Annotated in this window: 70 protein-coding genes (2 of these 70 cut by a window edge); 48 read left to right on the top strand and 22 right to left on the bottom strand. The window is 67.6% G+C overall.

Translation table 11 applies throughout. The features are described from left to right. A protein-coding gene (locus AVS7_RS03315) for a helix-turn-helix transcriptional regulator (RefSeq protein ID WP_020227104.1) crosses the window boundary here: on the bottom strand, nucleotides 1–94 show its 5' portion. Its footprint begins 119 nt before the window's first position; the window shows 94 of its 213 coding nt (coding positions 1–94); it begins with the start codon at nucleotides 92–94; its stop codon lies beyond the left edge, outside the window. A gap of 73 nt (nucleotides 95–167) precedes the next feature. Between AVS7_RS03315 and AVS7_RS03310 the strand changes: the two genes are divergently transcribed. From AVS7_RS03310 to AVS7_RS03295, 4 genes are all read left to right on the top strand, one after another. Then, the gene (locus tag AVS7_RS03310) at nucleotides 168–878 is read left to right on the top strand and encodes a LexA family transcriptional regulator (protein ID WP_020227103.1); all 711 of its coding nucleotides are present in this window, start codon (nucleotides 168–170) and stop codon (nucleotides 876–878) included. 156 nt (nucleotides 879–1,034) lie between these two features. Next, nucleotides 1,035–1,628 (top strand): hypothetical protein, encoded by a 594-nt coding sequence (locus AVS7_RS03305; protein ID WP_024000870.1) that lies wholly within the window; start codon nucleotides 1,035–1,037, stop codon nucleotides 1,626–1,628. Nucleotides 1,629–2,109: 481 nt separating this feature from the next. Then, nucleotides 2,110–2,412, top strand: coding sequence for a hypothetical protein (locus tag AVS7_RS03300; RefSeq protein WP_020227101.1), 303 nt, complete (start codon nucleotides 2,110–2,112; stop codon nucleotides 2,410–2,412). A 10-nt stretch (nucleotides 2,413–2,422) separates the two neighbouring features. Further along, nucleotides 2,423–2,755, top strand: a complete 333-nt coding sequence (locus AVS7_RS03295; protein WP_020227100.1) for a hypothetical protein — start codon at nucleotides 2,423–2,425, stop codon at nucleotides 2,753–2,755. Nucleotides 2,756–2,797: 42 nt separating this feature from the next. Here the strand turns inward: AVS7_RS03295 and AVS7_RS03290 are convergent, their stop codons facing one another. Both AVS7_RS03290 and AVS7_RS03285 read right to left on the bottom strand, forming a co-directional pair. Continuing rightward, the gene (locus AVS7_RS03290; protein ID WP_020227099.1) at nucleotides 2,798–3,037 is read right to left on the bottom strand and encodes a hypothetical protein; all 240 of its coding nucleotides are present in this window, start codon (nucleotides 3,035–3,037) and stop codon (nucleotides 2,798–2,800) included. A gap of 48 nt (nucleotides 3,038–3,085) precedes the next feature. Beyond that, on the bottom strand, nucleotides 3,086–4,165 hold the full coding sequence (locus tag AVS7_RS03285) for a RelA/SpoT domain-containing protein (protein ID WP_049696831.1): 1,080 nt from the start codon (nucleotides 4,163–4,165) through the stop codon (nucleotides 3,086–3,088). Between the two features lie 337 nt (nucleotides 4,166–4,502). Between AVS7_RS03285 and AVS7_RS03280 the strand changes: the two genes are divergently transcribed. From AVS7_RS03280 to AVS7_RS03195, 22 genes are all read left to right on the top strand, one after another. Next, on the top strand, nucleotides 4,503–5,072 hold the full coding sequence (locus tag AVS7_RS03280; protein ID WP_020227097.1) for an HNH endonuclease: 570 nt from the start codon (nucleotides 4,503–4,505) through the stop codon (nucleotides 5,070–5,072). A 204-nt stretch (nucleotides 5,073–5,276) separates the two neighbouring features. After that, the gene (locus AVS7_RS03275) at nucleotides 5,277–5,525 is read left to right on the top strand and encodes a hypothetical protein (protein ID WP_020227096.1); all 249 of its coding nucleotides are present in this window, start codon (nucleotides 5,277–5,279) and stop codon (nucleotides 5,523–5,525) included. 1,202 nt (nucleotides 5,526–6,727) lie between these two features. Then, nucleotides 6,728–6,910: a hypothetical protein gene (locus AVS7_RS03270; RefSeq protein WP_020227095.1), complete on the top strand. Its 183-nt coding sequence runs from the start codon at nucleotides 6,728–6,730 to the stop codon at nucleotides 6,908–6,910. Next, on the top strand, nucleotides 6,910–7,113 hold the full coding sequence (locus AVS7_RS03265) for a hypothetical protein (RefSeq protein ID WP_020227094.1): 204 nt from the start codon (nucleotides 6,910–6,912) through the stop codon (nucleotides 7,111–7,113). The genes AVS7_RS03270 and AVS7_RS03265 overlap by 1 nt, the downstream gene beginning before the upstream one ends. Further along, a complete protein-coding gene (locus tag AVS7_RS03260; RefSeq protein WP_020227093.1) occupies nucleotides 7,110–7,316 on the top strand; it encodes a hypothetical protein in 207 nt (68 codons plus the stop codon). The genes AVS7_RS03265 and AVS7_RS03260 overlap by 4 nt, the downstream gene beginning before the upstream one ends. Next, nucleotides 7,313–7,453: a hypothetical protein gene (locus AVS7_RS24685; RefSeq protein WP_020227092.1), complete on the top strand. Its 141-nt coding sequence runs from the start codon at nucleotides 7,313–7,315 to the stop codon at nucleotides 7,451–7,453. The genes AVS7_RS03260 and AVS7_RS24685 overlap by 4 nt, the downstream gene beginning before the upstream one ends. 113 nt (nucleotides 7,454–7,566) lie before the next feature. Continuing rightward, entirely contained in the window at nucleotides 7,567–8,220 is a 654-nt protein-coding gene (locus tag AVS7_RS03255) for an AAA family ATPase (protein ID WP_020227091.1), read from the top strand. 11 nt (nucleotides 8,221–8,231) lie between these two features. Beyond that, nucleotides 8,232–8,894, top strand: a complete 663-nt coding sequence (locus tag AVS7_RS03250; RefSeq protein WP_020227090.1) for a hypothetical protein — start codon at nucleotides 8,232–8,234, stop codon at nucleotides 8,892–8,894. A 163-nt stretch (nucleotides 8,895–9,057) separates the two neighbouring features. Further along, nucleotides 9,058–9,555, top strand: coding sequence for a siphovirus Gp157 family protein (locus AVS7_RS03245; RefSeq protein ID WP_024000868.1), 498 nt, complete (start codon nucleotides 9,058–9,060; stop codon nucleotides 9,553–9,555). Next, a complete protein-coding gene (locus tag AVS7_RS03240) occupies nucleotides 9,552–10,025 on the top strand; it encodes a hypothetical protein (protein ID WP_034689828.1) in 474 nt (157 codons plus the stop codon). Before AVS7_RS03245 ends, AVS7_RS03240 begins: the two co-directional genes overlap by 4 nt. A gap of 59 nt (nucleotides 10,026–10,084) precedes the next feature. After that, nucleotides 10,085–10,516 carry a hypothetical protein gene (locus AVS7_RS03235; RefSeq protein WP_024000867.1) on the top strand — a complete coding sequence of 144 codons (432 nt, stop codon included), beginning with the start codon at nucleotides 10,085–10,087 and terminating at the stop codon, nucleotides 10,514–10,516. Nucleotides 10,517–10,787: 271 nt separating this feature from the next. Then, on the top strand, nucleotides 10,788–10,970 hold the full coding sequence (locus AVS7_RS03225; protein ID WP_020227085.1) for a hypothetical protein: 183 nt from the start codon (nucleotides 10,788–10,790) through the stop codon (nucleotides 10,968–10,970). A gap of 128 nt (nucleotides 10,971–11,098) precedes the next feature. Beyond that, complete coding sequence (locus AVS7_RS03220; RefSeq protein WP_020227084.1) at nucleotides 11,099–11,413, top strand: hypothetical protein; 315 nt, start codon at nucleotides 11,099–11,101, stop codon at nucleotides 11,411–11,413. A gap of 133 nt (nucleotides 11,414–11,546) precedes the next feature. Beyond that, complete coding sequence (locus tag AVS7_RS03215; RefSeq protein ID WP_024000866.1) at nucleotides 11,547–13,007, top strand: hypothetical protein; 1,461 nt, start codon at nucleotides 11,547–11,549, stop codon at nucleotides 13,005–13,007. Next, complete coding sequence (locus tag AVS7_RS03210; protein WP_024000865.1) at nucleotides 12,994–13,272, top strand: hypothetical protein; 279 nt, start codon at nucleotides 12,994–12,996, stop codon at nucleotides 13,270–13,272. Before AVS7_RS03215 ends, AVS7_RS03210 begins: the two co-directional genes overlap by 14 nt. Next, entirely contained in the window at nucleotides 13,265–13,597 is a 333-nt protein-coding gene (locus AVS7_RS03205) for a hypothetical protein (RefSeq protein ID WP_020227081.1), read from the top strand. Before AVS7_RS03210 ends, AVS7_RS03205 begins: the two co-directional genes overlap by 8 nt. Then, nucleotides 13,594–13,968 (top strand): hypothetical protein, encoded by a 375-nt coding sequence (locus tag AVS7_RS24255; protein WP_024000864.1) that lies wholly within the window; start codon nucleotides 13,594–13,596, stop codon nucleotides 13,966–13,968. Before AVS7_RS03205 ends, AVS7_RS24255 begins: the two co-directional genes overlap by 4 nt. Next, complete coding sequence (locus AVS7_RS03200; protein ID WP_020227080.1) at nucleotides 13,955–14,173, top strand: hypothetical protein; 219 nt, start codon at nucleotides 13,955–13,957, stop codon at nucleotides 14,171–14,173. The genes AVS7_RS24255 and AVS7_RS03200 overlap by 14 nt, the downstream gene beginning before the upstream one ends. Beyond that, the gene (locus tag AVS7_RS24820; RefSeq protein ID WP_020227079.1) at nucleotides 14,170–14,334 is read left to right on the top strand and encodes a hypothetical protein; all 165 of its coding nucleotides are present in this window, start codon (nucleotides 14,170–14,172) and stop codon (nucleotides 14,332–14,334) included. The genes AVS7_RS03200 and AVS7_RS24820 overlap by 4 nt, the downstream gene beginning before the upstream one ends. Before the next feature lie 73 nt (nucleotides 14,335–14,407). Next, nucleotides 14,408–14,713 carry a hypothetical protein gene (locus AVS7_RS24250; RefSeq protein ID WP_024000863.1) on the top strand — a complete coding sequence of 102 codons (306 nt, stop codon included), beginning with the start codon at nucleotides 14,408–14,410 and terminating at the stop codon, nucleotides 14,711–14,713. Between the two features lie 98 nt (nucleotides 14,714–14,811). Next, nucleotides 14,812–15,027, top strand: coding sequence for a DUF4224 domain-containing protein (locus AVS7_RS23455; RefSeq protein ID WP_024000862.1), 216 nt, complete (start codon nucleotides 14,812–14,814; stop codon nucleotides 15,025–15,027). Next, nucleotides 15,024–16,055, top strand: a complete 1,032-nt coding sequence (locus AVS7_RS03195; protein ID WP_024000861.1) for an integrase — start codon at nucleotides 15,024–15,026, stop codon at nucleotides 16,053–16,055. Before AVS7_RS23455 ends, AVS7_RS03195 begins: the two co-directional genes overlap by 4 nt. A 218-nt stretch (nucleotides 16,056–16,273) precedes the next feature. Here the strand turns inward: AVS7_RS03195 and AVS7_RS03190 are convergent, their stop codons facing one another. Then, complete coding sequence (locus tag AVS7_RS03190; RefSeq protein WP_020227077.1) at nucleotides 16,274–16,495, bottom strand: hypothetical protein; 222 nt, start codon at nucleotides 16,493–16,495, stop codon at nucleotides 16,274–16,276. Between the two features lie 113 nt (nucleotides 16,496–16,608). Here AVS7_RS03190 and AVS7_RS03185 point away from each other — a divergent pair, with 113 nt between their 5' ends. Together AVS7_RS03185 and AVS7_RS03180 are read left to right on the top strand one after the other, a co-directional pair. After that, the gene (locus tag AVS7_RS03185; RefSeq protein WP_034689875.1) at nucleotides 16,609–16,980 is read left to right on the top strand and encodes a CidA/LrgA family protein; all 372 of its coding nucleotides are present in this window, start codon (nucleotides 16,609–16,611) and stop codon (nucleotides 16,978–16,980) included. Beyond that, on the top strand, nucleotides 16,980–17,693 hold the full coding sequence (locus tag AVS7_RS03180; protein WP_020227075.1) for an LrgB family protein: 714 nt from the start codon (nucleotides 16,980–16,982) through the stop codon (nucleotides 17,691–17,693). The genes AVS7_RS03185 and AVS7_RS03180 overlap by 1 nt, the downstream gene beginning before the upstream one ends. On the opposite strand, the gene AVS7_RS03175 is transcribed toward AVS7_RS03180, so the two are convergent. Beyond that, a complete protein-coding gene (locus tag AVS7_RS03175) occupies nucleotides 17,688–18,647 on the bottom strand; it encodes a LysR family transcriptional regulator (protein ID WP_020227074.1) in 960 nt (319 codons plus the stop codon). The two genes, AVS7_RS03180 and AVS7_RS03175, sit on opposite strands and share 6 nt — an antisense overlap. A gap of 132 nt (nucleotides 18,648–18,779) precedes the next feature. On the opposite strand from AVS7_RS03175, the gene AVS7_RS03170 reads away from it, so the two are divergent. Then, nucleotides 18,780–19,976: an acyl-CoA dehydrogenase gene (locus AVS7_RS03170; protein ID WP_020227073.1), complete on the top strand. Its 1,197-nt coding sequence runs from the start codon at nucleotides 18,780–18,782 to the stop codon at nucleotides 19,974–19,976. 59 nt (nucleotides 19,977–20,035) lie between these two features. Then, nucleotides 20,036–21,274: a CaiB/BaiF CoA-transferase family protein gene (locus tag AVS7_RS03165; RefSeq protein WP_020227072.1), complete on the top strand. Its 1,239-nt coding sequence runs from the start codon at nucleotides 20,036–20,038 to the stop codon at nucleotides 21,272–21,274. Nucleotides 21,275–21,332: 58 nt separating this feature from the next. On the opposite strand, the gene AVS7_RS03160 is transcribed toward AVS7_RS03165, so the two are convergent. Then, nucleotides 21,333–21,698: a DUF1428 domain-containing protein gene (locus AVS7_RS03160; RefSeq protein ID WP_020227071.1), complete on the bottom strand. Its 366-nt coding sequence runs from the start codon at nucleotides 21,696–21,698 to the stop codon at nucleotides 21,333–21,335. Nucleotides 21,699–21,711: 13 nt separating this feature from the next. After that, nucleotides 21,712–22,164, bottom strand: coding sequence for a VOC family protein (locus AVS7_RS03155; RefSeq protein WP_020227070.1), 453 nt, complete (start codon nucleotides 22,162–22,164; stop codon nucleotides 21,712–21,714). Nucleotides 22,165–22,454: 290 nt separating this feature from the next. Here AVS7_RS03155 and AVS7_RS03150 point away from each other — a divergent pair, with 290 nt between their 5' ends. Both AVS7_RS03150 and AVS7_RS03145 read left to right on the top strand, forming a co-directional pair. Further along, nucleotides 22,455–22,949, top strand: coding sequence for a hypothetical protein (locus AVS7_RS03150; protein ID WP_034689873.1), 495 nt, complete (start codon nucleotides 22,455–22,457; stop codon nucleotides 22,947–22,949). Nucleotides 22,950–22,957: 8 nt separating this feature from the next. Then, the gene (locus AVS7_RS03145; protein ID WP_020227068.1) at nucleotides 22,958–23,578 is read left to right on the top strand and encodes a DUF4124 domain-containing protein; all 621 of its coding nucleotides are present in this window, start codon (nucleotides 22,958–22,960) and stop codon (nucleotides 23,576–23,578) included. On the opposite strand, the gene AVS7_RS03140 is transcribed toward AVS7_RS03145, so the two are convergent. Next, nucleotides 23,566–24,507 carry an NAD-dependent epimerase/dehydratase family protein gene (locus tag AVS7_RS03140; RefSeq protein ID WP_034689824.1) on the bottom strand — a complete coding sequence of 314 codons (942 nt, stop codon included), beginning with the start codon at nucleotides 24,505–24,507 and terminating at the stop codon, nucleotides 23,566–23,568. The two genes, AVS7_RS03145 and AVS7_RS03140, sit on opposite strands and share 13 nt — an antisense overlap. 45 nt (nucleotides 24,508–24,552) lie before the next feature. Between AVS7_RS03140 and AVS7_RS03135 the strand changes: the two genes are divergently transcribed. After that, nucleotides 24,553–25,593 carry a CDP-6-deoxy-delta-3,4-glucoseen reductase gene (locus AVS7_RS03135; protein WP_034689868.1) on the top strand — a complete coding sequence of 347 codons (1,041 nt, stop codon included), beginning with the start codon at nucleotides 24,553–24,555 and terminating at the stop codon, nucleotides 25,591–25,593. A gap of 151 nt (nucleotides 25,594–25,744) precedes the next feature. Here AVS7_RS03135 and AVS7_RS03130 read toward each other — a convergent pair whose 3' ends face one another. Continuing rightward, the gene (locus AVS7_RS03130) at nucleotides 25,745–26,095 is read right to left on the bottom strand and encodes a four-helix bundle copper-binding protein (protein ID WP_020227065.1); all 351 of its coding nucleotides are present in this window, start codon (nucleotides 26,093–26,095) and stop codon (nucleotides 25,745–25,747) included. A 123-nt stretch (nucleotides 26,096–26,218) separates the two neighbouring features. On the opposite strand from AVS7_RS03130, the gene AVS7_RS03125 reads away from it, so the two are divergent. After that, nucleotides 26,219–27,190, top strand: coding sequence for a tripartite tricarboxylate transporter substrate binding protein (locus tag AVS7_RS03125; RefSeq protein WP_020227064.1), 972 nt, complete (start codon nucleotides 26,219–26,221; stop codon nucleotides 27,188–27,190). Between the two features lie 89 nt (nucleotides 27,191–27,279). Here AVS7_RS03125 and folK read toward each other — a convergent pair whose 3' ends face one another. Genes folK through hda form a run of 4 tightly spaced genes read right to left on the bottom strand, consistent with a single transcriptional unit; the run spans nucleotide 27,280 to nucleotide 30,684 of the window. Next, nucleotides 27,280–27,759 (bottom strand): 2-amino-4-hydroxy-6-hydroxymethyldihydropteridine diphosphokinase, encoded by a 480-nt coding sequence (folK, locus tag AVS7_RS03120; RefSeq protein ID WP_020227063.1) that lies wholly within the window; start codon nucleotides 27,757–27,759, stop codon nucleotides 27,280–27,282. A gap of 2 nt (nucleotides 27,760–27,761) precedes the next feature. Then, nucleotides 27,762–29,315, bottom strand: coding sequence for a polynucleotide adenylyltransferase PcnB (pcnB, locus tag AVS7_RS03115; RefSeq protein ID WP_020227062.1), 1,554 nt, complete (start codon nucleotides 29,313–29,315; stop codon nucleotides 27,762–27,764). Further along, nucleotides 29,312–29,995 (bottom strand): HAD family phosphatase, encoded by a 684-nt coding sequence (locus tag AVS7_RS03110; protein WP_020227061.1) that lies wholly within the window; start codon nucleotides 29,993–29,995, stop codon nucleotides 29,312–29,314. The genes pcnB and AVS7_RS03110 overlap by 4 nt, the downstream gene beginning before the upstream one ends. Continuing rightward, complete coding sequence (gene hda, locus AVS7_RS03105) at nucleotides 29,992–30,684, bottom strand: DnaA regulatory inactivator Hda (RefSeq protein ID WP_020227060.1); 693 nt, start codon at nucleotides 30,682–30,684, stop codon at nucleotides 29,992–29,994. The genes AVS7_RS03110 and hda overlap by 4 nt, the downstream gene beginning before the upstream one ends. A gap of 125 nt (nucleotides 30,685–30,809) precedes the next feature. Here hda and purM point away from each other — a divergent pair, with 125 nt between their 5' ends. Together purM and AVS7_RS03095 are read left to right on the top strand one after the other, a co-directional pair. After that, nucleotides 30,810–31,853, top strand: coding sequence for a phosphoribosylformylglycinamidine cyclo-ligase (purM, locus tag AVS7_RS03100; protein WP_020227059.1), 1,044 nt, complete (start codon nucleotides 30,810–30,812; stop codon nucleotides 31,851–31,853). Between the two features lie 14 nt (nucleotides 31,854–31,867). Next, nucleotides 31,868–32,896, top strand: coding sequence for an AI-2E family transporter (locus tag AVS7_RS03095; RefSeq protein WP_020227058.1), 1,029 nt, complete (start codon nucleotides 31,868–31,870; stop codon nucleotides 32,894–32,896). Nucleotides 32,897–32,957: 61 nt separating this feature from the next. On the opposite strand, the gene AVS7_RS25020 is transcribed toward AVS7_RS03095, so the two are convergent. Beyond that, entirely contained in the window at nucleotides 32,958–33,356 is a 399-nt protein-coding gene (locus AVS7_RS25020) for a helix-turn-helix transcriptional regulator (protein ID WP_024000859.1), read from the bottom strand. After that, on the bottom strand, nucleotides 33,350–33,904 hold the full coding sequence (locus AVS7_RS25015) for a hypothetical protein (protein WP_024000858.1): 555 nt from the start codon (nucleotides 33,902–33,904) through the stop codon (nucleotides 33,350–33,352). The genes AVS7_RS25020 and AVS7_RS25015 overlap by 7 nt, the downstream gene beginning before the upstream one ends. Nucleotides 33,905–34,033: 129 nt before the next feature. Between AVS7_RS25015 and AVS7_RS03085 the strand changes: the two genes are divergently transcribed. The 4 genes from AVS7_RS03085 to AVS7_RS03070 all read left to right on the top strand — a co-directional run bounded on the left by AVS7_RS03085 (nucleotide 34,034) and on the right by AVS7_RS03070 (nucleotide 38,847). Next, the gene (locus AVS7_RS03085; protein ID WP_024000857.1) at nucleotides 34,034–36,016 is read left to right on the top strand and encodes a TonB-dependent receptor; all 1,983 of its coding nucleotides are present in this window, start codon (nucleotides 34,034–34,036) and stop codon (nucleotides 36,014–36,016) included. A gap of 14 nt (nucleotides 36,017–36,030) precedes the next feature. Then, nucleotides 36,031–37,053, top strand: coding sequence for a methyltransferase domain-containing protein (locus AVS7_RS03080; protein ID WP_024000856.1), 1,023 nt, complete (start codon nucleotides 36,031–36,033; stop codon nucleotides 37,051–37,053). Then, the gene (locus AVS7_RS03075; RefSeq protein ID WP_020227055.1) at nucleotides 37,050–38,276 is read left to right on the top strand and encodes an MFS transporter; all 1,227 of its coding nucleotides are present in this window, start codon (nucleotides 37,050–37,052) and stop codon (nucleotides 38,274–38,276) included. Before AVS7_RS03080 ends, AVS7_RS03075 begins: the two co-directional genes overlap by 4 nt. Before the next feature lie 178 nt (nucleotides 38,277–38,454). Then, entirely contained in the window at nucleotides 38,455–38,847 is a 393-nt protein-coding gene (locus AVS7_RS03070; RefSeq protein ID WP_020227054.1) for a universal stress protein, read from the top strand. 118 nt (nucleotides 38,848–38,965) lie between these two features. Here the strand turns inward: AVS7_RS03070 and ppk2 are convergent, their stop codons facing one another. The 3 genes from ppk2 to murJ form a co-directional block, all read right to left on the bottom strand. After that, the gene (ppk2, locus tag AVS7_RS03065) at nucleotides 38,966–39,880 is read right to left on the bottom strand and encodes a polyphosphate kinase 2 (RefSeq protein ID WP_020227053.1); all 915 of its coding nucleotides are present in this window, start codon (nucleotides 39,878–39,880) and stop codon (nucleotides 38,966–38,968) included. A 70-nt stretch (nucleotides 39,881–39,950) separates the two neighbouring features. Continuing rightward, entirely contained in the window at nucleotides 39,951–40,793 is an 843-nt protein-coding gene (locus AVS7_RS03060; protein WP_020227052.1) for a SirB1 family protein, read from the bottom strand. Nucleotides 40,794–40,797: 4 nt separating this feature from the next. Then, nucleotides 40,798–42,363 carry a murein biosynthesis integral membrane protein MurJ gene (gene murJ, locus AVS7_RS03055; protein ID WP_020227051.1) on the bottom strand — a complete coding sequence of 522 codons (1,566 nt, stop codon included), beginning with the start codon at nucleotides 42,361–42,363 and terminating at the stop codon, nucleotides 40,798–40,800. A gap of 104 nt (nucleotides 42,364–42,467) precedes the next feature. On the opposite strand from murJ, the gene rpsT reads away from it, so the two are divergent. Continuing rightward, a complete protein-coding gene (gene rpsT / locus AVS7_RS03050) occupies nucleotides 42,468–42,767 on the top strand; it encodes a 30S ribosomal protein S20 (RefSeq protein WP_020227050.1) in 300 nt (99 codons plus the stop codon). Between the two features lie 146 nt (nucleotides 42,768–42,913). Here the strand turns inward: rpsT and AVS7_RS03045 are convergent, their stop codons facing one another. Next, entirely contained in the window at nucleotides 42,914–43,234 is a 321-nt protein-coding gene (locus AVS7_RS03045; RefSeq protein WP_024000855.1) for a DUF3579 domain-containing protein, read from the bottom strand. Between the two features lie 194 nt (nucleotides 43,235–43,428). On the opposite strand from AVS7_RS03045, the gene AVS7_RS03040 reads away from it, so the two are divergent. The 4 genes from AVS7_RS03040 to AVS7_RS03030 all read left to right on the top strand — a co-directional run bounded on the left by AVS7_RS03040 (nucleotide 43,429) and on the right by AVS7_RS03030 (nucleotide 46,227). After that, nucleotides 43,429–44,625, top strand: coding sequence for an aspartate aminotransferase family protein (locus tag AVS7_RS03040; protein ID WP_020227048.1), 1,197 nt, complete (start codon nucleotides 43,429–43,431; stop codon nucleotides 44,623–44,625). A 16-nt stretch (nucleotides 44,626–44,641) separates the two neighbouring features. Continuing rightward, the gene (gene argF / locus AVS7_RS03035) at nucleotides 44,642–45,559 is read left to right on the top strand and encodes an ornithine carbamoyltransferase (protein ID WP_020227047.1); all 918 of its coding nucleotides are present in this window, start codon (nucleotides 44,642–44,644) and stop codon (nucleotides 45,557–45,559) included. 21 nt (nucleotides 45,560–45,580) lie between these two features. After that, nucleotides 45,581–45,757 carry a hypothetical protein gene (locus tag AVS7_RS24680; RefSeq protein ID WP_020227046.1) on the top strand — a complete coding sequence of 59 codons (177 nt, stop codon included), beginning with the start codon at nucleotides 45,581–45,583 and terminating at the stop codon, nucleotides 45,755–45,757. 119 nt (nucleotides 45,758–45,876) lie between these two features. After that, nucleotides 45,877–46,227, top strand: a complete 351-nt coding sequence (locus AVS7_RS03030) for a YkgJ family cysteine cluster protein (RefSeq protein WP_020227045.1) — start codon at nucleotides 45,877–45,879, stop codon at nucleotides 46,225–46,227. 123 nt (nucleotides 46,228–46,350) lie between these two features. Here AVS7_RS03030 and AVS7_RS03025 read toward each other — a convergent pair whose 3' ends face one another. Genes AVS7_RS03025 through AVS7_RS03015 form a run of 3 tightly spaced genes read right to left on the bottom strand, consistent with a single transcriptional unit; the run spans nucleotide 46,351 to nucleotide 48,756 of the window. Continuing rightward, nucleotides 46,351–46,542, bottom strand: coding sequence for a hypothetical protein (locus AVS7_RS03025; protein WP_020227044.1), 192 nt, complete (start codon nucleotides 46,540–46,542; stop codon nucleotides 46,351–46,353). Nucleotides 46,543–46,564: 22 nt separating this feature from the next. After that, nucleotides 46,565–48,460 carry a ferrous iron transporter B gene (locus AVS7_RS03020; RefSeq protein ID WP_020227043.1) on the bottom strand — a complete coding sequence of 632 codons (1,896 nt, stop codon included), beginning with the start codon at nucleotides 48,458–48,460 and terminating at the stop codon, nucleotides 46,565–46,567. After that, nucleotides 48,457–48,756 (bottom strand): FeoA family protein, encoded by a 300-nt coding sequence (locus AVS7_RS03015; RefSeq protein ID WP_020227042.1) that lies wholly within the window; start codon nucleotides 48,754–48,756, stop codon nucleotides 48,457–48,459. Before AVS7_RS03015 ends, AVS7_RS03020 begins: the two co-directional genes overlap by 4 nt. Before the next feature lie 148 nt (nucleotides 48,757–48,904). Here AVS7_RS03015 and AVS7_RS03010 point away from each other — a divergent pair, with 148 nt between their 5' ends. From AVS7_RS03010 to kynU, 3 genes are all read left to right on the top strand, one after another. Further along, on the top strand, nucleotides 48,905–49,216 hold the full coding sequence (locus AVS7_RS03010; protein WP_020227041.1) for a YkgJ family cysteine cluster protein: 312 nt from the start codon (nucleotides 48,905–48,907) through the stop codon (nucleotides 49,214–49,216). A 104-nt stretch (nucleotides 49,217–49,320) separates the two neighbouring features. Further along, nucleotides 49,321–49,968 (top strand): arylformamidase, encoded by a 648-nt coding sequence (kynB, locus tag AVS7_RS03005; RefSeq protein WP_024000854.1) that lies wholly within the window; start codon nucleotides 49,321–49,323, stop codon nucleotides 49,966–49,968. Between the two features lie 70 nt (nucleotides 49,969–50,038). Beyond that, nucleotides 50,039–50,538, top strand: partial view of a kynureninase gene (kynU, locus tag AVS7_RS03000; RefSeq protein WP_020227039.1) — the start only. It continues 781 nt past the right edge of the window; 500 of the gene's 1,281 nt are visible here — the first part of the coding sequence; its start codon is at nucleotides 50,039–50,041; its stop codon lies off the right edge, out of view.

Below are 50,538 nucleotides of genomic sequence, written 5' to 3'. Positions count from 1 at the left end.
ACAGCTTCGACTGGCTGATGCCGGTGCGGCGGGCGATCTCCGACTGCGAGAGCGTCTCGCGCAAGCCGCGGAGGATTTCTGAAATGCTTTGCATGCCTCCACATTCTATGCACAACTGCATAGAAAGCAAGGCATTTTTGCATTACGCGTTAATGCATAGTCCAGCCATGGACGGAAGAACCTTTTTGAAGGCGGTAATGGACGCGCGCGGCCTGAACCCCCATGCCCTTGGCGCCAAGAGCGGAAATCCGTCTCTCCAGTCCACGGTGCACCGCTACCTGGAACGGAAGGTCAATGAGCCACGGCGCGCCACCTTGCAGCCGTTGGCTGACTTCCTGCAGGTGGACGTGGCCGCGTTTTTCGACGCCGACAAGGCGCGCGCCGAGCTGGCGCGCTTGGGGCTGCTGGCCGGCCCCAGTGAAGAAAGCAACGTCTCCGAAGGCCCCGCCATCCGTGGCCCGTATCCCCTGATCTCCGAGGTACAAGCCGGTATGTGGACTGAGCTGTGCGACAACTTCGCCCCCGGCGATGCCGAGGACTGGCTACCGTCAACGAAGAACCTGGGCGAGTGCGGCTACATGCTGCGTGTCAGGGGCAAGTCCATGGAAGTGCCGGGTGCGCGCGTCAGCTTTGCCGAGGGGATGGTGCTGCATGTCAAGGCCCCGGCAGACCCCCAGCCGGGGGACTTCGTGATCGTTCGCAGGAATGGGACCGATCAAGCCACATTCAAAAAGTACGTCATGATCGACGGCCACCCGTACCTGGAGGCCATCAACCCCGATTGGCCGAAGGAACTCAAGTACCTGCCCATGCAGCCCGGCGACACGTGGTGCGGGGTCGTGGTGGATGCCTCGCTGGGTGGCTTGAGTAGGGCTTGATGCTGACCGCCGCCCTCCTCACTTTGAGATCTTGGGCAAGGTGTTGACAGTGTGGCGAAGCGAGCAGCTCTAGGCGAGAGGCGCGCAACTAGGGATTCCATAAAGGCAGGCGTAAGCGTTGCAAAGTAACATGCTGCAACAACCACAGGAGCGACCATGAAATCTATCGTTGCAGCATCAGTCCTAGTGCTGTCCACACTTTCTTCCAATGCCGAGCTGGTCAATATTAGCGCCACAGCAGCTTTCTCTGGCAGTCAGCGCGCGGTAGCTTGCAGCATCATTGACACTGGCACCATTCCCATTGCTGGGGGCGTAATGCTCTTCATTTTTGCTGAAAGCGACGGTGCGAGCGATGCTTCAATCCGCGCGTGGTCCCTGCAACGCGACTTGGCCGTCACCAACGAGAACTGGCAAGCTGGGTTCGATATGCACGGAAATGGCCGGACTGTCCATGTCGCTCTTCGGGATCTGGACGAACGCAACGGCAATCCCTACGGCACCCTGCTCCGCTCGCCCGCGCGCCCTTCGGATGCCGCTGTTGTTTTCCCGGCCCTGCTAGGCGAAGCCGTTTGTGTTGAGTCATACGACCGCTCGGGAGCGCCTGCCCCGGTAAACGTCAGTATCTCGATTACAGACCTGAATGCGATCGCATTCAAAAGCGCGCAACTCAAGGCCAAGAGCCTCCCGCTCGGAACCGATGAGTTAACCCCACGGGCTCTGGAAGAGCTCTCCAGCAAACTTCCAGAGTAGCGTTCGCTGTGGCGCCGCGCTGGTGGCCCTGGGATCATGCGTCAAGCCGGGATCAACCGCCGGTTCTGACTTGCAACGCCAGACCTCATGCTGGTTAAGGCGGCGCTTGCCAAGGCACTCCATCTTTCGTAGAATCGAGACGTTCCCGAAAGGGGCTGCGAGTCTGGCCCGCGAAAGCGTTGACCAGCCAGGAAGAACGGCGATGACAAGCTCTCTTCTCTGAAATCCAGGGGCGCTTCGGCGCCCCTTTGTCTTGGTAGCGCATACTTCGCGCCATGCTCTCTGCCGCCCTCCTCTGCCTGGTCGTCGGCATCAGCGACGGCGACACCCTGGCCGAGCTAGACAAGAAGCCCAAGGGACATGAGGTGGGTAACGGCTGATTTTGTGCTGGGTGGGAGCGCTGCGCCTACGTAGTTGTCCTACCCCGCTTGTGGCACGGAACTTACGCGCTGCGTAGCGCTCTGTATATACAATTCTTCCTATGCGGATGTTCCTCTCCCCAGCAACGCGCCAGAAGTTGGCTCGGACTGATCACAACGTTACCGAGCAAGAGATCATTCAATGCTTCGCCAACAGGGATCGCGTGTTCCTGACGGACACAAGGCCGGAACATCAGACGCCGGTGCCGACGCAGTGGTTTGTCTCGGAGACAGATTACGGAAGGAAGTTGAAAGTTGTGTTCATCTGTGATCCGGCATCCAAGATTGTGGACATCAAGAGCGCCTACCCTGCTGCCCCGGAGGTCGAAAGAATTTATACCAAGTACGCAAGCTTACTGACCTAGGAGAAAACTCATGAATGAAGACCGCCAGATCGACTATGACAGCGTGGGAATGGACGAGGCCCATGTAGCCGTCGCTCCGGCTGAACTGTCGGCTGCGCTGGATGACGCACTGGAGCTGCAACCCATCTCCATTCGCCTGCAAAAAGACTTGCTGGAAAACCTCAAGGCATTGGCAAAACTCAATGGCCTCGGCTATCAGCCCCTGATTCGTCAGGTGCTCACCCGGTGGGTGGACTGCGAGTTGAAAAGCATGCTCAGAGAAAGAGCCTCTCAGATGCGCCCTGAGGAAAGCCGGCCAGAGGCAGATGCTGGCTGCGAAGAAGAAATGCGCAAAGCGGCGTAACCCTCCCAAAGTCCCACCCAAGCCCGCCCCGAGCGGGCTTTTTCATGGACGGATGAACGTCGGTATCCACGTCGGGTCGTAGGCCCCGCCCGGACCGCTGTGCAAGTCCCAGATCGTCGCCCCGATCTTCACCAGGCGCTCCATGTCCCGCTCGTAGCTGTCTGAGTGCACATCCAACTCAGCGATGAGAGCCGCGACATGCGCGATGGCGCTTTCTGGCGGCAGCGCCCCGCCTACCTTCGCCATCTCCACGATCTTGAGCACTACGTCGGTCTGATTCATGGCCGCACTGTAGCTCTACAGCCGCCCACCGTAGCGGTTTTTTGGCAATCAGAACCGGGGAAGAAGGTCTAGGAACCCGCGTGCATCACGAAAGTAGTTACGGAAAGCGTTCGCAACCTCGTTCGGCTTCTCGGCCCGGATGTACACCACGTCAACGTCCGGCTTGTCGATTTCGATCTGGTTGCGCCGAGTCATGGCCTGCTTGGACGACTTGAACGGCTCAATCGCAAGTTGGTTGTTATCGAACATCAGAACCAAGTTCTTGTTGTTCGGCACACCCACCGCGCCAGCACTCAGAGCGCGCAGCCTTGCCAACACCCCGAGCCGATGCTCCAAATCCATCAACTCGCCCTCCACTTGAGCATCTGTCAAATCTGGCGCGGCACCAAACATGCTCTCACTGTTGCGGGCGATGTATTCACTGGCAAGGACGAATAGCCGCTCCCGATCCTGATTCGTGCCACGGTCGAACTTCACCCTAGCGTTGTCGATCAAATCCGAAATCTCAACTGCCGTGGCCCATGCATGCTGGGCGTTGGTGCGGTACTGGATTTCTACGCGCAGCCCATTCCAGGCATTGCCCGGCGCATTGGCAACGTGGTACTTGAACACGTCATGAAAGCCGCGATACCCCGTTGACTTCGGGTTGGCCAAGTAGTCGTACTTCCCGCTACTGGCGTATTCATGCGATGAGCGCGTACCTGCATGGAACACCTCCCGAAATTGGGTCAATGCCCGAACATCCGGGAAGATGATGCGGCAGCCCGCCAGGTCGTGCATGGAAGAAACATTGGCCGCGCGGCCCGTGGCGAGCTTGTCCCGCACCGTGCGCAAGCGCTTGAGGCGCTGCACCATGACATAGGGCTCATCCCTGATCCACCTGCGCAGTGTGTTCTGGAACGTGTTCAGGACATAGGCATGGCAGTCCCGCCATTCCTGAACGATCTCTTCATCTCGCTGCGTGGCCGTCCCGGCGGCAATGGCATCGCCAGCACGGCGAATCTCTACCTTGCTGCTTGCCCCTGGCTTCACGAAACCGTCTGACATGGTGCGCCGATTGTGCACTAGGCCGTCAGCGCATATCCAGGCTCGGGCGGGTCGCTTTTCCATCTCTTGAGTGGTGGGCATGGGGGGAGTGTAGGTAATTTCACGAAGACAATGCAAAAGTGCATTGACATGGCTATGCATAAGTGCATAATTCACCCATCGACAGCACACCAGTGCATCGACGGGGCAAGCGGATCGGCGCAGCCCGACACCGCATCTTTAAACCCGCTATGGATGAACGACGCCTCAGAAGCGTCCTGCCCCTCTTTGTCGGCAGATCAAAAGACAGCGCGCCGCACGAACCAACACCTGCGGGCGCCGGGCCTCACCAGCCTGGAGAAAGACGGAGCGGGGAACTCCCCGCCGCAGCACACGCCCTGGGGTCGCCAAGCCACCGGGGTATTGAATAGCCAAGGACGTGCTGCAAGCCCTCATCAGGGGGGGGCAAATCCAAGCGGCCGCCAATGACTGCTTGGATTTGGAGGATCAAATGCTGACAGCAGAACGCTTGAGAGAGGTCATGAAGTACGAGCCAGCCACCGGGCTTTTCATTCGCATTGCCGTCCGTAGAGGGATGGCCAAACGCACGCTTGGGGAAGTCGCCGGGCACGTGAATAACCAGGGCTATGTGTTGATGGAGATTGACGGCCAGAGATACCAAGCGCACAGGCTTGCGTGGCTCTATGAGCACGGCTCGTGGCCTCGGCACGAGATTGACCACATCAACGGGGTTCGGGATGACAACCGCATAGTCAATCTCAGAGATGTGCCACGCAGCTTCAACCAGCAAAACCTTCGGTCATCCATGCCGAAGCGCTCGCGCCCAGCGCCATTAGGCGTCTCCTGGCATCGACAAGCAGGCCGCTGGAGGGCAATGATTTGGAATGGCTCGAAGAACATCTATCTAGGTTTATTTGACGACGCCAACGAGGCGCACCAAGCCTATCTGGAGGAAAAGCGCAGGCTGCATCCAGGCTGCACGATCTGAAACAGGAAGCTGCCAAGCCCAGGCGGGCGCTCAGGTGGACGCAACAAGCCGGGTTACAGGGCACTGATAGTCATCAGCAAAGCCGGAGCCAGTCCGGCAGCAGGAGCCCGCAGCACGCGGGGAGATGCCTGCAGGCCCTTGGCAACAGGGGCAAAGCCAAAGCCTTGCGGGTCAGGGTTTTGGCATTCAACCAAGGAGAGAGACATGGAAGCAAAGCACACGCCGGAGACTTTCGAGCAAGGCTGGGCAGCCCGCCCTTTCGCCGAGCAATTCCCGGAGCTGCCTGCGGACCGTGCGGCATGGCTTGATCGGCTCAACGTCGGCATCACGGATATGTTGCTCAGTGGCCTCATGACCGACTCAGCGGCCGATGCAGCGCGGAACAAGAAGTTTCCGAAGATCGTCTCGCAAGAGTTGGCAAAGGCCCGGCGCGCTGCCAAGGCCACCCAGTAACCCCCACTCCCCGGCAGTGCCGGGGGCTGGATTGCTTTGATGGGCGGCGGCGACAAAGTATCGCGAGAGCGAAACACGGGGTCGCAACACAGCCGAACACGCGAGGGCTAGCGACCTCGGGAAGACAGCTAGACCATGCCCAGGCGGCGCGCAAGCGCGGGGACGTGGCTTGTGAGGCACGTCAGACAGTGTCATAGCGGGGACTGGCCGTCCTGCCCGCCCTTCAAAGCAATCCCCCCCCAATTCAACACACTAGGAGAAGAGAATGAGAAGTTCCCGTTCGTCTTTGCTTGCCGCAGTCGCTGCGATGGCATCAATTGCAGTGACTGGCGCTGCAGAAGTTGTTCGCGATTCGTCGTCACCCGCTCTTGTTCCGCCGCGCGCTGCCGAGAAAGTGTCAGGGACAGCGAACCGCCGAGCACCCGGCGCACACAAAGCCACCCACCGCGCCGCAATGAAGTTGCGCCGCGTGAAGAAACACAAGGCCCGGCGCCGCTAACCCCATACCTGTCTTCCTATAGACAGGGCAAGCCACCTGGGCGTGATGCTCAGGGCCCTCACCGACCAGCCGGATAGCTGGCGCGAAGTAACTGCGAAAGCAGGAGAACGGACGGGGCGAAACGCCGTCGCTGGATGCGTAACCAGCACCATCTGCAACGGCGAAACCTGTGCCGCCAGAACGCACCGGGACAACTGCACGGAGGATGCCATGTAAACCGCTCTACCTTGAGGAATGACCATCCCAGCGTCGTTAAAGGCTGGGGCCATCATTGAGTCGGAATTGGCCGGGCTGTCGGCTGGCCGTAGAGCGAAGCGAAGCACAAGACGCGACGCGCGGTTTTTCAAGACCTGGGGCTCAGCACCAGGACGACTCAATGATGGTGAATGCGCAGTTGCGATGCGCAGTGTCTAGGGGACTGGAAGCGGCCACATCGGGACACCGACCACGGCAAAGAAGGTTCCGGCCTTCCATCAAAAACCGGGAAACAGGCAACCCCCAGCCAAACGACATGCGCATCAACCTTGGCGGGCGCATGCGGGGATCGGCCCCACAACACGCGGAAGCAAGCCGGACAAGCAACCGGCCACCATCAACCCTTTACCCCTCGCCCCCCCACGGGGGTTTAGCCCAGCCACTGCGCTGGGCTTTTTTCTTCCCTTGGCCCGCCACTTCGCGGGCTTTTTCACGCATGGAGAACCCCATGAATGAGCAAGTCAACGCCACCCATCGCGCGATCTTGAACCGCATGTTTCGCCCGATCCCCGACGACTACGACCACCTAGCCCGCGAAGAAGCGCGGCGCGATGCCGCATACGAACGCACGCGCAGGGCTCATCCTGATCCGCGCGATCCCGATCATCCCGACGAACTGGAGGAAGCGTGATGCCACCTATCGAGAACATCAAGACGGGCCTTTTAGCCCTTGGAGCGATCCTGATCCTGCTGATCCTTCCTGCGTTCCTTGACGGGCAGAGCGCTACCGAGGTAGACGCAGCAGTTGCAGCGGAGGCAATCGCCGCCCCACTGGATGCGCGTGAGCAAGCGCGGCGGGAGTGGCTGGAGCAGTTTGCGGAGGCGCGGCGATGAGCATGGTCTACATCCGCAAGACCTACGGGCTGACCGTGAAGGTGGGCGATCAAGTCTCCATCCGCAAGGGTGCGGGAACTTGGTTTGACGGGCTGCAAGGAAAGCTGCTGCGTGCTCACGGCCAGTACCTCGTTGTCGCGGGTGAGACGTGGCGCGGCAACTTCCACCCTAACGACGTTGAGCCGCTGGAAGCCAAGCAATGACCACCCCCACCGAATCCCCCGAGGACATCACCCTCACTCCCCTTGAATCCCTTGTGCTGTACGCCCTCGCGCTTGTCGGGTGCTTTGCATCTGCTGGCTTTGCAGCAAGCCTCGCAGCTGCGTACTGGCTCTATTGAGGACACCATGAACACCCACCCAATGCTTCAAGAGTCGTGGGACGAAGCCATGTCCTGCGCACAGATCGAATCCGACCAAGTCCACCACCAAGCAACCACCAAGGAGCACCGACATGAGCATTGCAACCCTGATTCTCGGCGCCAGTGGCTCGGGCAAGTCCACCAGCCTGCGCAATCTCGACCCCACAAAGACGCTGCTGATCCAGTGCATCAAAAAGCCCCTGCCCTTCCGTTCTAGTGGCTGGAAAACCAGACTGTCGCTCAAGGCGGACGGCAACGTCATCCAGACCAGCGACCCCGCCCTGATCGAGCGCCTGATGCGCCAGTCGCCCCATGAAATTGTGGTGATCGACGACTACCAGGCGGTGCTGGTCAATGAGCTGCTGGCGCGCAGCAGCGAGAAGGGCTACGACAAGTTCACGGACATTGCCAAGGGAGCCTGGAACATCTTTCAAGCCGCTGGCGCGCTAGCAGAGCACCGCCGCGTCTACATCCTGGCGCACACACAAACCGATGACTTCGGCAACGTCCGCATGAAGACCGTTGGAAAGATGGTGGATCAAACCCTGGTGCCCGAGGGCTACTTCACCATCGTCCTGCGTACCGAAGTCATCAATGGGCAGTACCTGTTTCGCACGCAGACCAACGGCCAGGACTGCGTGAAGTCGCCCGTTGACCTGTTCTCCGACTTGACCATACCGAATGACCTGGCCGCCGTTGACGCCGCCATCGCAGATTTCTATCAACTCTCCACCACCGAAGCCTGAAAGCACCAACCATGTACCAACTTGACGCCCAATCCGCACGCGAGGCCGATTCCATCGGCTCCTACCTGACCGAAACCGGGAAGTACATCGGCCAGTTCACCCGCGCCGAAAAGCTCGTGTCCAAGAACAAGGGCACCCATGGCATCGGCTTCACGTTTGAATGCGCCGGCCAGTCCACCCGTTTTGACATCTGGACGATGGACGCAAGCAACAAGCACCTGGGCGGCTTCAAGGCCATCAACGCCATCATGGCCTGCATGAGTCTGCGCGGCATCGCTCCTGCGCCGGGCAAGGTGGAGCGCTATAACTGGGACACCCAGCAGCGCGAAACCGTGCAGGCAGAGGTGTTCCCGGAACTTGTCGGCAAGCCCATCGGCCTCGTGCTGCAAAAGACCGAGTACGAGAAGATGCGCGACGGCCAATACACCGGGGAAACCGGCTGGCGCCTGGAGATGCTGGCGCCCTTCCGGGCTGCGGACGAGTTCACCGCAGGCGAAATCCTCGACCGCAAGACGAAGCCGGAAAAGCTGGCGGCAGTGATGGCGATGCTCACGGATCGCCCGCTGAAAAAGCGCGCAGGGCCTGCACCAGCCAGCGCGGCAGACCGCCAAGCAACGCGGCCCGGCGCACCCGGCAGCGGCTTCGATGACATGGATGACGACATCCCCTTCTAACCATGCCAGTCCGCGACTATCGCACCTACGCCCTCACGCCCGAGGGCAAAGCTGCAAGAGCCAGGGCGCACGCAAAGTACATCGCCAAACGCCGCTCACTGAATCAACAACCCAAGGCCAGCACCGCCGCAGTAGCTGGCCTTCTTCTTTCATGGGGACGCAAATGACCTCTCTGACACTTTTCGACCTCGCCCAGCAAGTGCGCGAGTCCGTGAACCAGATCGACCCCGATACCGGGGAAATCATTGAGAGCTACTCCGATAGCCGCGAGCTTTTCCAATCGAAAGCAGTGGCTTGTGTGGCATACGTGAAAGAAGAAGGCGCAACGCTCGAAAGCGCCAAGGCCATGGTGAAGGACATGCTGGCGAAGATAGACGCCCGCGAAAAGCGCCTGAACCGCTTCAAGGACTACGTGGCAGACTGCATGAAGGCGACGGGCATCACCGAAGTGAAGCACGATCTTGGCCTGTTTGGCGCAAAGCTGCACCTTGGCCGCGATGAGTCGGTGGAGTTGGAGGAAGGCGCGACATTCCCTGCGGATCTGTGCAACGACCCCAAGCCGCCAACGCCCAGCAAGACAAAAATCAAAGCAGCCATCAAGGCCGGGGAAGCTGTTGCAGGCGCAAGCATCGTGCGCAGGGACCGGCTGACGATCACATGAACCGAGCCATGCGCCGGGCCGCTGCCCGGCAGAAGCCAGAGCCCGCCAAGTACCGCAAGAGGTCAGACGGCGGCCTCATCGCCATCGGTCGAAGCTCCAATTTCAGCGAGCACGAGTTTGCTGTCCTGTCGAACGAAGCGCGGATGGCATGGCACAGACTGCAAACCGGCGATGCCACTACTGCGGACTACGACGCACTGGTCATGGCCGTGAACGTCACAAAGGTGATGGCGGAGGGCTTCGGCCCTGCTGCCGTAGACGTGATGGAGCATGCGCAGATGGCAATGTACGAGATAGGCCAGCGCTACCGGCGTTCAGGCAGATTCGGGGTGGATGCCTTCGCCCTCAAGCACATGCCCGATGCGCTGGATTTTCACGACGAATGCCTGCGCAACTGCACCCCTTGGCAGATGACGCGCGCGCTTGAGACTGTCTACGCCCGCCTGGAGCGCGTCCGCTCGCAAGCCTAGCCAGTAAGGCCCATCAACCAACCAGCCCGCACCAGCGGGCTTTTTTTATGGAGTCCCCCATGGCATCCGCTGACTTCTTCACGCGCCTTGTGGCGATGAATTCCATTGGCCCGAATGTCTTCCGGCCTGCCGCACCAGGCGGCGCGAAAAAGGTTTACACCTGCGGCAATTGCAATACCAGCCACGACGCTTATTTCGAAGCAGAGACATGCTGCCTGCCCGAGGTGTTTACCGAGTACCAGTGCCCCGCCTGTCAGGAAACGTATGGCGATGAAGCCTCGGCCGCCGATTGTTGCGGCAAGGCTGGTTCTGGCGCGCAGCCCATGCAGTGCCCAATCTGCATGAGGGCGGCAGATTCATTCGAAATCGCCGCTGACTGCTGCCTACACACGCACCCAACCATGACCGCGCTGGGCCGCTGGCGCGTGGCCGAGTTGGCGGAGTCTGGGACGCCCTGGGCCGAAGCCATTGCGCAAAACGTCAACCCCTGACCCGCACAACTATGGGGCGCGGCTCAAAACACAACCTGCACCGGGACGAATGGGAGCAGCGCAGGACCGAGTTCTGCGCGCGCGGCCAAGACCTCCCGCACTCGAAGCTACTAGACCTGGACGTTGTAGCCATCCGATCAGCCAAGCGGCAGCGCGAGAGCTTGCTCAAGCACATCCGCGAAAACCTATCCAACGCTGCGCTCGCCCGCCAATTCGGTGTGCACGAGCGCAGCATCGAAAAGATCATGAGCAGAGAGTCATGGACGCACATATGACCAAACCTAAAACCCCCGCAGGCTTCGCCCTTGCCAACCACGTACCGCGAACCAAATGGGAAGCCCAGCGCGAGAAAGAGCGCATCACTCTGCGCGACTACGCATCCATCCCGCACCTGAACAGCACCATGCGCGGGCGGTACGAGGGCAAGGAGCTGCAGTACCGGGGGCGGCAGTGAGCGAACCCCGCGAACCCACCCTAAAGTAATGGAAGCGCCGCGCCCTGCAGGACGAGCAGCAAGTGGAGTTCCTGCAGGGCGTGCGAGCGAGAGCAGGAAATCATTAACTGGGCATTGGAGCAGCAGACATGACAGACAACACACAACCAGAAGCGCTGCGGCTGGCAATCGAATTCGCTGACTGCGTGGAGTTGCACGCAATCCCGTCGATCAATGACATTGGCGACGCAGGGCGCGAACTGCGCCGCCTGCACGCTGAGAACACCGCGCTGCAGCAGGGCTACGACGCCGCGCGGCTTGAAATCGACAGCCTTCAAGCCAGAGTGCAGGAGCTTGGCGCAATGCTGCGCGAAAACCGCTGCAAGCGGATTGTGGAGTTGGAAGCACAACTGGAGGCCATAGGCGCAGGCGGCGTGGAGCCCCTGCGTCCCCGCCAGTGCTGATGAGGGAGGGAGCAATGGATAACTACCGACCCCTCAAATGCTTCTGGTGCGGGCATGTCTTTCATCCGCTCGAAGCTATCGAAGATCACAAGCTGTGGTGCGGAGAGCGCCCGGCAGACGCATAGGGAACACCATGACCACCAATACCAATGCCGCCCTGGCGCAACTGCGTCACCTGTACGCCAACATGATGGGCGGCGAAGTGCGTGACACAGCACAAACCAAGCGCATGGCGCAGGGTTTGCTGGCTCCTGCCATTGAGGCGCTGGAACAAGCAGCCCTCACCACCGCAGCAGCAGTGCCGGCAGTGCGGCATATCCCTGTGACCGATTCCATAGGGACTACGCAGGCCGCTTTTGAAAACGGTTGGAACGCATGCGTGGATGCCCAACTCGCAGCCGCTCCCAAGGCAGAGCCAGTGACTGCTAAGGAGCCGACCGCATGGGCGGTCTACGACATTAAAAATTGTGGCAGCAAGTCTTTGCACTGGAACGATCAACACGAATCAAATGGAGACTCAACTCGTTGGAGTGCGGTACCCCTCTATGAGCCATCAGAAGCACAGGCAGCGCCTGCCGCTTTGGACGTAGAGAACCGCTCCCTACGCCGGATGCTGTGCGTGGCTCACGCCGGAGCCCTCGCGTACATGGACGACGGGGAAGCGCAAGATTGCCGCGAGATGCCTTGGATCGATTTCCTCCGCGACTCGCCCGCTGAAATCCAAGACAAGCTGCACCGCCGAGCACTGAAGCAACTGGCGGCGCCTGCCGCCGTAACCCGCATCCAGCAGCCCTACACCCTGGCTGAAATCAAGGCCAAGATCGCAAGCAACGACTACAGCGCCGAGCTACTGCTCCAGCATGCGATGCTGTTGCTGGAAAAGCCTGCCGCTGTAGCGGGGCCGCGTGAGGCTGTCGCATACCTCGACATTGGGGGAGGAGGTTACTTCGACCTTGGGTCGGATTTGTCCGATGAAGCTCTGAGGAAACTGCCCAAAGGAAGGAACATGCTTGCGATTGTGGGCACCTACGGCGTGGATGGGTACGTGCCTGTCGCCACGCCCACCTCAGCAATGTGGAAGGCGTGGCAAGCTGCGCGCGCCCAGCCCACGCCACCGGCTGCGGATCAAGAACCCTTCGGCTACTTTCGCGCAGAGCCGTTCGGTTGGACGGATTGCGCGGAAACCGATGAAGGGGCGGTTGCTCTCTATGAGCACCCCACGCCACCGGCTGTAGTGGAGTCGCTGACGGATGGCCTCTTGCAGCAGCACAACAGAGACAGCCAAGAGCTGCGCAGGCTCTGCGCGGCGCGCGATCAAGCACGCAGCGAACGCGATGCACTCAAGGCCGAAATCGCGGTCCTGGAATCGTCCTGCGCCACGCTTGGGCGGCTGGTCGATGAGCTACGGCCCGACGCCGAGCGCCTGGAATGGGTGCTGCGCCGATGCGCGGGACCGTGGCTGCGCGCATACCTCGGCATCGTCAGCGACACCAGCGACATGGACACGCTTCGCACGTTGATCGACGCGAACCGGGGAGCGCTGATCGCCCACGGCATCGGCATCAAGAAGGGAGCCCAAGATGGAACGCTGTAGCCGCTGCGGCAGCTTCGCCATCAACCATCACAGCCATGGCCGGGACGGAAGCGATCCCGATCTGTGTGATGTGTGCTACTGGCGCAAGCGCGCGGAGTTCGGTGGGAGCACCGTGACCGATCCGCTGACGGATGGGCAGATCGACGCGATCTGGAGGGAAAAGCCGCGCTACCACGCCGCGCCCATTGGCGTCACGGACATCGAGTTTGCCCGAGACATCGAAGCCGCCGCCCACGGCATCAAGAAGGAGAACGGCAATGGCTGACGCAGACCACAAGCGGATGCTGGAGATGGCGGCGAAGGCGGCGGGGTTCGACTGGGTTGATTTCTCAGGCGACATGAACCCTTCGCTCGGTTTCCCGGCGAACTGCCAGCGCGGGTACTGGCACCCGCTCGCTGACGACGGCGATGCGCTGCGGTTGGCCGCTGCCCTGCGCATTGACCTCGAATGGAATGAGCAGCGGGGTTTTCGGACTGTTGAGGCCTACCGCAGGACCGATGGCCCCCACTTCTGTGCAACTGAGGCCGAAGCCTCCTATCGCCGCGCCATCGTCCGCGCAGCCGCAGCCATAGGGGAGCAGATGCCATGACTGAGCCGACAGACTGGCCCCACATGCTCCCGTGTCCGTTTTGCGGAGGCGACGCCAGACACGACGCGCATGCCGATGACTGCTACTTCATTCTGCATCGCAAGTTCAAAAACTCGGGTGCTGATATGTCTCCGGCATTTGAAGTGCTGGCCGCTTGGAACCGACGCGCCCCACAGCCCACCCAGGCGCAGGCCGGGGCGGTGCCGCTGACCTGCGAGTGGACGCACAACGCCGACGACAGCTTCTGGGACACAGAGTGTGGGCAGTCGTGGCGATTTGATGATGGCGGCCCAAAGGAAAACCACATGAACTTTTGCCACTGCTGCGGCAAGACGTTGCGCATCAAAGGAGGCCAGCATGGCGCTGAGTGACCCTGAAATCAACCTACTGCGGCTGAAAAGCCGCGACCCATTCCACTTCGCCCGCGCCATCGAAGCCGAATTCCGCAAGCAAGACGACGCGCTGATTCTGCAACTGGTGGAGGCGCTGGAGTACCACCGCGCCCAAACGCGCCCGATTGAGCGGACTGACGAGGCAATCACCGCAGGCCGTGCGCGGCTGGAGGGCAAGCCATGAGCTTCATCGAAGTCCTATTCACGGCGTTCGCTGCCGTATTCTTAGGGGCGCTCCTTGGTTGGGCCGCCGCGCACGAATCGGTGGCAAGAGAGTGCGACAGACTCGGCGGGTTTTATGTAGGTGCGGCGACGTACAAGTGCGCGAAGGATGGCAAGCCATGAGCCGGCGCGCCCGCACGCGCAGGGGCCGACGCGACCCCATCCCCGACTTTGACGGCACACCGGAGGCAAGGCCATGACCCCCGAACCACTCTCAAACTACGCCCACTTCAAGGCACTGCCAGCAGAAGAACGCGATGCTCTCGGGTTCAAGCAATGGCGGTGCGAGCAACAAGGTACAGCCGACACAGCCCGCATTGACTGGTTGGAAGCATCGGGGGCCATCAGCATCATGCGATACCGTAACGGCCCAAATGGCCCCTTGATGATCGATGTCGAGGACGGGCGCTCTGACACAGGCGCATCAGCAAAAACGCTGCGCGACGCGATTGACGAATTGATGACTCAGGAACGCCAGCGCAAATCAGCCGCCAGCCCCTGACCGGGAAGCGCGTCAGTCAAAACAACCCAGCCCCGCCAGCCGTGGCCAGACAACGATCAACCAGCCGCCTTCGGGCGGCTTTCTTTTTGGAGGACGCTATGAGCACCGAAGGCGAATTCCTTGATCCGAAGGACATCCGCAAACTTGCGGGAGCCAGCACCACCGACCAGCAAGAAGCCTTCTTAAAGCAAGCGGGCATCCCACATAAGCGACTTGGCAGGCGTATCCTGCTGTCTCGCGCCCACGCCCGCGCCTGGCTGGCTGGGCAGGTCTTCGCCCCGTCGCGCGGCGTCAATCTAGGAGCAGTCAGATGACAGGCCAATACCCACGACTTCGCGCCAGGACGCGCCGCCGCAAGAACGGCAAGGTCGTGGTGTACTACTTCTACGATGCGACGGCAGAAGGCCGTGGGGAAATAGCTCTCGGCACGGACCACGCCCGAGCCATTGCCAAGTGGGAGGAAATCAACGCGCGAGGCACTGCCGAGCCCTTGATTGCCGGGACCCTAGAAGAGGCGTTCGCGCGGTGGGAAACAGAAGTGCTCCCTACGTACAAGAGCGCGGAGACAAGGCGCGGGTACACCAAGAGTTTGCGCATGATGCGCCCAGCTTTCGCGGAAGCGACATGGGACCAGGTAGATCTGCCGACGATCAAAGCCTACCTCCGCAAGCGCACAGCCAAAACTCAGGGAAACCGGGAAATGGCCCTGCTGTCCGTCATTTGGAACTGGGCGCGCGGCGAGGGGCTTGTCTCTGAGCCATGGCCCGCTGCCGGTATGGAGCGCAGCCGCTGGAAGAACAAGGAAAACGCGCGCAAGGTGAAGGTGCAGGATGCCGTGTATTCAGCCATCTACGCAGAGGCAGCGCAGCACATCAAGGACTGTATGGATCTTGGTTCCGCAACAGGAATGCGGCTGACCGACTGCATCACCGTGCTGATGCCGCGCGGGTCCATCTTGACGCTGGAGGCCAGCAAGACGGGCAAGGAGGCCGAATGGGACTTGAACCTGTCCCAGGTCCTGCCTGGACTGGTGGAGCGGCGCAAGGCCCTAGGCGCACCGCACCTGATGCTCCTGTCCCTGCCTAATGGCCGCCCCGTTACCCAGGCAGCATTGCGCTACGGCTGGGACACTGCCAGGGCCATTGCGGCTCAGAAGGCAGACGGTCGGGGAGAGAAGGAATTGGCCGAGGCGATCCGAGCTTTGTACCTGCGTGATATGCGCAAGCGTGCAGCCCAGAAAGCGGGGAGTCTGGAGGAGGCGGCCGAGCTGCTGCAGCACTCCGACAAGCGGCTGACGGAGCGGCATTACGGTGGCGTGCGCAAGCTCAAACCCACGGCCTAAAAAGCGTTCCGGTTTTGTCGCCTTTCTCTCTGGGGTAACAGCCCATAACCCCAGGAACACATCAGCCGCAAACCCGCATGAAACCTCAATTCCTCGCGGGACTCAAAATCCCCCGCCGCAAGGCGTGCCGGTTCGATTCCGGCCCCGGGCACCAGACACGGCAAGGCCGCCTCTGCGCATGCAGAGGCGGCCTTTTCTTTGTCCGCGCGCAATACGTCCTAGTTGTTCTGGCGCCGGATGAGCTGGCGCCCCGTCTCGGTGATGCTGAACTGGCCGCTGGGCGTCTTGCCGATGTAGCCCCAGTCGAGCAGGCGGCCGGACAAGTGGTGCTTGAGCGCGTCGGGCACGCTGAGGGACTGCCCCATTTCGAGCTGCTTGAGCGTCTCGATCTCGTCCACGGTGGGATCGAAGGTGGGCGCGTGGTAGGTGGTGGTGGCCATGGCGTTAACTCCTAGCATGGATGAAGTAGCCACGCCAGCGTATTGCGACTGCGCCGCTCGCGCAATCGGCCGATCACCCACGCCCGCGCAGGACATGGGCGATGATCGCGCCCATGGTCTACGCCCTCACCGCGCTCTTCGCCTTCCAGCTCCTTGGAGAGCTTCTCGTCCAATGGCTGCACCTGCCGCTGCCTGGCGCGCTGGCGGGCATGCTGCTGCTGCTCGCCGCCCTGCTCGCCTACGGCCGCGTGCCCGACGCGCTGGAGCGCACGGCGGGCAGCCTGCTGCAGAACATGATGCTGCTGTTCATCCCGGCCATCGCGGGCGTGATGCTGCACTTCGAACGCATCGCGCGCGAGTGGCTGCCCTTCCTCGTGGCGGGCATCGCGGGCGCGGCCATCACGCTGGCGGTGACGGCGTGGACGCTGCGCTGGCTGCTGCGTGACAGCGCGCACACGCGCCCCGCCGAAGAGGAGCGCACCTGATGGACGCCCTGACTGCCTGGCTGGCCGCCTCGCCTTTGCCCTGGCTGGTGCTCACGATGCTGGCCTACACGTTCACGCTGGCGGTGTACCGGCGCAGCGGCGCACACCCGCTGCTGATCCCCCCGCTCACCGCCACCGCGCTCGTCGTGGCCGTGCTGCTGCTCACGGGCACGCCTTACGCCACCTACCGCGAAGGCGTGGGACTGCTGAGCTTCCTGATCGGCCCGGCCACGGTGGCCCTGGCCGTGCCCCTGTTCGCGCAGCGCGAGCGCATCCGCCAGCTCTGGCGCCCCATTGGCGTGGCCCTGCTGGTGGGCGGTACGGTGGCCATCGTCTCGGCCCTGCTGATCGCCTGGGCGCTGGGCGGCACGCGCGAGACGCTGATGGCGCTGGCGCCCAAGTCGGCCACCATGCCAATCGCCTTGCCGGTGGCCGAGCGCATGGGCGGCCCGGCGTCGCTGGCGGCGGTAGCCGTGGCCATTACCGGCATCGCGGGCGCAGTGCTGGCCGCACCGCTGATGCGCCTGCTGCGCGTGCACGACCCTGCGGTACGCGGCTTCGCCATCGGCCTGACGGCCCACGCCATCGGCACGGCGCGCGAGCTGCAGGTGCATCCCACGGCCGGCGCGTTCGCTGCACTGGCCATGAGCCTGAACGGCGTGGCCACGGCGGTGCTGGTGCCGCTGTGCGTGGCGGCGATGCCCTGGCTATGACAGCGGCGCCGCGGCAGTGCTTGCCATCTCCTGAAGCCACGCGGCGAATGCCGCCAGCACCGGCGGCTGCGCTTCGCCGGGGCTGACGAGGTAGTAGCCGCGCTCGCCGCGCAGCGGCCGGGCGCAGGCCACGACGAGGTCGCCGCGCGCCAGTTCGGCCTCGATCAGCATCGGCGGGATCAGCGCCACGCCCAGGCCCTGCGCGGCGGCGGCGGCCGTCATCGAAAACAGCTCGTAGCGCGGCCCGTCCAGCGCGCGCGGCGCGTCGTGCACGCCCATGGCGCCGAACCACTGCTGCCAGCCATAAGGCCGCGTGCTCTGCTGGAGCAGCGGCAGGCGCGCCAGCGCCTGCGGCGGCAGGCCCTGGTGGGCGCGCCCGGTGCCGCGCGGCATGCCTGACTGCTGCGCGGCCGATTCGAGCAGCTTCGGACTGCATACGGGCACCACGTCCTCCTGCATCAGCAACTGTGCCTGCACGCCGGGCCAGTTGGCCACTTGCTCGGGTGTGCCGGCGTAGAGCGCCGCATCGAACGTGGTGTCGGAGAACAAAAAAGGCCGCGTGCGCGTCTCGATGTGCACCACGATCTCGGGATGGCGCGCGGCCAGCAGCGGCAGGCGCGGGATGAGCCAGCGCGTGGCGAAGGTGGCCACTGCCGCGAGCGAGACGGCGCCGCCGTGGCCCTGGTGGGCCATCACGTCGAGCGTGCCCTGCTCCAGCTCCTGCAGCCAGCGCGCCACCTGGCGGCCGTAGTGGCGCCCGGCGGGCGTAAGCACCACGCCGTGGCGCGTGCGGCGAAAGAGCTGCACGCCCAGCTGGTCTTCCAGCGCAAGGATCTGGCGCGACACGGCGCTTTGCGTGAGCGCCAGCTCCTGCGCAGCGCGTGTATAGCTCTCGTGCCGCGCGGCAGCCTCGAAGCAGGCCAGGGCCTGGGTGGATGGAAGGTGGCGGCGCATGCGCGCACTCTACCCCATACATTCCATAAACGCATTTCTGGATGCAAACTACTCGCTTGCCATCTCTTTAGCGGGAGCCCTACGATGCACGCATTCCGCATGTATTCCCCTCTTTTTCGCACAGGAGACACCATGGCCCACGCCCGCTTCCAATGGGACGACCCCTTCCTCATCGAACAGCAGCTGACGGACGACGAGCGCGCCATCCGCGATGCCGCCGCCGCCTACTGCCAGGACAGGCTCGCCCCCCGCGTGCTGGAGCAATTCCGCCACGAGAAGACCGACGTGACCATCTTCCGCGAGATGGGCGAGCTGGGCCTGCTGGGCCCCACCATCCCCGAGCAGTACGGCGGCCCCGGCCTGAACTACGTGGCCTACGGCCTGATCGCCCGCGAGGTGGAGCGTGTGGACTCGGGCTACCGCTCCATGGCCAGCGTGCAAAGCTCGCTGGTGATGGTGCCCATTCATGAATTCGGCACCGAGGCGCAGAAGCAAAAGTACCTGCCCAAGCTGGCCAGCGGCGAATTCATCGGCTGCTTCGGCCTGACCGAGCCCGACCACGGCTCCGACCCCGGCAGCATGGCCACGCGCGCCTACAAAACAGCCGGCGGCTACAAGCTCAAGGGCACGAAGATGTGGATCACCAACAGCCCCATCGCCGACGTGTTCGTGGTCTGGGCCAAGGAGGTGTCCGAGGGCGGCGCCGTCGGCCCCATCCGCGGATTCGTGCTGGAGAAGGGCATGAAGGGCCTTTCCGCCCCCGCCATCCACGGCAAGGTGGGCCTGCGCGCCAGCATCACCGGCGAGATCGTCATGGACGACGTGTTCGTGCCCGAAGAGAACGCCTTCCCCGAGGTGCGGGGCCTCAAGGGCCCCTTCACCTGCCTGAACAGCGCGCGCTACGGCATCGCCTGGGGCGCCATGGGCGCGGCCGAGTTCTGCTGGCACACCGCGCGCCAGTACACGCTGGACCGCAAGCAGTTCGGCCGCCCGCTGGCCGCCAACCAGCTCGTGCAGAAGAAGCTGGCCGACATGCAGACCGAGATCGCCCTGGGCCTGCAGGCCGCGCTGCGCTTCGGCCGCATGAAGGACGAAGGCATCGCGTCGGTCGAGGGCACCTCCCTCATCAAGCGCAACAACTGCGGCAAGGCGCTGGACATCGCCCGCTTGGCGCGCGACATGATGGGCGGCAACGGCATCAGCGACGAATTCGGCGTGGCCCGCCACCTGGTGAACCTGGAGGTGGTCAACACCTACGAGGGCACGCACGACGTGCACGCGCTGATCCTGGGCCGCGCGCAGACCGGCCTGGCCGCCTTCGCCAACTGACACTCCTGAAACAGTAGCTGCTTGCGCTTGCCTGGCAAGCGCTGGAGTTCGATTTGACCATGAACCATTCCACAGGCGCCCTGTCGGGCATCAAGGTGCTCGACCTCTCGCGCGTGCTCGCCGGCCCCTGGTGCACGCAGACCCTGGCCGACCTGGGCGCCGACGTGGTCAAGGTGGAGCGACCCCAGGCCGGCGACGACACGCGCCACTGGGGCCCGCCCTTCCTGAAAGACTCCGCGGGCAACGACACGCGCCAGGCCAGCTACTTCGCGGCCTGCAACCGCAACAAGCGCTCCCTCACCGTGGACATGGCCCACCCCGAGGGGCAGGCCCTGCTGCGCCGCATGGCGCAGGAGGCCGACGTGGTGGTGGAGAACTTCAAGACCGGGGGCCTCGCGCAATACGGGCTGGACTACGAGAGCCTGAAGCGCCTGAACCCGCGCCTCGTCTACTGCTCCATCACCGGCTTCGGCCAGGACGGGCCCTATGCCGAGCGCGCGGGCTACGACCTCATGGTGCAGGCCCTGTGCGGCCTCATGAGCATCACCGGCCATGCCGACGGCGCGCCCGGCGGCGGCCCGCTGCGCATGGGCGTGGCCGTGGTGGACCTGTTCACGGGCCTGTATGCCAGCAACGCCATCCTGGCCGCGCTGCACGCACGCAACGCCACCGGCGAGGGCCAGTACATCGACATGGCCCTGCTCGACGTGGGCATGGCCGTGCTCGCCAACCAGGCCAGCGGCTTTCTCGCCACCGGCGCGGCGCCGCAGCGCGCGGGCAACATCCACCCCAGCCTGGCGCCCTACCAGGACTTCGCGACCAGCGACGGCAACGTGCTGCTGGCCATCGGCAACGACGGGCAGTTCCAGCGCTTCTGCGCCGCCGCGGGCCACCCGGCCTGGGGCCAGGACGAACGATTCGCCACCAACACCGCGCGCGTGCGCAACCGCCCCGACCTGCTGGCGCTGATGGAGCCGCTGATGCGCACGCGCACCACGGCCGAATGGATCATGCTGCTGGAAGACAAGGCCGTGCCCTGCGGCCCCATCAACACCATCGCCCAGGCCTTCGACGATCCGCAGGTGCGCGCACGCGGCCTGCGCGTGGACCTGCCGCGCGATGCCGGCGACGGCATCGCCACCGTCAGCGGCGTGGCCAGCCCCCTGCGCCTGTCGGCCACGCCCGTCACCTACCGCAACGCGCCGCCCGCACTGGGGCAGCACACCGACGAGGTGCTGCGCGGGCTGGGGCTGGACAGCGCCGCCATCGCCGCGCTGCGCGCGGCCGGGGCCGTCTAGCGCTATTTTTAAGATAGCTGCCAGCGCTTGCTGTACAAGCGCTGGAGGCCGATCTTTCTCAAACGCCCCAGCCCTTCTCGACCAGGCCGCTGAAGCCGCCCCAGAACATCCGCATGCCGTCGAAGGGCATGTTCTCGGGCGAGCACTCGATGCGCGGGTGCTTCATCACCAGCGCGTTGATGCGGTCGCGCTCGGCGCGCGAGGGGTAGACGATCCACGCGAACACGACCACCTCGTCCTCCCGCAGCTGCACGGCCTGGGGGAACGAGGTCTGCTTGCCGGGCTGCACGTCATCGGCCACGCACTCGAAATACTGCAGGGCGCCGTATTCCATCCACACCTCGCCCGCCTTCTGTGAGAGCGCACGGTAGGCGTCCAGCTTGGCGCGGGGCACCGGAACGACGAATCCATCGACGTAATGCATGGGGGTTCTCCTTTCAGGCCGGTGCCTGCACGTTGATCATCCACGGCGTGCCGAAGCGGTCGACCGCCATGCCGAAGCCGGACGAGAAGAAAGTCTCCGCGAACGACATGGCCACCTGGCCGCCTTCGGCCAGCGCATCGAACACGCGCCGGCCCTCGGCCGGCGTCTCCACCTGGATCGACACCCACAGGCCCTGCGGCTTCTGGTAGCCGCCGGCGCAGGCGCCGGAGCCCTGGCCCGGCATCGCCGGCATGGCATCCGAGCCCATGAGCGATTGCGCACCCGCCTGCAGATGCACGTGCATCACACGCCCCCTTGCCGACTCGGGCAAGGGCGGCATCCCGGGCTGGGGCGGCATTTCACCGAAGGTGCCCTGGTAGACGATGGTGCCGCCCAGCACCTTGGCGTAGAAGGCGAATGCCTCGGCGCAATTGCCGTCGAAGTTCAGGTAGGGGATGAATTGCATGCGGTGTCTCCATGGTTTGTGAACAGCATCTACATGCTAGGAATAAAATGGATACTGTCCACATAGTTGCGCCGCAAGGCGGTAATTCTTTGTTGGCGGCGCACGCGCTTCGCGCAGGGAGCGCCGGCGGAGGCGCAGCCGCAACAATCCGACACAATGGTGAAGCAGCGGCAAAAGCTGACAAAGTTCACCCCGGGGGGTCAACCAAAATACGCTGGCGGGCGTCTCACCCTTAGCGCCAAACCATGCGCCGCGCCAACCTCCGCCCCGCGGCCTACAGGGAGACCACCATGCCTTCACCCCGCTTTCTTCGCCTCGGTGCCATCGGCACGCTCGCCGCACTGGCAGTGGGCTGCGTGGCCGTGCCAGGCGATCCGTACTACGACGGGGGCGGCTACTACCCCAGCCCGGCGCCCGCGGTGACCGTCTACGAACGCCCCGGCGTGATCTATTCGCAGCCGGTCTATGTGCCCCCCCCGCGCCCCGTCTGGCGCGACCGCGACGACTGGCGTGAGCGCCAATGGCGCGACACCCGCGAGCGCGAGCGCCGCGAGGCCGAGCGCCACCGGGAAGCCGATCGCCGCGAAGCGGACCGCCGCCGCGATGCCGAGCGCCGGGAGGCGGACCGCCGCCAGGCCGAGCGGCAGCGCGAATGGGACCGCCGGCGCGAGCAGGACCGGCGCGAACAGGACCAGCGCGAACAGGACCAGCGCGCCGAACGCCCCAACCGTGGCAACCAGCCCGTGCCCGGCCGGCGCTACGCCCCCACCCCCGACTGGCGCTGAGGCCTGCCGTGCCCCTGACCCGCACCCCCCTGCACGCCGTGCTCCTGGCCGCCGCGTGGCTGGCCCTGCCCGCCGCAGCCCAGGTCACGCGCTGCACCGACCCTGCCACCGGCAAGGTCACCTACACCGACGGCGGCTGCGCCCGGGGCGAGGCCGCACGCGAGGTCGAGGCGCGCAAGACGCCCGAGGAACTCCAGCAGGAGCGCGAGCAGGCGGCCGAGGCATGGGAGCGCAAGCGCGAGCGCCAGCAGCACGAGTCCGCGCAGCGCCGCGATACCGAGCGTGCCGAACGCGCGGCAGCTCCGGCCGGCAACGACCCCGCCCGGTCCGTGGCCTGCCAGCGCGCGCGCCGCAGCCTGCAGGAAGTGATGGGCACGCTGGGCCGCGGCATGTACGACGAGCAGGCGCGCCTGGACGCTGCGCAGCGCGAGGCGGACCTGGCCTGCCTCAGCCCCGCCGACTTCGCCCGGGCCGAACGCGCACGCGCCAGCCGCGCCCAGGCGCCGTACTACACGCCCCCGGTGGTCGTCGTGCCTCCGCGCCCCGGGCCGCGCCCGCCGCCGCGCGAAATCACCCACTGCAACGTGTTCCGCTGCTACGACAAGCAGGGCAATACCTATCCGCGCTGATCCGCGCGCAGCCCCTCGGCCACGGTGGGGTAGCGCAGGCGCACGCGCAGCTCGCGCGCCAGGCGCTCGGTGAGCAGCCGGCGCGACTCGCCCATGAAGCTCAGCAGCGACACCGGCAACTGCGCGCGCGCCGCGTCGCGCGACACGCGCGGCGGGCGCGGCAGGCCGTACAGGTCGGCTGCCAGGTCGAAGTAGTCGCCCATCTTCAGTTCGCTGCGGTCGCTCGCATGGTAGGTGCGCTGCGGCCGCCCGCGCCACAACGCCGCCACGCAGGCGCGCGCCAGGTCGTCGGCGTGGATGTGGTTGGTGTAGACGTCGTCGTGCGCCTGCAGCACGGGCGTGCCGCGCAGCAGGCGCGCGCGGGGCGTGCCGCCCTCGCGGTCGGCCGCGTAGATGCCGGGCACGCGCAGGATGCTCACGCGCACGCCCGCGCGCCCCAGGTGGCGCACGGCGCGCTCGGCATTCACGCGGCGCTGGGCGCGCGGCGTGGCCGGGGCCACGGGGCGCGATTCGGCCACCCACGCGCCCGCGCAGTCGCCGTACACGCCGGTGGTAGAGGCGTAGACCAGCGCCTGCGGCAGCGTGCGCAGCCGCAGCGCGCGCGCCAGCGCCACGCTGCGCGGGTCCAGCCACCAGCGCGGGCCCACCTCGCGCTCGCCCGGAGGCGGCGCCAAGTGCAGCACGCGCGTGGCCACGCCCGCCAGGCGGGCCAGCGTGGCAGCCTGGTCCAGGTTGCCCACCAGCGGGGTGATGCCGGCGGCGCGCAACGCGGGCACGCGCTCGGGCGTGGAGGTGAGCGCCAGCACGCGGGCGCCCGCGCCGAGCGCGCGCGCGGCGCGCAGCCCCACGTCGCCGCAGCCGACGATGAGCACGCGCTGGCGCCGGAAGCGCGCGGGCAAGGCGCCGAGGGGTGTTTGGTTTGAGGGCAAAATCGACCGGTTTGCTTGTTCAAGAATGCCAAGGATACCCACGCCATGACCGCTTTCCAGATCACCGTGCAGCCCAGCGGCCGCGCCTTCGAGGCGCAGGCGGGCGAGGCCATCCTGGCCGCCGCCATCCGCGGCGGTGTCGGCCTGCCCTACGGCTGCAAGGACGGCGCCTGCGGCTCGTGCAAGTGCAAGAAGCTCAGCGGCTCCGTGGAACACGGCGAACACCAGTCCAAGGCGCTCAGCGCCGAGGAGGAGACCGCGGGCTACGTGCTCACCTGCTGCGCCCGGCCCTTGAGCGACGTGGTGCTCGAATCGCGCCAGGTGACAGACGAAAGCGCCTACCCCATCAAGAAGCTGCCGGTGCGCGTGGCCTCGCTCACGCGCGCCTCGCACGACGTGATGCAGGTGCGCCTGCAGCTGCCCGCGGCCGACACCTTCCGCTACCACGCGGGGCAGTACATCGAGTTCATCCTGCAGGGCGGCGCGCGCCGCGCCTATTCGATGGCCAACGCGCCGCACACGCAGGAGGGCACGCCGGGCGTGGAGCTGCACATCCGCCACATGCCCGGCGGGCGCTTCACCGAGCACGTGTTCGGCGCCATGAAGGAAAAGGAAATCCTGCGCGTGGAAGGCCCCTTCGGCAGCTTCTTCCTGCGCGAGGACTCCGACAAGCCGCTGGTGCTGCTGGCCTCCGGCACGGGCTTCGCGCCCATCAAGGCGCTGATCGAGCACATGCAGCACAAGGGCACCGCGCGCCCGGCCACGCTGTACTGGGGCGGGCGCCGCCCGGCCGACCTGTACATGGACGGCTGGATCCGTGAGCGCCTGGCCGAGATGCCGCAGCTGCGCTACGTGCCCGTCGTCTCCGACGCGCTGCCCGAGGACGGCTGGACGGGCCGCACGGGCTTCGTGCACCGGGCGGTGATGGAGGATTTCGCCGACCTGTCGGGCCACCAGGTCTACGCCTGCGGCGCTCCCATCGTGGTGGACTCCGCGCGCGCGGCCTACAGCACCGAGCGCGGCCTGCCGCCCGACGAGTTCTACGCCGACGCCTTCACCTCCGAGGCCGACAAGCACGGAACCTGACCGGAGCCCCACTGCAAAGCTGGCGCGCCTCCAGGCGAGGGCAGCCGCGCAAGGGCCGCCCCGCAGCGGGGGCTGCGTCCCCCTGCCCGCATTGCGCAGCAATGCGAGAGCGGGGGGAAGGCCCGCAGGGCCTCAGGGGGGTGCCCTCTATTCAGGCGATCATGTCGCGGCACAGACTGGCGCAGCGCTTGCACGCCTCGGCGCAGTCCTGGCAGTGCTCCGCCGCATGGCTTGCGCATTCCTGCGCGCAGCTCTCGCAGATGCGCGCGCACAGCTCGCAGATGTAGGCCACGTGCGGGCTCTCGCGGGCCATGGTGGCGGCGGCCAGGCGGCAGATGCCGGCGCAGTCCATGTCCAGCACGATGCACTTGGCCATGTGGCGCGGGTCGGGCTCGCGCAGGCAGGCGGCGGCGCAGAAGTCGCACGTGGCGGCGCAGGCGTTGCAGGCCACGATGCAGTCGGCGTAGCGCGAGGCGTCCAGGGTGGAAGGTGTGTCCAGCATGTCGGTCCTTTCATCGAGACGGGCGGGCGCACCCATCGTAGGAAGGGGCGGCGCACCGCGCCGTAGGACGGCGCCCGCATTGCGGCGCCCCAGGCCCGGCAGTTTTTTGCACAATGGAGGGCTATGAACCGCAGACACCTCCTCCTTTGCGCCGCCTCCGCCGCGGCGGCATTCGCAGCCCCGCTGAGCCATGCGCAGGATACGCCGATCCGCCTGGTCGTGCCCTACGCGCCCGGCGGGCCCATCGACGTCACGGCGCGCGCGCTGGCCGAGCGCGTGAAGGACACGCTGGGCACGGTGATCATCGACAACAAGGCGGGCGCGGGCGGCAACATCGGCGCCGACCTGGTGGCCAAGTCCGCGCCGGACGGGCTGACCATCGGCATCGCGGCCACGGCCACGCACGCCGTCAACCCCTGGCTCTACGCGCGCATGCCCTACGACGCGGGCAAGGACTTCGCCGGCATCACGCAGATGGTGCGCGTGCCCAACGTGCTGGTGGTGAACGCCGCGCGGGCCGAGCAGCTCAAGATCCGCACCCTGCAGGACCTGATCGCCTACGCCAAGGCCAACCCGGGCAAGCTCAACTACGGCAGCGGCGGCAACGGCAGCGCCGGCCACCTGGCGGGCGAGATGTTCAAGCAGAAGGCCGGCATCTACGCGCTGCACATCCCCTACCGCGGCGCCAGCCCGGCGCAGCTGGCGCTGCTGGCGGGCGAGGTGGACTTCAACATCGACAACCTGGCCGCCGCCGCGCCCAACATCAAGGCAGGCAAGCTCAAGGCGCTGGCCGTCACGTCGCTGGCCACCAGCCCCATGCTGCCGGGCGTGCCGCCGCTCTCGCACACCTACCCGGGCTTTTCCATCGACACCTGGTGGGGCCTGGTGGCACCCGCCGGCACGCCCAAGCCGGTGATCGCCAAGCTGGGCAAGGCCTTCACCGACGCGCTCAAGGCGCCCGAGACGCAGACCCGCTTCGAGCTGCTGATGGCCGAGCCCGTGCCCACCTCGCCCGAGCAGTTCGACGCCTTCATGGCCGCCGAGCGCGCCAAGTACCAGCAGGTGGTGAAGTCCTCCGGCGCACGGGTCGATTGAAAACGATAGCTGGTCGCGCTTGATACGCAAGGGTTTCCGCATGTTTTCATGCTGAAAACTTTGGATGGCAAGCGCGGGCAGCTATCGTTTCAGAAGCCCACCCAGTCCTGCTCCACGCGCTCGATGCGCTGGCCCGTCACCGCGGCGAGTTGCTCCGCACGGACCAGGCCGGGCGCCAACTCCGCCAGCGGCAGCAGCACGAAAGCGCGCTCGCCCATGCGCGGGTGGGGCACGGTGAGTTCGGGGCTGTCCAGCCGTTCGTCGCCATGGAGCAGCAGGTCCAGGTCCAGCGTGCGCGGCGCGTTGCGGTAGGGGCGTTCGCGGCCGGCGGCCTGCTCGATGGACTGCAGCGCGTGCAGCAGCGCCAGCGGCGCGAGCGGCGTGTCCAGCTCGGCCACGGCATTGAGGTAGTCCGGCCCGCCGGCATCGACGGGCGCGCTGCGGTAGAGCGACGAGACGCGCAGCACGCGCGTGCCGGGCAGCGCGGCCAGCGCCCGCACGGCGACGCGCAGCGCGGCGCGGGCGTCGCCCAGGTTCGCGCCCAGGCCGATCCAGGCGCCCACGTTCACGCTCAGGCCTCGGGCGCTGCGCTGCCCTCGCCGCCCGCGGGCTTGCGGCGGCGCCGGCGGCGCTTCTTGGGCGCGGCGCCGTCGGCGGCGGGCACCTCTTCCACGTCATCGCCCTGTGGCGCCGGCGCCGCAGCGGCAGGCGCCTTGGGCACGCGGCGCACCACGGACGCGGCCTTGCGCTGCTGCTGGCGCTGCTCCTCGCGCGCCTGCGCGATCATGTCCTGGCGGCGCGCGTCGTCGGTGATGGAGAACTCCTGCCACCACTCGACCAGGCCTTCGCCCACCTCGCCCACATCGGCGCGCAGGCGCAGGAAGTCGAAACCCGCGCGGAAGCGGATGTGCGCCACCATGCCGAAAGGCGTGCTGCCCGAGCGCTTCTCGAAGCGCGGCTGCATGACCCAGATCTCGCGCATGTCGGCGGCCAGCTTGCCGCGCCCGGACACGTCGCCGATGCGCTGGTCGAACACCGCGTCGATCGCCTCCTGCAGCGCCGGGAAGGCGTGCTCGCCGCGCGCCAGGCGCTGCTCCCAGCCGGTCTTCACGTCGGGCCACAGCACGCAGGCCAGCAGGAAGCTGGGCGCCACGGCCTTGCCCTCGCCCACGCGGCGGTCGGTGTCCTGCAGCACGGCCTGCACCAGGGGCTCGCCAGCGCGCTCCACCACCACGTCCAGCAGCGGGTAGATGCCCCGCTCCAGGCCCAGCTTCTGGAGCTGCTCGATGGATGCGCTGGCGTGGCCCGTCTGCAGGAGCTTGAGCATTTCGTCGAACAGGCGGCTCTGCGGCACCTCCTGCAGCAGGCGCTTGCATTCGGCCAGCGGCTTGGCGGTCCTGGCCTCCAGCGTGAAGCCCAGCGCGCTCAGCTTGGCCGCGAAGCGCACGGCGCGGATGATGCGCACCGGGTCCTCGCGGTAGCGCGCGGCGGCGTCGCCGATCATGCGCAAGGTTTTCTTCTTCGCGTCCTGGATGCCCTTGTGGAAGTCCACCACGATCTGCGTCTGCGGGTCGTAGTACATGGCGTTGACGGTGAAGTCGCGCCGCGTGGCGTCCTCGTCCTGCGGACCCCAGACGTTGTCGCGCAGCACGCGGCCCGATGCGTCCACGGCGTGCTGCATGCCCGCCAGGGCGGCCTTGCTGGTCTTCTCGTTGCCGCTCACGGCCTCAGCCGCGGCGTTGTCCAGGTAGGCGCGGAAGGTGGAAACCTCGATCACCTCGTGCTCGCGGCCGCGCCCGTGCACCACGTGCACGATGCGGAAGCGCTTGCCGATGATGAAGGCGCGGCGGAACAGCCCCTTGACCTGCTCGGGCGTGGCGTCGGTGGCCACGTCGAAGTCCTTGGGCTTGAGGCCCAACAGCAGGTCGCGCACGGCGCCGCCGACGATGTAGGCTTGGTAGCCCTCGTCCTGCAGCGTGCGCACCACGTCGATGGCGCGCCGGTCCACCAGCGCGGGGTCGATGCCGTGCACCGAGGCCGGCACTTCCTCGCGCTTGCCGAAGCGGGGCTTGGCGCCGCGCGGGGCCGCCTTGCCCAGCAGTTTGTCGATGAAGGTCTTGATCATTTTTTTTCTTCGAAAAGGTCCAGGATGCGCCAGCCGCGCTCCTGGGCCAGCGCCCGCAGGCGCGGATCGGGGTTGGTGGCGACGGGATGCTGAACTTTTTCGAGCAGCGGCACGTCGTTCATGGAGTCGCTGTAGAAGGTGCTCTCCACGCCCGCCCAGTCCAGGCCGCGCGCGGCCAGCCACTCCTCCATGCGCCGCACCTTGCCTTCGCGCATGGAGGGCACGCCGCGGATGGCGCCGGTATACCAGCCGTCGCCACCGCGCTCCAGCTCCACGGCCAGCAGCTGTTCCACGCCCAGCGCCTGGGCGATGGGACGGGTCACGAACTCGTTGGTGGCAGTGATGATGAGCACCTCGTCGCCCGCGTCGCGGTGCTGCTTCAGCAGCGCCAGCGCCTGCGCGCGGATGGCCGGGGCGATCACCTCGCGCATGAATTGCGCGTGCGCGTCGGCCGCGGCCTGCGCGCCGCGCCGGCACACGGCCTCGGTGGCGAAGCGCACGTACTCGTGCACGTCGAGCGTGCCGGCCACGTAGGCGTCGTAGAACGCCTGGTTGCGCCGGCCGAACTCGGCCCGGTCGGCCCAGCCGATGCGGATGGTGAACTCGCCCCACTCGTAGTCGGAATCGAGCGGCAGCAGCGTATGGTCGAGATCGAACAGGGCCAGACGGGGGCGGGTCATTCGGATTCCAGCATGGTCTTGAGCAAGGGGATGGTGACCGCGCGCTGCGTGCGCAGGGCGAAGCCGTCGAGCCGGTCGAGCAGTTGCGTCAGGTGCCCCAAGTCGCGCGAGAAGCGGCCCAGCATGTAGTCCAGCACGTCGTCGGACAGGAAGATGCCGCGCGCGTCGGCCTGCTGGCGCAGCACGGCGCGGCGCTCGGGTTCATGAAGCAGGTGCAGCTGGAACACGTGGCCCCAGCCCAGGCGCGTGCGCAGGTCGTCGCGCAGCGGCAGGTCGGCCGGCGGCACCAGCCCGGCCGCCAGCACCCAGCGCGGCGCGCCCACGGCGGGGCTGATGGCATTGACGAACCAGTTGAACGCGGCCGCCTGCTGCCCGGTGGTGTAGAGGTGCACGTCGTCGAGCAGCACGGCGCTCCAGCGCTCGTCGAAGGCCGTGGGCGCGGCCACGGAGGCATCCAGCCAGCCCACGCGCGCACCCTGGCCGCGCAGCGCCTCGTACACGGCGCGCAGCAGGTGCGACTTGCCCGTGCCCGTCTCGCCCCACAGGTAGGTGGGCACGGGCGAGCGCGGCACCGCGCCGTCACCGGCGGCCAGGCGCAGATGCTGCAGCGCCTGGTCGTTGGGACCGGCGTGGAAGTTGTCCAGCGTGGGGCCGGTGGCCAGGCCGATGTCGAGCGCCAGTTGCTTCATCGGACGTGGCGGGAGGTATGGGATTGCATGGGAAGCGGATGGAAAAGCCCTGCCGTCGCAGAGCCGGAGCAGCCGGTGATTTTACGGCCCCTTAAAATCCGCTGTTTTCGCCCACCCGCACCTCCATGAGCTCCTCCACCCCCATCTCGTACAAAGACGCCGGCGTCGACATCGACGCGGGCGACGCCCTGGTCGAACGCATCAAGCCGCTGGCCAAGAAAACCCTGCGCGAGGGTGTGATGGCCGGCATCGGCGGCTTCGGCGCGCTGTTCGAGGTGCCCAAGCGCTACCAGGAGCCCGTGCTGGTCAGCGGCACCGACGGCGTGGGCACCAAGCTCAAGCTGGCCTTCGAGTGGAACATGCACGACACCGTGGGCATCGACCTGGTGGCCATGAGCGTGAACGACGTGCTGGTGCAGGGCGCCGAGCCGCTGTTCTTCCTGGACTACTTCGCCTGCGGCAAGCTCGATGTGGACACCGCCGCCGCCGTCGTGGGCGGCATCGCCAAGGGCTGCGAGCTGTCCGGCTGCGCGCTGATCGGCGGCGAGACGGCCGAGATGCCCGGCATGTACCCGGCGGGCGAATACGACCTGGCCGGCTTCGCTGTGGGCGCGGTCGAGAAGTCCAAGATCCTGACGGGCAAGAACGTGGCCGCGGGCGACGTGGTGCTGGGCCTGGCGTCGAGCGGTGTGCACTCCAACGGCTTCAGCCTGGTGCGCAAGTGCATCGAGCGCGCACAACAAGGTGGCGCCGATCTGCCCGCCACGCTGGATGGCAAGCCCTTCAAGCAGGCCGTCATGGAGCCCACGCGCCTGTACGTTAAGAACGTGCTGGCCGCGCTGGAAAAGCACCCCATCAAGGCCCTGGCCCACATCACCGGCGGCGGCCTGCTGGAGAACATCCCGCGCGTGCTGCCCGAGGGCCTGGCCGCGCACCTGAAGGCCGGAAGCTGGCCACAGACCGAGCTGTTCGCCTGGCTGCAGAAGACCGCCGGGATCGACGACGTGGAGATGAACCGCACGTTCAACAACGGCATCGGCATGGTGGTGGTGGTGGATGCGGCCCATGCCGACGCCACGGCTGCGACGCTGCGCGCCGCGGGCGAGGCGGTTCATGCGATCGGCACGATCGCCGAGCGCGGCGCGGGTGCCGCCGTCGTGGTGGCCTGATACCGCTTCCTTCCATGGCTTCCGGGCAACCGCCCTTCCCGCCGCCCACGCGCGGCGTCAAGATCGCCAGCTACCTGCTCATGGGCGGCACGCTGCTGTTGGTGATGCTGCGCGGCCTGCTGCCCGGCCTGCTGTGCGTCTGCCTGGGCTTCCTGCTCACGCGCTGGCTGGCGCCGCGCCTGGGGTGGCTGCCGCGCCGCCTGCCGGTCAGCGGGCAGACGCTGGCCGCTGCGCTGGTGATGCTCTCGCCGCTGCTGTTCATGGCGCTGGCGCTGTCGCACTCGCGCACCTACATCGTCGATGCGCCGCAGCAGTACCGCGAGCTGCTGGACTACCTGGCGCGCACCGTGCTGGAGCTGCGCCTGAAGCTGCCACCCGACATCGCCGCCCAGCTGCCCGCGGGCGCGGCCGAGATCCAGCGCGCCATCGCCGGCTACCTGGCGGCCAAGTCGGGCGCGCTCGCCATGGCCGGGCGTGTGTGGCTCACCGGGCTGCTCTACGCCTACGTGGGACTCCTCATCGGCGCGCTGGCCGCCGTGCGCAGCATGAAAGGCACGCGCGGGCCCCTGGCGCAGGAACTGGCACTGCGCGTGGCCCGCATGGGCGATGCCTTCCGCCAGATCGTCGCCGCGCAGTTCTGGATCGCGGCCTTCAACACCCTCCTCACCGCCCTGTTCCTGCTGCTGGTGCTGCCGCTGTGGGACATGCGGCTGCCCTACACGCCCGCGCTCATCACGCTCACCTTCGTGGCTGGGCTGGTGCCCATCGTGGGCAACCTGCTGTGCAATGCGGTGCTCACGCTGGTGGGCCTGTCCGTCTCGCCGACGGCAGCGGTGGCCTGCCTGGCCTTCCTGATCCTGATCCACAAGGCCGAATACGTCATCAATGCCAAGGTGGTGGGCCAGCGCACGCACATGGGCGTGTGGGAGCTGCTGTCGGTGATGTTCGTGGCCGAGGCGGTGTTCGGCCCCGCCGGGCTGGTGGCGGCGCCGCTCTTTTACGCCTATCTCAAGAAAGAGCTGGAGGCGGCGCGGCTGGTCTGAGGTTTTTTGGTGAAATCGGCCTCCAGCGCCCGCCAGCCCAGCGCCAGCAGCTATCTTTTTTCTACCCGGATCGCCGCCCGAAAACCGACTTGGGGCTGCGCCCGAAGAAGCGCGTGAACGCCGCGCTGAAATTGGACGGGTGCGCGTACCCCACCTGCCAGCCCGCCTGCGCCACCTGGCAGCCTGTCTCCAGCAGCGCCCAGGCGCGGCGCATGCGCAGCTCCAGCAGCATCCGCTGCGGCGTGGTGCCGAACACGGAGCGAAAGCCCTGCTTGAGGCGGTGCTCGTTCATGCCTACCGAAGCACACAGCCAGGCCAGCGTGATGTCCCGGTCCATCCGCGTGGCGAGCAGCTCGCGCGCCCGCTCCAGCCGTTCCAGCTCGCCCTCCGACCAGCGCAGTGTGGGTGCCGGGGGCGGCGGCGCAAGGTGGCGCAGCTCCAGCGCCGCCAGGCTCAGCATGGCGATGTGTAGATATCCAGCGCATCGGTGGGCTGCGGGCCGGGCGGCAGCATCAGCCGCCGCGCCAGCGCCAGGCTGCCGGGCAGGCTGGCGCGGTGGTCGAGCTGGCGCACGCCGTCCACCTGCGTGAGGCGCTGCGACAGCTCCGCGCCCAGGTAGCGATCCAGCGCCTGCCCGCCGATCAGCAGGCGCAACTGGCGCACCGGCCGCCCCGCCGCGTAGCGCCGCTGGCCCTGGCTGCCGCGAAACGCCGCCAGCGTGGTCATGCCCGCGGCGAAGCGCAGCGCGCCGCCACCCTGCGCCAGAAAGCCCGATTCGCCCGACAGGCCCAGCGTGATGACCAGCGTGCGGCCCTGGTCGGAGGTATCGGCGTTCACGCTGTCCTCGGCCAGGTCGCTCACTGGGCAGTAGTGCGAGCGCGCCAGCACCAGCCCGTCGCCCAGCGAGAAGCGCTCGGCATGGCAGTCGCCCAGCTCGGCGGGCAGCGCCTGGCGCACCCAGCCGGGCGGGTTTGAAGCGGGTGTGGCGCAGAGGTGGCAGGGGGTCATGCGGCGGGCCGCACGGCGTTTCGCATACGAAATGCTCCGCCGTGCATATGTTTTCAAATGATAGCGATTCTCATCTTTCCCAGAATTGGACGGCCATCCCTTAGCCCTCCTGGAAAGGACGAGAACCCCATGCCATCCCCTCACCGCTGGCCTCTTGCGCCCCTCGCCGCCGCCTTGGCGCTGTGCGGCGCCGCCCGCGCGCAGCCCGTGCTGCCCGAAGTCACCGTCACCGTGAACAAGCAGGCCGAGAGCCTGGACGCGCTGCCCGCCAGCGTCTCGGTGTTTGATGGCGCGGCGCTGGAATCCACCGGCATCCACGGCCTCGACGCGCTGGCGGCCCAGGTGCCGGGCTTCACGTTCCAGGCGTTCGGGCAGTCGGCCACGCAGCCGCCGGTGATGCGCGGTCTGACGGCCAACTTCGTCTCGTTCTCATCATCGACGCTGCTGCTCGTCGATGGCGTGCCCACGCTCATGGCCCAGGGTTTCGACCACAGCCTGCAGGGCGTGGAGCGCGTGGAGGTGCTGCGCGGCCCGCAGTCCACCTTGCACGGGCGCAATGCCGAGGCGGGCGTGGTCAGCATCATCACGCGCCAGCCGGGCGATGCACCCTATGCCGCGCTCTCCGGCGAAGCGGGCAGCCACGGCCAGCGCGCGGGCAGCCTGGAGCTGGGCCGTGCGCTGGTGCCCGGGCAGCTCTACCTGGGCCTGTCGGGCGAATGGCGGGAGCAGGACGGCTTCATCCGCCACCAGTCCACGGGCCAGCGCGTGGACGGGCGCGAACGCCAGAGCGGGCGCCTGGTGCTGCGCTGGACGCCTACCACCGCCACCGAGGCCAGCCTGCGCTACGCCGCGCAGCGCTGGGACGACGGCGCGTCGCTCTGGGGCAGCGTCCAGGCACCGCGCGCCAGCGTGAACTCGGGCACGGAGGGCTGGAACCGCTCGCGCGGACGCACGCTGTCGCTCGACGTGTCGCACCGTTTCGGCCCCGGCCTGCGGCTGCGCTCCATCACCGCGCGCAACGTCTTCGACGACCGCGTGCTGCAGGACACCGACTTCCAGCCCGCCAGCCTGATGCACGTGAAGCGCGACTACCGCCTCGCCACCACCTCGCAGCAGCTGCGCCTGGAAGGCGAGACGCGGGGCGCGCGCTGGCTCGCGGGCCTCTACGCCGACCGCGACGGCCACGACCTGCGCTACGAGCAGCAGTTGCCCACCGGCCTGATGCGGCCCACGGCCCGGCTCGGCGGCAGCACCACCGCCCTGTTCACGCACTGGACGGTGCCGCTGGCCGACCGCTGGACGCTGACCGTCGGAGCGCGCATCGAGCGCAACCGCGTGCGGCTGACGCCGCAGGGCAGCGCGCGGCGCGGCGAAGAATGGTCGCGCTTCAGCCCCAAGCTCTCGCTGCAGTACCAGTGGGCGCCCACGGCGCAGGTCTACGCCACCTACAGCGAGGGCTACCGCGCGGGCGGCTTCAACGTGTTCTCGCCCGCGATGGGCTATGCGGGCTACGCGCCCGAGACGGTGCGCGCCGTGGAGATCGGCGCCAAGGGCCGGCTGCTGGATCAGCGCCTGCGCTACGCGGCCGCCCTCTACACCCAGCAGGTGCGCGACATGCAGGTGCAGCAGATGGGCCTGCCCGGCGTGGTCTACATGACGAACGCGGCGCGCGCCCGCTCCACGGGGCTGGACCTGGAGCTGGACTACGTGTTCAGCGGTGGCTGGCAACTGCAGACGGCGCTAGGGCTGAACCGCACGCGCTTCGGGCGCTTCAGCGACGGCGCTGCCGTTTACGACGGCCACCGCAACCCCTTTGCGCCCGACGTCAACGCGCACCTCGCGCTGCGCTACGACGCGCCGCGCGGCTGGTGGGCACAGGCGGCGGTGCAGGGCACGGGCAAGGTCTATCTGGACGCAGCCAACCGCTACACCCGCCCCGGCTACGCGCTGCTGAACCTGGCCGCGGGTTATGCGAGCGGCCCCTGGGAAATCTCGGCCTACGTGCGCAACGCCGCCAACCGGCGCTACGACGCCGTGGGCTACCTGAACGGCCAGGTCGTCGTCTACAGCCCGCCACGCGAGCTGGGCCTGCGGCTGACGTGGCGCATGTGATGGAGGAAGACGCCATGAACACCCCTCACCCGCTGCAGCCGCTGTGGAACCTCGCCACCGCCCAGGTGCAGGCCGAGGCGCTGGTGCTGGCGCTCGAATCCGGCGCGCTCGACCGCCTGGCCGAGCCGCACACGCCCGGCGCGCTCGCCCAGGCGCTGGGCTGGCACGCGCCCAACACCGCGCTCTGGCTGGAACTGCTCTGGAGCATGGGCGTGCTGGAGCGCGACGCCTCCAGCTACCGCCTCTCGGCCTTCGCCCAGCGCTATCTGCACGGCGACTCGCCTCAGAACTGCGGCGGCGCGTGGCTGTTCCGCCTGCGCTCGCTGCGCCGCGCCAGCAGCCTGATGCAAGGCCAACTGGAGCACGGCCCGCAGGGCGACGGCCAGGCCGCCCCGCTGCTACCCGCCGCCGCCGAGGGCTGGGCCACCGCCGCTCGCGCGCAGATTGGCCAGGAGCAACGCGCGGTCAGCGTGCCCGCCGCGCTGGCCGTGCTGCAGCAGGTGCCCGAAGCCGCCGCCGCGCACCGCCTGCTCGACCTGGGCGGCGGCCCCGGCTGGATCGCGCTGGCGCTGCTGCAGGCCCGGCCCGCGCTGCACGCCACCGTATTCGACTGGCCCGAAGCCGTGGCCGTGGCGGCGCAGAACGCCCTCGAGGCCGGCCTGTTCGATCGCTTCACCGCCCTGGGCGGCGATCTGGCGCAAGGCGGCATCGGCGCGGACTACGACCTCGTGTGGTGCTCGTCGGTGCTGCACTTCGTGCCCGACGCCGCAGCGGCCGTCGCCAAGGTCTTCGCGGCGCTGGCGCCCGGCGGCGTCTTCGTCTGCGCCCATGCCGAGGTGCCCGATGCGCCCGCCGAGGCGCTGCGCGTGCTGCCCTACTACCTGCCCATGCGCCTGCTGGGCCGCCGCGTGACGCGCCGGGGCGAGCTGCGCGCGCTGCTGGCGCAGGCCGGGTTCATACATATCGAAGAGATGCAGTCGCCCGCCTTCCCGATGGCGCCGCTGGGCGTGCTCGTCGCTCGCAGGCCCGCCGCATGAACGCCCGCCCCGCCTGGCTGCTGCAGGCCCTGTTCGGCTGGCTGCACCTCACGCTCACCGCGCCCAGCGTCTATCTGTGGCTGGGCCTGCCGCTGGTGATGCGCCAGCATGGCTGGTCAGGCACGGCCATCGGGCTATTCCAGCTCGCGGGCCTGCCCGCGCTGCTCAAGTTCGCGCTGGCCGCCCCCGTGGAAGCGCGCGGCGCGGGCGGTGCGCCGCGCTACCGCGCTTGGGCGCTGGCCCTGTGCCTGGGCTATGCGGCGGTGCTGCTGGCGCTGGGCTGGCAGGAGCTGCTGGCGCAGCGCGCCTGGCTGTTCGCGCTGGCCTGCGCCGCCGCGCTGGCCGCCACCTGGGCCGACATTCCCGTGAGCGCGCTCGCCATCCGCCTGCTGCCGCCCGACGAGCGCATGCGCGCCGGAGGCGTGCGCGCGGCAGCCCTGTCGCTCGGGGCCATCGCGGGCGGCGGGCTGATGCTGCTGGTGCAGGCCCGCTGGGGCTGGCGCGCGCCCTTCGCGTGCCTGGCCGCGGCGCTCGCCAGCGGCACGCTGCTGCTGGCCTGGGCGGTGCGCCGCGAGCCCGCCGACGCGCCGCAGCCCCAGGCACCGCGCCCCCACCTCGCCGCGCTGGTGCGCGGCTGGGGCGCGCAGCCCGGCGCGTGGCGCTGGGCGGTGCTGCTGGTGAGCTACTTCCCGTTCATCGGGGCGGCGTGGTTCTATTTGAAGCCGCTGCTGCTCGACCACGGCTTCGCCCCCGCGCAGGCCGCGTGGCTGGCGGGCATCGCGGGCGGCGTGGTGGCGGCGCTGGCGGGCGCAGCCTCGCCGCTGCTCACGCGGCGCATCGGCATGGCGCGCGCGCTGCCGCTGTACGCGGGCCTGAACGTGGCGGCGCTGGCGCTGCTGGCCGCCGCCGTGGGGCTGGGCGCGCCGGCGGCGGGCATGGCGGCGGCCGTCATGTGCGTGGCGGCGGCGATGGGCGCCGCGTCCGCCTGCGTGTTCGGGCTGATGATGCAATTCGCCCGCCCGCGCTGGCAGGCGTTCGACTACGGCTGGCAGGCCAGCCTGTTCGCGGGCAGCCGCATGCTGGTGCCGCTGGCCGCGGGCGTGGCGCTGGATGCGGCGGGCGCCGCCGCCATGCTCGCGGGCCTGACGGCCGCCGCCGCGCTGGCCTGGTGCTGGGCGTGGCGCTGCTCGCGCGACGATTGGGCCGTTAACGCCGCAAAGTGATCGAAGCGGGACGGCCTGGCGCGCCGCGCGTGGCGGCATTTCGGGCCGGCCGGCACGCCGTCGGCGCAGCGCGACGCCTGACCTGAGCCCCTCGCCAACGCCGGGGCGTTGGGCTATCCTGCCGGCTGTGCCGCAGCCTTGCGCCACCCCGATTCAACACAACCAAGGAAGACACCGCATGACCATTCTCGTCGCCTATGTTCCTCGCCCCGAAGGCCAGGCCGCGCTGGACAAGGGCATAGAAATCGCCACCCGCCGCAACGAACGCCTCGTCGTCGTGAACGCCGGCCCGGGCGGCCGCCAGGAGGACCCGAGCCTCATCAACGGCTACGAGGCCGAGCGCGTCGAGGAGCGCCTGTCGGCGCTGCCCATCCAGGCGGAGTTCAAGCAGTTCGTGCGTGGCAAGAGTGCGATCGAGGAAATCGAGGAGATGGTCGAGCAGCTGCAGGTGTCGGTGCTCATCATCGGCCTGCGCAAGCGCTCGCCCGTGGGCAAGCTGCTGCTGGGCAGCATGGCGCAGGAGATCCTGCTGAACGTGCCCTGCCCGGTGCTGGCCGTCAAGGCCGCCTGACGCTACGCGAAAACAATAGCTGCTTGCGCTTGGTACATCAAGGTTTCAGCATGAAAACATGCTGAAGCTATTGAACATCAAGCGCAAGCAGCTTCTTTTTTGATAGTGCCTGGCCGCCTCAATACACCTCGGGCACGTACATGGACGCGGGCACGGGCTGGCGGAAGTAGTCCGGGTTGCGCACCCGCGCCGGCAGTACCACCGCGGGGTGCGGCACTTCCTCGTAGGGCAGCTGGCCCAGCAGGTGCGCAATGCAGTTGAGCCGCGCCTTCTTCTTGTCCACTGCCTGCACCACCCACCACGGCGCCTCGGGGATGTGGGTGCGCTCCAGCATCGCCTCCTTGGCCTTGGTGTATTCCTCCCAGCGCACGCGGCTCTCCAGGTCCATGGGGCTGAGCTTCCACTGCTTGAGTGGGTCGTGGATGCGGCCCAGAAAGCGCAGGTGCTGCTCCTCGTCGGTGATGGAGAACCAGTACTTGACCAGCGTGATGCCCGAGCGCACGAGCATCTTCTCGAACTCCGGCACGCTGCGGAAGAACTCCTCGTACTCGTCGTCGGTGCAAAAGCCCATGACGCGCTCGACGCCCGCGCGGTTGTACCAGCTGCGGTCGAACAGCACGATCTCGCCCGCCGCGGGCAGGTGCGCCACGTAGCGCTGGAAGTACCACTGCGTGCGCTCGCGGTCGTTGGGCGCGGGCAGCGCGGCCACGCGCACCACACGCGGGTTCAGGCGCTGGGTGATGCGCTTGATCACGCCGCCCTTGCCCGCCGCGTCGCGCCCCTCGAACAGGATCACCACCTTCTGGCGCGTGTGCTGCACCCAGTCCTGCAGCTTGACCAGCTCGCCCTGCAGGCGGAACAGCTCGCGGAAGTAGCGCTGGCGCTCCAGCCGGTCCAGGGGGGAGCGCACGCCCTCCTCGTCCCACTGGCGGTCTTCGATTTCCAGCTCCAGCTCTTCGTCGTAGCCGTCCACCAGTTCGTCGGCGATGCGCTGCAGGATGTCTTGGGAGGGAAGGTCGGAGAAAAAAGTCATGGGCGGAAGGAGGCACGAAGGCAGCGGCCATGGTGGCCGCATTCCGTGTCCGCCGTGTGACAAACCGTCGTCAGGCGCGGCGCAGCGCGCCCACGAGGGAGGTGATCGCCTGCGCGTCGTCCGCCTGCGCCGCGTGGGCGAGATAGATTTCCAGGTCTTCAGCCGCCTGCCGGTGATGGCCCAGCTCCGCGCGGGCCAGGCCGCGGTCGCGCCACTCCGTCCAGGCGTCCGGCTGCAGCACGAGCAGGCGGTCCTGCACGGCGACCTGGCGCTCCCAGTCCTCGCGCGCGCGGTGGATTTCCTTGAGGTTGCGCAGCATGCGCGCCAGGATGTCGCGCGCGGTCGCGGCCTGCAGGTACAGCCCCAGCGGCGCTTCGTGCCGCGCATCCTCCGTGCCGCCGCGCCGGAAGGGCTCCAGCCGTTCGGCGAGCGCCTCGCGCGAGAGCGACTCGCCCGTCATCGGGTCGATCACCACCTGTCCCGCGGGCAGCAGCACCTTGACCAGGAAGTGCCCCGGGAACGCGATGCCCTGCGCCCGCAGGCCCACGCCCTGCGCCAGTTCCAGCCAGAGCACGGCCAGCGAGATCGGGATGCCGCGCCGCGTGCGCAGCACGGCATGCAGGTAGCTGTTGTCGGGCGCGTAGTAGTCGTTCAGGTTGCCGCTGAAGCCCAGGTCGCCGTAGAAGAACTGGTTGAGCGCGCCCAGCCGCTGCAGCGCCCCCGCGTCGGCCGGCATGCGGCGGCGCAGGCGGGCCTGGAGCTGGTCCATGTCACCCAGGATCTGCTGCACGTCCAGCCCGGGCTCCTCGTCGTGCGCGATGCAGGCGGCCGCCTCCAGCAGCGGCACGTCGTCGCCCTGCACCAGGGCGGCGAAATATTCCAGGGGCGTGGGAACGTCGTAGCGCAGCGGCATGGTCTCAACGGCGCAGTAGCTGGCGCAGCCGCAGCCCGCAGGCCCACAGCGCGCCGAAGTAGAGCAGCACCGCCGCGCACAGCAGCAGCGCCAGCAGGCCCGCGCGGCGCAGCTCGGTGGCGCGCAGCGCCAGCCAGTCGAAGTGCTGCGCGCCCCAGGCCAGGAACACCGCCAGCAGCGCGCTGGCCGCGAGCACCTGCCCTGCGAAGCGCGCCCACCCCGGCCGCGGCTGGAAGCTGCCGCGCCGCACCAGCCCCGTGAGCAGCCACAGCGCGTTGATGAGCGCCCCCAGGCCGATGGACAGGGCCAGCCCCGCATGCGCGAGCAGCGGCACCAGCGCCACGTTCATGAGCTGCGTGGCCACCAGCACCACGATGGCGATGCGCACCGGCGTGCGGATGTCCTGGCTGGCGTAGTAGCCCGGCGCCAGCACCTTGATGGCCACCAGCCCGAGCAGGCCCACGCCATAGCCCGCAAGCGCCACCGAGATGCGGCCCACGTCGCTGCCCTGCAGCGCGCCGTGGTGGAACAGCGTGGCCACCAGCGGCTGGGCGAACACCAGCAGCCCCACGGCGCAAGGCACGGCCAGCAGCACCACGATGCGCAGGCCCCAGTCGAGCATGGCCGAATAGCGCTCGCCGTCGCCCGCCGCCCGGGCCGCCGCGAGCTGCGGCGTGAGCACCACGCCCAGCGCCACGCCCAGCAGCGCGGTGGGAAACTCCATGAGCCGGTCGGCGTAGAACAGCCAGGTCACGCTGCCCGGCTGCAGGTACGAGGCGATCTGCGTGTTGATCATCAGCGAGATCTGCGCCACGCCCACGCCCAGCAGAGCAGGCGCCATCAGCGTGAGGATGCGGCGCACGCCCGCGTCGCCCCAGGCGGCGCGCACACGTCCCCAGGTCATGCCGATGCGCGGCAGCAGGCCCAGGCGCACCAGGGCCGGCACCTGCACCGCCAGCTGCAGCACGCCGCCGGCCATCACGCCGCCCACCATCGCGTAGATGGGCTCGATGCCGCGCGCCGCGAGCTGCGGCGCGCCCAGCCACGCGGCGGCGATCATGCACAGGTTCAGCAGCACCGGCGTGGCCGCCGGCACGGCGAAGCGCTTCCAGGTGTTGAGCACGCCCGCGGCCAGCGCCACCAGCGACATGAAGCCGATGTAGGGGAACATCCAGCGCGTCATGACGATGGCCGCGTCGAAGCCCGCCGGATCCTGCCGCAGCCCGCTGGCCAGCAGCCACACGAGCAGCGGCGCGCCCGCGACGCCCAGCACGCAGGCCAGCAGCAGCACCCAGAACAAGGCGGTGGCCACGGCATCGACGAGGCCGCGCGTGGCCTCCTCGCCATGCTGGGCCTTGTGCGCCGCCAGCACCGGCACGAAGGCCTGGCTGAACGCCCCCTCGGCGAACAGGCGGCGAAACAGGTTGGGGATGCGGAAAGCGACGTTGAACGCGTCGGTGAGCACGTTGGCCCCGAACATCGAGGCCATGAGCAGGTCGCGCACCAGGCCCGTCACGCGCGAGGCCAGGGTCAGCAGCGAAACGGTGGAGGCAGCTTTGAACAGGGACACTGCCGCGAGTGTATGCGCTTGCCGGCGCGGCGACCCGAAAACGGCGGCTGCGCTATAATGGTCGGCTTTGCTGACAACATCCTCAGACACAAGGAACACACATCATGGCATCTGCTAAGCCGAAGAAAAAAAACCCCCGCCTGGCATCGGGCCGCAAGCGCGCCCGCCAAGGCCTCAAGCTGAACGCCGCGAACACCTCGCTGCGCTCCAAGTACCGCACCGCCGTCAAGAACGTCGAGAAGGCCGTCCTGGCCGGCGACAAGACCAAGGCCACCGAGCTGTTCGCCAAGGCCCAGTCCGTGCTGGACACGATCGCCGACAAGGGCATCTTCCACAAGAACAAGGCCGCTCGCGACAAGAGCCGCCTGTCCGCCAAGGTGAAAGCCCTGGCCCTGGCCGCCTGACCCTCTTCAGGCAACAGCCCGGGCGGCCCTGCCGCCCGCCGTTTGCAACGGGTGCGCTGTCAGCAAAGCAGAAAAACCGCCTTCGGGCGGTTTTTTTGTGCCCGCGGCACGCAGTGCCGGGCGCCCAAAAGAAAAGGCCTGAGGGGTCAGGCCTTGGGGTCGGGCAGCAGGCAGGCTTCGGCGACCTGCAGGCCGTTGTCCTTCGCGAAGTTCATCACGAAGTCCCAGGCCAGGGGCTCGTGGTCCTGCAGGTCGCGGTGGACCACCACGCACTTCACGCCGTTCAGCGCGGTGGGCAGGCACCAGGGGGAATAGCCCAGGTGACTGCCGGGCGAGGTGCGCGCGCCGCCGGGGCGGAACTGGCTCATGACGCCTGCCAGCCGCTCGGCCCAGTCGCTGGGCCGGAAGGTTCTCCCTTCGTGCGTCACGCCTTGGATGAAGACTTCTTTGGAAGAGGGAGCAACCATCGGTATGGGGTCGTTGGAGAGGGCCGCGGCCTTGTGCGCCGCGAACCCGCGATTCTAACTCTTATAGAAGACTTGACCCCAATGCCCCTCCGCGCCTGCATGACAGTGATGCGCAATCCTCAACGTTGCGCACGAGGGCAGCCCCTAGAATCGTGCTTCGTTTTTTCGTCACCGTACCGTCTGGAGATTTCCGCATGACCGCATTCGTCGAGGCTGCCTCGCCCCACGTGATGAACACCTATGGCCGCGTGCCCATCGCGCTGGAGCGCGGCCAGGGCTGCCGCGTGTGGGACGTGAACGGCAAGGAGTACCTCGACGGACTCGGCGGCATCGCCGTGAACACGCTCGGCCACAACCATCCCAAGCTGGTGCCCGCGCTGCAGGACCAGCTAGCCAAGCTGATCCACACCTCCAACTACTACCACGTGCCGGGGCAGGAGCAGCTCGCCGCCAAGCTCGTGGAGCTGTCGGGCATGCAGAACGTGTTCTTCTGCAATTCCGGCCTGGAGGCCAACGAAGCCGCACTCAAGATCGCGCGCAAGTACGGCGTGGACAAGGGCATCGCCAAGCCCGAGATCGTGGTCTACGAGAAGGCGTTCCACGGCCGCTCGATCGCCACCATGTCGGCCACGGGCAACCCCAAGATCTACAGCGGCTTCGGCCCCCTGGTCGAAGGCTTCATCCGCGTGCCGCTCAACGACATCGAGGCCATCAGGAAAGCCACCGAAGGCAATCCCAACGTCGTGGCGGTGTTCTTTGAAACCATCCAGGGCGAAGGCGGTATCAACCCCATGCGCGTGGAATACCTGCAGCAGCTGCGCACGCTGTGCGACGAGCGCGGCTGGCTCATGATGATCGACGAAGTGCAATGCGGCGTGGGCCGCACCGGCAAATGGTTCGCGCACCAATGGGCCGGCATCGTTCCCGACGTGATGCCCCTGGCCAAGGGCCTGGGCTCGGGCGTGCCGATCGGCGCCGTCGTGGCCGGCCCGAAGGCCGCCGACGTGCTCCAGCCCGGCAACCACGGCACTACCTTCGGCGGCAACCCGCTGGCCATGCGGGCGGGCGTGGAGACCCTGCGCATCATGGAAGAAGAGGGCCTGCTGGCCAACGCCGCGAAGGTAGGGGACCACCTGAAGGCCGCGTTGCAGCGCGAGCTGGGCAGCCTGCCCGGCGTGAAGGACATCCGCGGCCAGGGCCTGATGCTGGGCATCGAGCTGGACAAGCCCTGCGGCGCCCTGATCGGCCGCGCAGCCGAAGCGGGCCTGCTGCTGTCGGTCACGGCCGACAGCGTGATCCGCCTGGTGCCGCCGCTGATACTGACGACCGCCGAGGCCGACGAGATCGTCGCCAAGCTGACCCCGCTGGTCAAAGCCTTCCTGGCCGAATGAAGACAATCGACCCCGTATGAAGCATTACCTGCAATTCAGCGACTTCACCGCCGACGAATACCACTACCTGTTCTCGCGCGCCGCCATCATCAAGGGCAAGTTCAAGAGCTACGAGAAGCACCACCCGCTCTCCGACCGCACGCTGGCCATGATCTTCGAGAAGGCCAGCACGCGCACACGCGTGAGCTTCGAGGCCGGCATGTACCAGCTCGGCGGCTCGGTGGTGCACCTGACCACGGGCGACAGCCAGCTCGGCCGCGCCGAGCCCATCGAGGACAGCGCGCGCGTCATCAGCCGCATGGTGGACCTGGTGATGATCCGCACCTTCGGCCAGGAGAAGATCGAGCGCTTCGCCGAGTTCTCGCGCGTGCCGGTGATCAACGGCCTGACCAACGAGTTCCACCCCTGCCAGATCCTGGCCGACCTGTTCACCTACATCGAGCACCGCGGCTCCATCGCCGGAAAGACCGTGGCGTGGGTGGGCGACGGCAACAACATGGCCAACACCTGGCTGCAGGCCGCCGACCTGCTGGGCTTCACGGTGCACGTGAGCACGCCCGGCGGCTACGAGGTGGACGAGAAGCTCGCCTTCGGCGGCCGCCCCCCCCGCGAGGGCTGCTACAAGGTCTTCAAGGACCCGCTCGAAGCCTGCAAGAGCGCCGACCTGGTGACCACCGACGTGTGGACCAGCATGGGCTACGAAGCCGAGAACGAGGCCCGCCGCAAGGCCTTCGCCGACTGGTGCGTGGACGCCGAGATGATGGCCGCGGCCCGCCCCGACGCCCTCTTCATGCACTGCCTGCCCGCGCACCGCGGCGAGGAAGTGATGGCCGACGTGATCGACGGCCCCCAGTCCGTCGTCTGGGACGAGGCGGAAAACAGGATGCACGTGCAAAAGGCACTCATGGAGTACCTTTTGCTCGGCCGCGTATAAGGCCCTTCCCACACCCTTCCCATGCTGGCCCCGGCGCAACCCCACCCCACGCGCCCGGGCCACCCGCCCCGCCCCGACCGCCAGCGCCTGCGCGCGCCTGAGCTGCACGCCGCCGCGCGGCGCATGGCGGCGCGCGTGCATGCGCTGCAGGTGCGCATCCACACCTTCTACCTGAAGTTCCTCCAGGGCCACACCTAGCGCCCGCTTCAGCGCGGCATGCCCTTTGCGCATGCCCCCATCGCCCCTTTTTCCGGCCGCCCTCCGCCCTGCGCGGAGCGCGGCCCGTTGCCGATGCGCCTGAATCCCGAGGAACCCGCATGCCCGAACCCGTCCACCCCTGCCTGCACTGCGGCGCGTGCTGCCAGAACTACCGCGTGGAGTTCTCCGTCTACGAACTGCAGTCCATGGGTGGCACCGTGCCCGATGCCCTGGTCCACGAGGCGGGCGGCAATCGCTGCCGCATGAACGGCACCGAGCGCCACCCCGTGCGCTGCGTCGCGCTGGCCGAACTGGGCGGAGGCTGCATTGGCTGCGGCATCTACGCGGTGCGCCCCCGCACTTGCCGCGACTTTCCGTTCGCCTCCTACGGCTGCCACGACACGCGCGCCAAGCTCGGCCTGCCCGCGCTGGCGGAAGACGAGGTGGAGCGGTGGCGGAACGCCGCCTGACGCGGACGCTCGGTTCTATGAAAAAAGGAGCTGCCCGCGCTTGTCAGATACTGGTTCCAGCATGAAAATCATCTGAAAACCATATATAGCAAGCGCAAGCAGCTCCTTGTTTGGTAGCAGCAGCTACGGCTTGCGCGTCGGTGCGCAGCGCTCGCCACCGCAGGCATTGCAGCCGCCGCAGCCCGGCTTGGCCGTCGGCCCCAGGGCCGGGTGCACGCTGGCCGCCCGCGCCCGCCAGCGCTGGGGCAGGAAGCGCCACAGCAGCGCGATGGCCGCCACGGCGACGATGGCGCCGGTAAGGATCTCTTGCCACATAGGCCGTTGCTCCTTTCCCCGCTCAGCCGCCGCCCAGGGCGACGGCCACGCGGTAGGTGATGAAGCTGGCCAGGTACGCCAGCGCGAACAGGTAGGCCGTCATGACGAGCGGCCAGCGCCAGCCGTTGGTCTCGCGCCGCACGGCGGCGATGGTGGAGACGCATTGCGGCGCGAAGATGAACCACACCAGCAGCGACAGCGCCGTGGCCAGCGGCCACTGGCTGGCCAGCAGCGGGGCGAGCTGCTCGGCCGTCTCGTCGGCCGACGCGGCGATGGCGTACACCGTGCCCAGCGCGCTCACCGCCACCTCGCGCGCGGCCATGCCGGGCACCAGCGCGATGCTGATCTGCCAGTTAAAGCCGATGGGCGCGAAGACCACCGCCAGCGCCGCGCCGATGCGGCCCGCGAAGCTGTATTCGATGGCCGGGCCCGTGGCGCCCACGGGCGGCGCAGGGTAGGTGGACAGAAACCACAACAGCACCGTCACCGTGAGGATGATGCCGCCCACCCGGCGCAGGAAGATCAGCGCGCGCTCCCACAGCCCCAGCAGCAGGTTGCGCGGGCTGGGCCAGCGGTAGGCCGGCAGCTCCATGAGCAGCGGCGCGGCGCCGCCGCCGCGGCGAGCGAGCTTGGCCACGGCCGCCACGGCCATGGCGCTCAAGATGCCGCCCAGGTACAGCGCGAACAGCACCACGCCCTGCAGGTTGAACACGCCGGCCACGGTGCGCTCGGGGATGAAGGCCGCGATCAGCAGCGCATACACCGGCAGGCGGGCCGAGCAGGTCATGAGCGGCGCGATCATGATGGTCACCAGCCGGTCACGCCAGTCAGGAATGGAGCGCGTGGCCATGATGCCCGGCACGGCGCAGGCGAAGCTCGACAGCAGCGGGATGAACGAGCGCCCGGACAGCCCCACCGTGCCCATGAGGCGGTCCAGCAGGAACGCTGCGCGCGGCAGGTAGCCCGATTCCTCCAGCGCCAGGATGAACAGGAACAGGATCAGGATCTGCGGCAGGAACACCACCACGCCGCCCACGCCGGCGATCAGCCCCTCGGTGAGCAGCCCGCGCAGCGGCCCCTCGGCCATGTGGGCGTTGAGCCACTGCGCGCCGGCGGCCGTGGCGCCCTCGATCCAGCCCATGGGCACCTCGGCCCAGCTGAAGACGGCCTGGAACATGAGGAACAGCGTCACCGCCAGCAGCAGCGCGCCCCACAGCGGGTGCAGCACCACGGCGTCGATGCGGTCGTCGCGCTGCAAGCGCACCTGGGGCTCGCGCACGGCCAGTCCCATGATGCGGCGCACCTCCTGGTGCAGCTGCTCCACGCGCTGGGGCCGATCGTCCTCCAGCGCGTTGAGCGCGGGCCGGGCCTGCGGCTGCACTGCCGGCGCTGCAGCGGCGACGGGCTGCGCCGTGTCCAGCCACTGCAACAGCTCGCGCGCGCCGTCCAGGCGCACGCCCACCGTGCCGACCACGGGCATGCCCAGCTCGCGCGCCAGCACCGCGCGGTCGATCTCGATGCCCTGGCGTTGCGCCATGTCGCTCATGTTCAGCACCAGCACCATGGGCAGGCCCAGGGCGCGCGCCTCCAGCACCAGGCGCAGGTTCAGGCGCAGGTGGGTGGCGTCGGTCACACAGACCAGCAGCTCGGGCACGGGCTCGCCCGCGCGGCGGCCGGTAATCACGTCGCGCGTCACCGCCTCGTCCAGGCTCTGGGCATGCAGGCTGTAGGCGCCCGGCAGGTCCAGCACGCGCACGCGGCGCCCGCCCGGCGTGGTCAGGTGGCCCTCCTTGCGCTCGACGGTCACGCCGGCATAGTTGGCCACCTTCTGGCGCGCGCCGGTCAGCAGGTTGAACAGCGCCGTCTTGCCGCAGTTGGGGTTGCCCAGCAGGGCGACATGCAAAGGCTGCGCGCTCATGCGCCTGCCCCCGCCGCGTCCACGCGCACTTGCACCAGCGCGGCCTCGTGCCGGCGCAGCGCGAACGTGGCCTGGCCCACGCGCACGGCCAGCGGATCGGCCGACGGGAAGCCGCTGGCGATCACGCGCACGGGCTCGCCGGGCAGAAAGCCGATCTCCATCAGCCGCAGCACCATGGCGCGCACGCTGTCGTGCCCGCCTTCGGCGAGGCCGGCCACCGTGGCGGGCACCCCCCTGGGCAAGGCGTCCAGGCCAATGGCCTGCGAACTGGCGGCACCGTCGCGCGGTTGATTCATGTGGAAACTCGTGGATTTATGAATAGGATTAATTCTCATTTTACAAGCGGGTATTTCCCCAGGGGCTGACCGAAATCAGAGACCCGCCGCCCGAGTGCACCATCGCCGGTGCCCGCACAATGCGCCCGAGCCCTCCCCTCTTCCAGCGATGACCCACCCCTGCCTGACCTGCGGCGCCTGCTGCGCGAGCTTTCGCGTCGACTTCTCCGTCCACGAAACCCAGGAATACGGCGGCGACGTGCCCGACGGCCTGACCGTGGAGGTGAACGCAGGCCTGCGCCGCATGCGCGGCACCGACCACGCATCACCGCGCTGCGCCGCGCTCACGGGGCGGGTGGGCGAGCGCGCGGCCTGCGGCATCTATGAGTGGCGCCCTTCGCCGTGCCGCGAGTTCGAGGCCGGCAGCGACGCTTGCCAGCGCGCGCGCCGGCGCCACGGGCTGCCGGCATTTCAGGAGTGATTTCGCCCTCCAGCGCTTGACTGGCAAGCGCTGCCAGCTCCTTTATCCATAGCGTTGCAGATAACCGACACCACGGCGCCACCAGCGCGCTAAGGTCGGCGGCCATGCATCGCGCCCCTGCTTCCACCCGCCCCCTGTGGGACATTTCCCCGCCCGTGCACGCGGGCAGCCCGGTCTTTCCCGGCGACACGCCCTACCAGGCGCAGTGGACGGCCTCCATCGCCCCCGGCTGCCCGGTCAACGTGAGCGCCCTCACCCTCTCGCCCCACGTGGGCGCGCACGCCGACGCGCCGCTGCACTACGACCCGGCGGGCGAGGCCATCGGCGCGGTGCCGCTGGAGCCGTTCCTGGGCCCGTGCCGCGTGGTCCATGCCATCGGCTGCGGGCCGCTCGTCGAATGGCGTCACATCGCCCACGCCGTGCAGGGCCTGCCCCCGCGCGTGCTGGTGCGCACCTATGCGCGCATGCCCGTGGACCGCTGGGACGCCGATTTGGCCGCCTATGCGCCAGAGACGGTGGAGCGGCTGGCCGACCTGGGCGTGGCGCTCATCGGCATCGACACCGCGAGCATCGACCCGGCCGACAGCAAGGCGCTGCCCAGCCACCAGGTGATCCGCCGGCGCGGCCTGCGCGTGCTGGAAAACCTGGTGCTCGACGCGGTGCCCGAGGGCGACTACGAACTCATCGCGCTGCCGCTCAAGCTGACCACCGCCGACGCCTCGCCGGTGCGGGCGGTGCTGCGGGCGCTGTAGCACGTATTAAACAAAAAGCGGCTCCAGCGCTTTCCAGTCAAGCGCGAGCAGCTATCAAAAAAGGAACACCATGACCACTTTGCAAGACTGCCAGGCCTTGGACGCGCAGGACACGCTGCGCCCGCTGCGCGAGCGCTTCGTGCTGCCGGAGGGCGTGATCTACCTGGACGGCAATTCGCTGGGCGCCAGCCCCCGGGCGGCTGCGGCGCGCGCGGCCGAGATCGTGCAGCAGGAGTGGGGCCAGGGCCTGATCCGCTCGTGGAACAGCGCCGGCTGGATCGAACTGCCCCGGCGCCTGGGCGACCAGTTCGCGCCCTGGATCGGCGCGGGGCCGGGCGAAGTGGTGTTCACCGACACCACCTCCATCAACCTCTACAAGGTGCTGACGGCCGCCGCCCGCATCGTGCGCGAGGACGCGCCGGGCCGCAGAAAGCTCATCAGCGAGCACAGCAACTTCCCGACCGACCTCTACATCGCCCAGTCCGTGTGCCAGGAATACGGGCTGGAGCTGGTGCTGCTCGAACCGCAGGAGATCGCCGGCGCGCTGCGGGACGACGTGGCCATCTGCAT

The sequence above is a fragment of the Acidovorax sp. MR-S7 genome (genome assembly GCF_000400995.2).
GTDB lineage: Bacteria > Pseudomonadota > Gammaproteobacteria > Burkholderiales > Burkholderiaceae_C > MR-S7.
This window is presented reverse-complemented; position numbering and strand designations above follow the sequence as displayed.

Bases quoted from the DNA above. Each gene is read 5' to 3' on its own strand.
- AVS7_RS03155 (WP_020227070.1), bottom strand. From the start codon at position 22,164: ATGCAATTCATCCCCTACCTGAACTTCGACGGCAATTGCGCCGAGGCA.
- AVS7_RS03235 (WP_024000867.1), top strand. From the start codon at position 10,085: ATGGCATCCGCTGACTTCTTCACGCGCCTTGTGGCGATGAATTCCATT.
- AVS7_RS03040 (WP_020227048.1), top strand. From the start codon at position 43,429: ATGACCGCATTCGTCGAGGCTGCCTCGCCCCACGTGATGAACACCTAT.
- AVS7_RS03190 (WP_020227077.1), bottom strand. From the start codon at position 16,495: ATGGCCACCACCACCTACCACGCGCCCACCTTCGATCCCACCGTGGAC.
- AVS7_RS03240 (WP_034689828.1), top strand. From the start codon at position 9,552: ATGAACCGAGCCATGCGCCGGGCCGCTGCCCGGCAGAAGCCAGAGCCC.
- AVS7_RS03045 (WP_024000855.1), bottom strand. From the start codon at position 43,234: ATGGTTGCTCCCTCTTCCAAAGAAGTCTTCATCCAAGGCGTGACGCAC.
- AVS7_RS03275 (WP_020227096.1), top strand. From the start codon at position 5,277: ATGGAAGCAAAGCACACGCCGGAGACTTTCGAGCAAGGCTGGGCAGCC.
- AVS7_RS03095 (WP_020227058.1), top strand. From the start codon at position 31,868: ATGGCTTCCGGGCAACCGCCCTTCCCGCCGCCCACGCGCGGCGTCAAG.
- AVS7_RS03020 (WP_020227043.1), bottom strand. From the start codon at position 48,460: ATGAGCGCGCAGCCTTTGCATGTCGCCCTGCTGGGCAACCCCAACTGC.
- AVS7_RS03025 (WP_020227044.1), bottom strand. From the start codon at position 46,542: ATGTGGCAAGAGATCCTTACCGGCGCCATCGTCGCCGTGGCGGCCATC.
- AVS7_RS24680 (WP_020227046.1), top strand. From the start codon at position 45,581: ATGCTGGCCCCGGCGCAACCCCACCCCACGCGCCCGGGCCACCCGCCC.
- AVS7_RS03150 (WP_034689873.1), top strand. From the start codon at position 22,455: ATGCCTTCACCCCGCTTTCTTCGCCTCGGTGCCATCGGCACGCTCGCC.
- AVS7_RS03135 (WP_034689868.1), top strand. From the start codon at position 24,553: ATGACCGCTTTCCAGATCACCGTGCAGCCCAGCGGCCGCGCCTTCGAG.
- AVS7_RS03085 (WP_024000857.1), top strand. From the start codon at position 34,034: ATGCCATCCCCTCACCGCTGGCCTCTTGCGCCCCTCGCCGCCGCCTTG.
- AVS7_RS03170 (WP_020227073.1), top strand. From the start codon at position 18,780: ATGGCCCACGCCCGCTTCCAATGGGACGACCCCTTCCTCATCGAACAG.
- AVS7_RS03075 (WP_020227055.1), top strand. From the start codon at position 37,050: ATGAACGCCCGCCCCGCCTGGCTGCTGCAGGCCCTGTTCGGCTGGCTG.
- AVS7_RS25015 (WP_024000858.1), bottom strand. From the start codon at position 33,904: ATGACCCCCTGCCACCTCTGCGCCACACCCGCTTCAAACCCGCCCGGC.
- AVS7_RS03215 (WP_024000866.1), top strand. From the start codon at position 11,547: ATGACCACCAATACCAATGCCGCCCTGGCGCAACTGCGTCACCTGTAC.
- AVS7_RS03070 (WP_020227054.1), top strand. From the start codon at position 38,455: ATGACCATTCTCGTCGCCTATGTTCCTCGCCCCGAAGGCCAGGCCGCG.
- AVS7_RS03265 (WP_020227094.1), top strand. From the start codon at position 6,910: ATGCCACCTATCGAGAACATCAAGACGGGCCTTTTAGCCCTTGGAGCG.
- AVS7_RS03260 (WP_020227093.1), top strand. From the start codon at position 7,110: ATGAGCATGGTCTACATCCGCAAGACCTACGGGCTGACCGTGAAGGTG.
- rpsT (WP_020227050.1), top strand. From the start codon at position 42,468: ATGGCATCTGCTAAGCCGAAGAAAAAAAACCCCCGCCTGGCATCGGGC.
- AVS7_RS03080 (WP_024000856.1), top strand. From the start codon at position 36,031: ATGAACACCCCTCACCCGCTGCAGCCGCTGTGGAACCTCGCCACCGCC.
- AVS7_RS03270 (WP_020227095.1), top strand. From the start codon at position 6,728: ATGAATGAGCAAGTCAACGCCACCCATCGCGCGATCTTGAACCGCATG.
- AVS7_RS03220 (WP_020227084.1), top strand. From the start codon at position 11,099: ATGACAGACAACACACAACCAGAAGCGCTGCGGCTGGCAATCGAATTC.
- AVS7_RS03255 (WP_020227091.1), top strand. From the start codon at position 7,567: ATGAGCATTGCAACCCTGATTCTCGGCGCCAGTGGCTCGGGCAAGTCC.
- AVS7_RS03290 (WP_020227099.1), bottom strand. From the start codon at position 3,037: ATGAATCAGACCGACGTAGTGCTCAAGATCGTGGAGATGGCGAAGGTA.
- AVS7_RS03060 (WP_020227052.1), bottom strand. From the start codon at position 40,793: ATGCCGCTGCGCTACGACGTTCCCACGCCCCTGGAATATTTCGCCGCC.
- AVS7_RS03210 (WP_024000865.1), top strand. From the start codon at position 12,994: ATGGAACGCTGTAGCCGCTGCGGCAGCTTCGCCATCAACCATCACAGC.
- AVS7_RS25020 (WP_024000859.1), bottom strand. From the start codon at position 33,356: ATGCTGAGCCTGGCGGCGCTGGAGCTGCGCCACCTTGCGCCGCCGCCC.
- kynB (WP_024000854.1), top strand. From the start codon at position 49,321: ATGCATCGCGCCCCTGCTTCCACCCGCCCCCTGTGGGACATTTCCCCG.
- AVS7_RS03250 (WP_020227090.1), top strand. From the start codon at position 8,232: ATGTACCAACTTGACGCCCAATCCGCACGCGAGGCCGATTCCATCGGC.
- AVS7_RS03015 (WP_020227042.1), bottom strand. From the start codon at position 48,756: ATGAATCAACCGCGCGACGGTGCCGCCAGTTCGCAGGCCATTGGCCTG.
- AVS7_RS03195 (WP_024000861.1), top strand. From the start codon at position 15,024: ATGACAGGCCAATACCCACGACTTCGCGCCAGGACGCGCCGCCGCAAG.
- AVS7_RS03310 (WP_020227103.1), top strand. From the start codon at position 168: ATGGACGGAAGAACCTTTTTGAAGGCGGTAATGGACGCGCGCGGCCTG.
- AVS7_RS03305 (WP_024000870.1), top strand. From the start codon at position 1,035: ATGAAATCTATCGTTGCAGCATCAGTCCTAGTGCTGTCCACACTTTCT.
- AVS7_RS24250 (WP_024000863.1), top strand. From the start codon at position 14,408: ATGACCCCCGAACCACTCTCAAACTACGCCCACTTCAAGGCACTGCCA.
- AVS7_RS03175 (WP_020227074.1), bottom strand. From the start codon at position 18,647: ATGCGCCGCCACCTTCCATCCACCCAGGCCCTGGCCTGCTTCGAGGCT.
- AVS7_RS24685 (WP_020227092.1), top strand. From the start codon at position 7,313: ATGACCACCCCCACCGAATCCCCCGAGGACATCACCCTCACTCCCCTT.
- AVS7_RS24255 (WP_024000864.1), top strand. From the start codon at position 13,594: ATGACTGAGCCGACAGACTGGCCCCACATGCTCCCGTGTCCGTTTTGC.
- hda (WP_020227060.1), bottom strand. From the start codon at position 30,684: ATGAAGCAACTGGCGCTCGACATCGGCCTGGCCACCGGCCCCACGCTG.
- AVS7_RS03125 (WP_020227064.1), top strand. From the start codon at position 26,219: ATGAACCGCAGACACCTCCTCCTTTGCGCCGCCTCCGCCGCGGCGGCA.
- AVS7_RS03130 (WP_020227065.1), bottom strand. From the start codon at position 26,095: ATGCTGGACACACCTTCCACCCTGGACGCCTCGCGCTACGCCGACTGC.
- AVS7_RS03010 (WP_020227041.1), top strand. From the start codon at position 48,905: ATGACCCACCCCTGCCTGACCTGCGGCGCCTGCTGCGCGAGCTTTCGC.
- ppk2 (WP_020227053.1), bottom strand. From the start codon at position 39,880: ATGACTTTTTTCTCCGACCTTCCCTCCCAAGACATCCTGCAGCGCATC.
- AVS7_RS03165 (WP_020227072.1), top strand. From the start codon at position 20,036: ATGAACCATTCCACAGGCGCCCTGTCGGGCATCAAGGTGCTCGACCTC.
- AVS7_RS03285 (WP_049696831.1), bottom strand. From the start codon at position 4,165: ATGCCCACCACTCAAGAGATGGAAAAGCGACCCGCCCGAGCCTGGATA.
- AVS7_RS24820 (WP_020227079.1), top strand. From the start codon at position 14,170: ATGAGCTTCATCGAAGTCCTATTCACGGCGTTCGCTGCCGTATTCTTA.
- AVS7_RS03200 (WP_020227080.1), top strand. From the start codon at position 13,955: ATGGCGCTGAGTGACCCTGAAATCAACCTACTGCGGCTGAAAAGCCGC.
- AVS7_RS03225 (WP_020227085.1), top strand. From the start codon at position 10,788: ATGACCAAACCTAAAACCCCCGCAGGCTTCGCCCTTGCCAACCACGTA.
- AVS7_RS03205 (WP_020227081.1), top strand. From the start codon at position 13,265: ATGGCTGACGCAGACCACAAGCGGATGCTGGAGATGGCGGCGAAGGCG.
- AVS7_RS03110 (WP_020227061.1), bottom strand. From the start codon at position 29,995: ATGACCCGCCCCCGTCTGGCCCTGTTCGATCTCGACCATACGCTGCTG.
- argF (WP_020227047.1), top strand. From the start codon at position 44,642: ATGAAGCATTACCTGCAATTCAGCGACTTCACCGCCGACGAATACCAC.
- AVS7_RS03030 (WP_020227045.1), top strand. From the start codon at position 45,877: ATGCCCGAACCCGTCCACCCCTGCCTGCACTGCGGCGCGTGCTGCCAG.
- pcnB (WP_020227062.1), bottom strand. From the start codon at position 29,315: ATGATCAAGACCTTCATCGACAAACTGCTGGGCAAGGCGGCCCCGCGC.
- AVS7_RS03160 (WP_020227071.1), bottom strand. From the start codon at position 21,698: ATGCATTACGTCGATGGATTCGTCGTTCCGGTGCCCCGCGCCAAGCTG.
- AVS7_RS03295 (WP_020227100.1), top strand. From the start codon at position 2,423: ATGAATGAAGACCGCCAGATCGACTATGACAGCGTGGGAATGGACGAG.
- purM (WP_020227059.1), top strand. From the start codon at position 30,810: ATGAGCTCCTCCACCCCCATCTCGTACAAAGACGCCGGCGTCGACATC.
- AVS7_RS03300 (WP_020227101.1), top strand. From the start codon at position 2,110: ATGCGGATGTTCCTCTCCCCAGCAACGCGCCAGAAGTTGGCTCGGACT.
- AVS7_RS03245 (WP_024000868.1), top strand. From the start codon at position 9,058: ATGACCTCTCTGACACTTTTCGACCTCGCCCAGCAAGTGCGCGAGTCC.
- AVS7_RS03180 (WP_020227075.1), top strand. From the start codon at position 16,980: ATGGACGCCCTGACTGCCTGGCTGGCCGCCTCGCCTTTGCCCTGGCTG.
- AVS7_RS03185 (WP_034689875.1), top strand. From the start codon at position 16,609: ATGGTCTACGCCCTCACCGCGCTCTTCGCCTTCCAGCTCCTTGGAGAG.
- AVS7_RS23455 (WP_024000862.1), top strand. From the start codon at position 14,812: ATGAGCACCGAAGGCGAATTCCTTGATCCGAAGGACATCCGCAAACTT.